Source organism: Luteimonas endophytica (assembly GCF_029887875.1).
In the GTDB taxonomy this organism is placed as follows: Bacteria; Pseudomonadota; Gammaproteobacteria; order Xanthomonadales; family Xanthomonadaceae; genus Luteimonas; species Luteimonas endophytica.
This window is the reverse complement of sequence record NZ_JARXRM010000031.1, coordinates 1-55268: the sequence shown is the minus strand read 5'-3', so window position 1 is coordinate 55268 and position 55268 is coordinate 1. Positions and strand designations below refer to the sequence as shown.

Sequence of the window (55268 nt, the reverse complement as noted above, 5' to 3'; positions counted from 1 at the left end):
ACCGGCTGGTGTTCGACCTCGACCCGGGCCCGGGCCTCGGCTGGCCCGAGATCGTCGCCGCCGCGCGGGCGATGCGCCGCGAGCTGCAGCGGGCCGGGCTGGAGAGCTTCGTGCGCCTGTCCGGCGGCAAGGGCCTGCACGTGGTGGTGCCGATCGCGCCGGGCCCGTCCTGGGACGAGGCCCGCGGCTTCTGCGAGGCGATGGCCCGGAAGATGGCCGAAGCGGACCCCGAGCGCTACGTGGCGACGATGGCCAAGGCCAAGCGCGGCGGCAAGGTGTTCATCGACTGGCTGCGCAACGCGCGCGGGCAGACCAGCGTGGCGTCGTGGTCGCTGCGCGCGCGCAAGGGCGCGCCGGTGGCGGTGCCGATCCGCTGGCGTGAACTCGGTGGCATCGAACGCCCGGATGCGTTCGACCTGGGCCGGGCCAAGCAGCGCGCGGCGCGGCTGCGGACGGAGCCGTGGGAGGGCTTCGCCGCGATGAAACAGACATTGCCTGCCGGCGACTGAGCCGGCCCTTCGGCGGCTTCGGCCAGGTTGGCGGCGATGCCGGGCGTCGGGGCCGGTGCCGGCTGTCGCGTGCATGGCACGCTCCTACGATGTGCGCGGCGCGGCGCCCGTGCCCAGGATCGCTTCGCGGCGCGCCTTGGAGAGCCGGTCCAGCGCGTGGCGCCAGGACCATTCCACCAGCGCGCGCAGCTGGTCGCCGGGGAATGCGGCCACGTCGACGATGGTGATCCAGCGATGCCGGCCGAGCCAGCGCGCGGGGCGGATGCCCGGCATGTCGGTCAGCTCCAGGAACCGCTCCGGCGCGACCTTGAGGCTGAAGCGCCAGCGTTCAGGTGCGCTGGTCTTGAAGTGGGCGAAGCGCCTGCCGCCGACGCTGTAGACCAGGATGTTGGCCGGGGCCGCGTGTTCATGGTCCTCGGCGCCGGGCAGCGCGGCGCAGAACGCCTTGAGCTGCGCCGTGTCCATCGGCTCACTCGGCCGGCGACAGCGGCGGCGGCGGGGTCCAGGTCAACGCATGCAGGATGCGAAGATCCTCGTCGTCCAGGACGTTGCCGTCGAGGCCGCGGAAGCGCATGCGGAACGAATGGAACGTCGCCTCGGGGCGGTCCACCGGATAGCCGATCTGGCGCAGCGCGGCGATCGGGTCGAACCCGGGCGGCGGCGGCGGCGCGGCCGGATCCGGCCAGCGGCCGAAGCCGGCCTCGGCCAGCCGCTTCCAGGGGAACAGCGGGCCCGGGTCGACCTTGCGGCCCGGCGCGAGGTCGGAATGGCCGATCACGTTCTCGCGCGGGATCCGCAGCCGCGTGGTCAGGTCCTCCAGCAGCACCAGCAGCGATTCGATCTGCGCATCCGGGAACGGCTCGCTGCCGTCGTTGTCCAGTTCGATGCCGATCGAGGCCGAGTTGACGTCGCCGATCGCGCCCCAGCTGCCGGCACCGGCGTGCCAGGCGCGGTGCTGGTCGGCGACCAGCTGGTACAGCGCGCCGTCGTCGCCGATCAGGTAGTGCGCGCTGACCCGGCCGCCGCTGTTGCGGGTGCGCAGGGTGTGCAGGCTCTGGCGCACCGACTCCTGCTCGGTGTAGTGCACCACGATCAGCACCGCGCGGCGCTCGTCGTGGTTGTCGGACGGCACCCAGTGGGCCAGCGGGTTGCGCGGCGGCGCGTGGCTGCAGGCGGCCAGCGCCGCGATGCAGATCGTGAGCAGAAGCGTGCGGAAAGGCATGCCGCATTGCACCCGCTCGCCGGGCGGATTGCAAGGCGCCCGAAAACAAGAACGGGCGGCGGATCGCTCCGCCGCCCGCGTCACCTCGTGGGGGAGGTGGGTGCGGTCAGTTTTCGTACGCGGTTTCGCCGTGCTCGGCGATGTCCAGCCCGGCGCGCTCGTCCTCCTCGCCGACGCGCAGGCCGAACGCCAGCCTGGCGACGGAGAAGCCGATCACCGAGACCAGCCCGATCCACCCCACGGTCAACACCACGCCGAGCACCTGGGTGCCGACCTGGGACACCATGGCGAAGTCCTCGCCGCCGGTGCCGCCCAGGCCCGGCGCGTGGAACACGCCGGTCAGGATCGCGCCGACGATGCCGCCGATCGCGTGCACGCCGAACACGTCGGCGGTGTCGTCGGCGCCGAGCATGCGCTTGAGGCCGTTGACGCCCCACACGCACAGCACGCCCGCGATCGCGCCGATGGCGATCGCGCCCAGCGGCCCCACCAGCCCAGCGGCCGGGGTGATCCCGACCAGGCCGGCGACCGCGCCCGAGGCCACGCCCAGCGCCGAGGACTTGCCCTTGGCCAGCTTCTCGGCCGCCGCCCAGGCCAGCACCGCGGCGGCGGTGGCGAGCATGGTGTTGAGGAACGCCAGCGCCGCGCCGGCGGTCGCCTCGAGGTTGGAGCCGGCGTTGAAGCCGAACCAGCCCACCCACAGCAGCGACGCGCCGACGAAGGTCAGGGTGACGTTGTGCGGCTTGAGCGCCTCGCGCCCGAAGCCGACCCGCTTGCCGACGAAGTAGGCGCCCACCAGCCCGGCCACCCCCGCGTTGATGTGCACCACCGTGCCGCCGGCGAAGTCGAGCGCGCCGCGCTCGAACAGGAAGCCGCCGGTGGCCCAGACCATGTGCGCGATCGGCAGGTAGCCGAGGGTGAACCAGATCGCCGCGAACAGCATCACCGCGGCGAACCGCGCGCGCTCGGCGAAGGCGCCGACGATCAGCGCGCCGGTGATGCCGGCGAACGTCGCCTGGAACGCCACGAACACGTATTCGGGCAGCGCCACGCCCTCGGTGAAGGTGGCCGCCAGCGAATCCACGGTCACCCCGGCCAGGAACAGCTTGTCGAGGTTGCCGATCCAGGCGCCCTCGCCCGAGAACGCCAGGCTGTAGCCGTACGCCACCCACAGCAGCACCAGCAGCGAGAACACGCTGATCACCTGGATCAGTACCGAGAGCACGTTCTTGGCGCGCACCATGCCGCCGTAGAACAGCGCCAGCCCCGGTACCACCATCAGCAGCACCAGGAAGGTGGAGGTCAGCATCCAGGCCACGTCGCCCTTGTCGACGGTGGCCTCGACGGCGGCCTCGTCGTCCACCGCGGCGGCGGCCGCGGGCGCCTCCTGCGCGGCGGTGGCGACCGCCGCCGGCGCGGCGGAGTCCTGCGCCAGCACGCCGCCGGCCAGGCACGAGAGCAGCAGGCAGCCGGCCGCGAGCGTCGCCAGCAGCCCGGGCCGGGCATTCCACCCGTGGAAGAGTCGGATCGTCATGGGGGTCTCCTGCGTGGGGTCAGAGCGCATCGGCGCCGAGCTCGCCGGTGCGGATGCGGATCACCTGCTCGAGCGCGGTGACGAATACCTTGCCGTCGCCGACCTTGCCGGTGGCGGCGGCCTTGGTGATCGCCTCCATCGCGGCGTCGAAGGCGTTGTCGGAGACCGCGCACTCGATCTTCAGCTTGGGCAGGAAGTCGACGACGTATTCGGCGCCGCGGTAGAGCTCGGTGTGGCCCTTCTGGCGGCCGAAGCCCTTGACCTCGGTGACGGTGAGCCCGGACACGCCGACCTCGCCGAGCGCCTCGCGCACCTCGTCGAGCTTGAACGGGCGGATGATGGCGGTGATCAGTTTCATGGTGGTCCTCCGGTGGGATGGGGTGCCGTCGCCACCGCCGTCAGAACGACTTGGCGACGGCGAAGGTGAAGGTCTCGTCCGGGCCGATGAGGTCGTTGTCGTTGAGCGCGGCGGCGAGCTCGAAGCCGTTCTCGAAGCCCTTGCTGAGGCCGAGTTTCCAGAACGCGTAGTCGGCGCCCTCGTAGCCGCTCACCCACTGCTTGCCGACCGCCGCGTTGAGGGTCCAACCGGGGGTGAGTTCCCAGTCCGCGGTCACGTCGAGGTTGCCGCTGCCGTCGGAGTCCGGCAGCCCGAACAGGTCGGTGACGGCATAGGAGTACTTGGCCGCGAACATGCCGTAGCCCAGGCCGAAATAGACCTCGGTGGTGTCGGGATCGGTGAAGCCGGGCGGGTAGTCGCCGGGGTACCAGTAGTAGATCGCACCGGCGTCGTAGCCGAGCCCGCTGTCGCCGAATTCGCCGCCGTAGCCGAGATAGAGATCGACCTCGACCTGGCTCGACACGTCGGGGTCGGCGTCGGACAACCAGCTGATGCTGCTGCCCCAGGCGCCGGCGTAGAAGCCGCTCTGGTGCGTGTAGTCGATGCCGCCCTGCAGGGCCGGCTCCTCGTTGGTCTGGCTCAGGCCGCGGAACAGATAGTCGCTCGTCAGCGTGACCGAACCGGAGACTTCCGCATGTGCGCCGCCGGCGGCCAGCAGGCCGAACGCGAGCAGCGATGCCACCCCTCTTGCGTGTAACGTCATGACCAGGCTCCTCGATGATGGAACCCTCCCCGTCATTGCGTCTTGCGTGTCGCCGTTGCCCCGCGGCGGCCCGGATCGCTGGCTGCCGCTCCGGCCGGGTTTTTCTGCGCCCCCGTGCCGGCCCCGCCCGCTTCTCTCCCTGCGTCTGGATGCCCTGTCGGGCCTTGCCCCTGCGCCGGCCTGCCGGCCCGCGCCGAATGAACCCGCGGCCCGGCGCGCTCCGCGCCGGGCCGCCCTTCCCCCGTCAGACCGTGTAGTACAGCTGGTATTCCAATGGGTGCGTCGCGGCGCGGAACTTGGTCACTTCCTGCATCTTCAGCGCGATGTAGCCGTCGATGAAGTCGTCGGTGAAGACCCCGCCGGCGGTCAGGAACTCGCGGTCGGCGTCCAGCGCCTCGAGCGACTGGTCGAGCGAGTGGCACACCTTGGGAATGTTCTTCTCCTCCTCGGGCGGCAGGTCGTAGAGGTCCTTGTCGCTGGGACCGCCCGGGTCGATCTGGTTCTTGATGCCGTCCAGGCCGGCCATCAGCAGCGCGGCGAAGGTGAGATAGCCCGACTGCATCGGATCCGGGAAGCGCACCTCGACGCGGCGCGCCTTGGGGTTGGCCACGAACGGGATCCGGCAGCTCGCCGACCGGTTGCGCGCCGAGTAGGCCAGCATCACCGGCGCCTCGAAGCCCGGGACCAGGCGCTTGTAGCTGTTGGTGGTCGAGTTGGCGAAGGCGTTGATCGCGCGCGCATGCTTGAAGATGCCGCCGATGTACCACAGCGCGGTCTGGCTGAGGCCGCCGTAGCCGTCGCCGGTGAACATGTTGGTGCCGCCCTTGGCCAGCGACTGGTGCACGTGCATGCCGCTGCCGTTGTCGCCGACGAGCGGTTTCGGCATGAAGGTCGCGGTCTTGCCGTTGCGGAAGGCCACGTTCTTGATGACGTACTTCATCGCCAGCAGCTCGTCGGCCTTCTTGACCAGCGAGTTGAACTTGGTGCCGATCTCGCACTGGCCGGCGTTGGCGACCTCGTGATGGTGCACCTCCACCTCGATGCCGATCTGCTCGAGGGTCTTGCACATCTCGGCGCGCAGGTCGTGCAGCGAGTCCACCGGCGGGGTCGGAAAGTAGCCACCCTTGATGGTCGGCCGGTAGCCGGTGTTGCCGCCCTGGTACTCCTTGGCCGAGTTCCAGTGCGCCTCCTCCGAATCGATGTGGAAGAAGGTGTGGCCCATCTCGACGCCGAAGCGCACCGAGTCGAACACGAAGAACTCCGGCTCCGGGCCGAAGAACGCCTGGTCGGCGATGCCGGAGGACTTGAGGAAGGCCTCGGCGCGCTTGGCCACCCCGCGCGGATCGCGCGAATAGGACTGCATGGTCGAAGGATCGAGCACGTCGCAGACCAGCACCAGGGTGGGATCGGCCGGGAACGGATCGACGTAGGCGCTGGCGGGGTCGGGCAGCAGCACCATGTCGGACTCGTTGATGCCCTTCCAGCCGGGGATCGACGAGCCGTCGAACATGGTGCCGTCCTCGAACAGGCCCGGTTCGACGATCGACTTCGGATAGGTGACGTGGTGCTGGACGCCGCGCATGTCGGTGAAGCGCAGGTCGACGAACTCGATCTTGTGGTCCTTGATCAGCTTTTCGACGTTATCGGTGGACATCTGGACGTTTGAACCTCGGTGGCGTGGATACGCTGGTGATCGCAAGCGCCGTGCCAACCTGGGAAGGCGTCCAAATGATTGATTTCAATGGGGCAGCACTGCCTGGCCAGGGCTTGGTGCACCGCAGCAGTGCGCGCCGGGAGCCGCCCGCACCAATCTGGTGCAACGCGGCGGCCCGCCGGGAGCGCCCGCTCGTGCGGGACCGAGAGCGCGCCGGGCGCCCCGCGCCACGCCTGCCGAGGCCCGGCTAAAGCAATAGCTGCCAATAGCCGACGTCGACCCAGCGCTCCTGCTTCCAGCCGACCTGCGCGAAGCGGCCGGCCTGGCGGAAACCCAGGCGCTCGTGCAGCCGCACGCTGGCTTCGTTCGGCAGCGCGATGCCGCCGATCACGGCGTGCATGCCGCAGCCGCGGATCGCCTCGATCAGCGCGGAATAGAGCCGCCGTCCCGCGCCGTTGCCGGTGGCGGCCGGGTCGAGATAGACCGTCGATTCCACCGAATAGCGGTAGGCGCAGCGGCCCTTCCACTTCGAGGCGTAGGCGTAGCCGAGCACGCTGCCGTCGCGCTCGGCGACCAGCCAGGGCAGGCGTGCCGAGGCGGTCTCCGCGATGCGCTGCACCATGTCCGCCTCCGCCACCGCGTCGGTCTCGAACGTGACGCAGGTGGCGGCGACATAGTGGTTGTAGATGCGCGCGACCGCCGCGGCATCGGCAGCGCTGGCGGGGCGGATGAGGAGGTCCATGCTGGGGTCCGAGGTGCGCGAACGCTCGCGTTGATGGGAGCCGGGCACTCGCCGCCGCGACCGCGGCGGCGCCGATGCTCGGCCTCGCCTCGCTGCGCGGAGGTTGCACGGCGGCGAAACTATAGCGGCGGCCGCGGATCCGCGGGCGGACCGGGCAGGGCCGGGTTGATACCTCGATGGTCGAGGCGTATAACGGCACCATGACGCCCGTCGCCAGATCCCTCCGCGGCGCCCCGCGCCCCACGCCCGACTACGCCAGCCGGGGCTATTGGCAGGGCACGATCAAGATGTCGCTGTCGAAGTTCTTCGTGCTGCGGGTGCTGCACCAGCGGCCGATGCACGGCTACGAAGTGGTGCAGGCGGTGGAGAAGACCACCCGCGGCTGCTGCAGCCCCACCGAGGGCACCATCTACCCGATGCTCAACGACTTCGAGGCGAACGGCCTGCTCGCCGCGCGCCTGGAGACGGTGCAGGGCCGCGAGCGCAAGGTCTACGCCCTCACCCGCCGCGGCCGCGACGCCTTCCGCGTGGCGGTGCAGGCATGGCTGGAGGCCACCGACTGCATCCTGGCCAGCCGCGCGGCCAGCCAGGCGCCGCATCCGGATGGACCGGATGGGTGCTGCTGACATGGCCCTTTTTCTCGCCCCTATACCTTGCCCATCAAGGCGTCGCAACCGGAGCCCGGCATGAGACTGCGCCCCCTGCCCGATCCCGACCACCTGCCGGCTCTCCAGCCCCGGCACGCGCACCGTCGGCCGGCCCAGGGCCTGGCGCCGGAACCGCAGGCGCCTCCCCGGATCCTGCTGCTGTACGGCTCGCTGCGCGCGCGCTCCTATTCGCGGCTGGCGATCGAGGAGGCCGCCAGGCTGGTGCGCTACTTCGGCGGCGAGCCGCGCATCTTCGATCCCTCCGACCTGCCGCTGCCGGGGCAGGTGCGGGACGACGACCACCCCGCCGTGCACGAGCTGCGCGAGCTGTCGCTGTGGTCCGAGGGCCAGATCTGGTGCAGCCCGGAGCGCCACGGCCAGATCAGCAGCGTGATGAAGGCGCAGATCGACCACCTGCCGCTGAGCATGGGCGGCATCCGCCCCACCCAGGGGCGCGCGCTGGCGGTGATGCAGGTCTCCGGCGGCTCGCAGTCGTTCAACTCGGTCAATACGCTGCGCCTGCTCGGGCGCTGGATGCGCATGTTCACCATCCCCAACCAGTCCAGCGTGGCGCAGGCGTTCCGCCAGTTCGACGAGGCCGGGCGGATGCTGCCCTCCGGCTACTACGAGCGCATCGTCGACGTGGTCGAGGAACTGGTGCGCTTCACCGTGCTGCTGCGCCCGCACGCGGCGCAGCTGGTGGACCGCTACTCCGAGCGCCGGCAGGCGGCCGACGCCGCGCTGGAGGCCGCCAACGATCTCTCCTCGATCGCGATCGCGCCCGGGCGCGGGACGGCGCGGGCGTAGACGACCCTAGCCCGCCGCGCCGGCCGGCGCGGCGACCGCGTCGATCTCGAACAGCATCCCGTCCAGGGCCAGCCGCGGGACCGGGATCAGGGTGCAGGCGGGCCGGTGCCCGCCGAACGCACGCGCCAGTTCCTCGCCGAAGATGCGCAGCCGGGCCTGGTCGTGGTCGACGACCAGCACCGTCAGCTTGACCACGTCGGCGGGCGCAGCGCCGGCTGCGGACAGCGCGGTCAGGAGATTGGCCAGCGCCTGGCGCACCTGGGCGCGGAACGCCGGCGACAGCCTGCCGTCTAGGGTCTCGCCGCCCTGCCCGGCCACGAACACCCAGCGTCCGGCACCGGCCACGCTGGCGACGTGCGAGTAGCCGTTCGGGGCGGGGTCGTAGAGGCCCGGCGGGTCGAGCAGGGCGAGCTCGCGGCGGCGGGTGGGCGGGGCGGCGGCGGTGCGCGTCATCGACGATTCTCCTGTGCGTTGTGGATACACAGGGCTGGTCGAACGACAGCGCCGCTTTGTGACGCCGGCTGCGGCCCCCTGCGCAGCGCTCGATGGGCCCGCCGCGGCCTCGCGGGAAAAAGGGAACGAGGCCCTCGCGTATCCTTGCGGCTCCCCACGGCCGCGAACCTCCATGTCGGATCTGCTTTCCGCCCTCCTGCTCGGCATCGTCGAAGGCCTGACCGAATTCCTGCCGGTCTCCAGCACCGGGCACCTGCTGATCGTGCAGCACTGGCTCGGCGCGCGTTCCGACTTCTTCAACATCGTGATCCAGGCCGGGGCGATCCTGGCGATCACCCTGGTGTTCCGGCAGCGGCTGTGGACGCTGGCGACCGGCCTGGGCGAACGCGACAACCGCGATTACGCGTTGAAGCTGGCGACCGCGTTCGCGGTGACCGCGCTGGTCGGCCTGCCGGTGCGCCTGGCCGGCTGGGAGCTTCCCGAGACGGTCACGCCGGTGGCGTGGGCGCTGATCATCGGCGGCGTCTGGATGATCGCCGCCGAGCGCCTGGCCGAACGCCGCGGCGACCGCAGCGACGTGACCTGGACCGTCGCGGTCCTGGTCGGCCTGGCGCAGGTGGTGGCCGGGGTGTTCCCCGGGACCTCGCGCTCGGCGGCGGCGATCTTCATGGCGATGCTGGCGGGACTGAGCCGCCGCTCCTCGGCCACCGAGTTCGTGTTCCTGGTCGGCATCCCCACCATGTTCGCCGCCAGCGCCTGGGCCTTCCTCGAGCTGTGGATGGAGCAGGGCCTGGGCGGGGAGGCCTGGGACGAGGTGGCGCTGGCGTTCGCCGCCGCCACCGCCACCGGCTTCGTGGTGGTGCGATGGCTGCTGGGATTCATCAGGTCGCACCGCTACACCGGCTTCGCGGTGTACCGGATCGTGCTTGGCGCGGCGCTGCTGCTGGTGCTGCCGGCGGGAGACTGATCTGCCTGGCCGGACATGCGCCCTCCGCGGCGGGTGTCGAAACGACGCGCCGCGGTTCGTCGCATCATCGAAACCGCCGGAGCGCCACGGCGGCGCCCCGGGGCCACCCCGACCACCCAGGAGAAACGCAATGAGCTACGTCGATGGATTCCTGCTCGCCGTTCCGAAGGACAAGCTGTCCGCCTACCGCGCCCTGGCGCGCAAGGCCGGCAAGATCTGGATGGAATACGGTGCGTTGCAGTACGTCGAGTGCGTCGAGGACGACGTGCAACCCGGCAAGACCACCTCGTTCCCGCAGGCGGTGAAGCTGAAGCCCGGCGAGGTGGTGGTGTTCTCGTACATCGTCTACAAGTCGCGGGCGCAGCGCGACCGGGTGAACAAGCAGGTGATGGCCGATCCGCGCCTGGCCGGGATGGACCCGAAGACCCTGCCGTTCGACGGCAAGCGGATGATCTGGGGCGGGTTCAAGGGCATCGTCGAGATGTGATCGCCGGCGCTGGCCGGCGCGGGCGGCCGCCCGGCGCCGGCCGCACCGGCTCAGCCCTCGGCGGCGCTGCGCGCGGCGCGCTCGAGCAGCAGGGTGCGCTCGCGCTCGTTGCCGGCCAGCTCGGCGGCGCGCTCGAACTCCGCCCGCGCCTCGGCATGGCGGCCCAGCTTCGCCAGCAGGTCGCCACGCACGCCGGGCAGCAGGTGGTATTTCGCCAGCGCAGGCACGTCCACCAGCTGGTCGGCCAGGTCCAGCCCGGCCTGCGGCCCGTAGGCCATCGCCAGCGCGACCGCACGGTTGAGTTCCACCACCGGCGAGGGCGCCTGCGTCGACAGCGCGTCGTACAGCGCCACGATCCGCACCCAGTCGGTCTCCTCGGCGGTCGCCGCGCGCGCGTGGCAGGCGGCGATCGCCGCCTGCAGCGCGTACGGACCGCGCACCTCGCCGAGGCGCTCGGCGCGCTCCAGCGCCTCCAGGCCGCGGCCGATCAGCAGCCGGTTCCAGCGGCCGCGGTCCTGGTCGGGCAACAGGATCGGCGCGCCGTCCGGCGCGGTGCGCGCCTCCAGCCGCGAGGCCTGCAGCTCCATCAACGCCACCAGGCCGTGCACCTCGGCCTCGCGCGGCATCAGCCCGGCCAGCACCCGCCCCAGCCGCAGCGCGTCCTCGCACAGCGCCGGGCGGATCCAGTCCTCGCCGCTGCTGGCCGAATAGCCCTCGTTGAACACCAGGTAGATCACCCCCAGCACCGCGGCCAGGCGTGGACCGAGTTCCTCGCGGCGCGGGATCTCGAACGGCACCTGCGCGGCGCCGAGGCTGCGCTTGGCGCGCACGATGCGCTGCGCGACCGTGGGCTCGGGCAGCAGGAAGGCACGCGCGATCTCCGGGGTGGTCAGGCCGCCGAGCATGCGCAGGGTCAGGGCCACCTGCGCCTCGGTGGACAGTACCGGGTGGCAGGCGATGAAGATCAGCCGCAGCAGGTCGTCGCCGATCTCGTCGTCGAGCTCGGCGGTATGCCGCTCGTCGGCGTCCTCGCGACCGGACTCGAGTTCGTAGGCCAGCTGCTCGTGCTTGCGGTCGAGCAGCTTGGCCCGGCGCAGGCGGTCGATGGCGCGGTGCTTGGCGGTGGCCATCAGCCACGCGCCGGGATTGTCGGGCACCCCGTCCCGCGGCCAGCGCTCGAGCGCCGCGACCAGCGCGTCCTGGGCCAGTTCCTCGGCCAGGTCGAGGTCGCGCACCATGCGCATCAGCCCGGCGATCAGCCGCGGCGACTCGATCCGCCAGACCGCGTCGATGGTCCTGTTGACGTCCGTGCTCATGGCGCCGGATCAGAACACCCCCGGCGCCGCCCCGCAAGGGCCATGGGTGCGTTTTCGCGCTCAGTCGCGGTCCGGCGCCCCGAGCGGGAAAAGCGGGCGGTAGGGACGCGCCTCGTCGACCGCGCGGGCGAACGAGGGCCGCGCCAGCAGGCGCCGGCGGTAGGCGTGGACATTGGCGAATTCCTCGCCGATGCGGTGGCTCCAGTCGGCATAGAACAGGAACGGCGCGGCGGCGCAGTCGGCGAGGCTGAACGCCCCGCCCGCCGCCCAGGTGCGGCCCGCCATCCTCCGTTCGAGCCAGGCGTAGGCGGTCTCGAGCATGGCGCGCGCGTCGGCCACGCCCTGCGCGTCGCGCTGGCCTTCCTGGCGCAGGCTGTCGAACACGATCTTCTGCTGCGGCGTGGAGACGTAGTTGTCGAAGAAGCGGTCGAGCATGCGCACCTCGAGCGCGGCGTGCGGATCCTCCGGGATCAGGCGCACGCTGCCGGGATGGCGCAGCTGCAGGTGCTCGATGATGATGCTGGCCTCGACCACCATCTCGCCCTCGTCCATCAGCATCGGGAAGCGCTGCAGCGGCCACGCCTCCGCCAGTTCCCGCCAGGCCGGGCTGTCGGGCCCGTCGAGCATGCGCAGCTCGAAGTCGATGCGGTTCTCGTAGAGCGCCACCAGCACCTTCTGGCAGTAGGACGAGAACGGATGGGCGTAGAGCTGCAGCGGCATGCGGGCCTCCGGCATGAACGACGGGTGGATGGGAGAAAAAAAGGGCGGTGCGCGCCGCCGGTCAGGGCGATGCCGCGAACGGGTCGCCGCTCCAGGCGACCCGGTGCTTGCGGACCTCGGCGTGCAGCACCTCGGGCAGGTCCTGCGGCGGATCGGCCTGGCGGCGCCAGGCGGCCAGGCTGTGCTCGCAGTCCCAGCGCTCGATCAGGTTGACCCGGCCGGGATCGACCGTGTCGGCCGAGATCGAGAAGTCCAGGCATCCGGGCTGGCGGCGCGCGCGCGCCACCATCGGCGCGCAGGCGGCCAGGTAGGCGTGGCGCTGGCCCGGATGCAGGTACAGCCGGCCCTCCACCACCACTTCATCGCGCCCCGCGCCGTCCTCCCGGTCGCGCCCCGCGGGCGCCGGCGAGGGGCGGCCGCGGGCGAAGTCGCCAGCGGGCAGCGCCCCGGCGCCGGCCTCGCGCACCGGCCGGATCTCGATTTCCCCGCCGCCGTGCGGCTCGGGGCAGCGCTTGACCCATTCGATCGCCTCCTCCAGGGTCCGCGCCTGCAGCAGCCAGAACCCCGCCACCAGCCCAGCGTCGGCCGCGAACGGACCATCGACCACGCTCGGGCGCGCGGCGCGGAAGCGCACCCGGGCGCCGCACGCGCTGGGCTGCAGGGACTCGGCCGCCAGCAGCACCCCGGCCCGGGCCAGTTCGGCGTTGAACCGCTCCAGCTCGACCAGCACGCGGCCGTCGGGCGGGTGTCCCGCCTCGCTGCCGGCATCGGCCCTGACCATCGCCATGAATCGCATGTCCGTCGTCCTCCGGGGCACGGCGCCCTTTGCGGGCGTCCCGTCTGGAAGACGAACCGGCGGCGGCGGATTCGACATGCCCGCGGCCGGCACCCGGCCCTGCGCGGCCGCGGCCCACCCGCCGCGGGCCGGCGCTACGGCGCTACGGCGCTCAGCCGCCGGCGGCGGCGGCCGGGTTCAGGGAATAGGTGCCATGGACGGCGGCCTCGGCGAGCACGTGGCCCTGCATCGCCGCCAGCGCGTCGCCGGCACCGAAGCGCGGCGGCAGCGCCAGGCGGGCCACGTCGAGCGCGAACAGCCGGAAGAAATAGCGGTGCACGCGCAGATCGTTCGGCGGCGGGTAGGGGCCGTCGTAGCCGAGGTAGTCCCCGGCCATGTCCGGATCGCCGGCGAACCAGCCGGTGTAGTCGTTCAGGCCCTGGCGCGCGCCGCCGGGCCCGGCCGGCGCGGCCTTGCCGCCCTTGACCAGGCCGTCGCTGCAGCTGCCGGCGGCGAGCTCGCGGATCTCCACCGGGATGTCCGCCATCGCCCAGTGCACGAAGTCGGCGCGCGGCTGGTGCCGCGGGATCTCCACTCCTTCCTTGCCGGCCATGTCCGGGCGCGTCGGCGCGTCGGGGTCCACGCACAGCAGCACCAGCGAGCCGGTGCCCTCGGGCAGCCCGTCCCAGGCGAGGTGAGGATTGCGGTTGCCGCCGAAGCCGCCGGGCGCGCCGAGCGCGAATTCGGCGGGGATCGGCCCGCCGGGCTGGAAACTGTCGCTGCGGATCTGCATCGCTGTCTGCCTCCTGGGTTGGGCGGCCCGCCGCGCGGGCGCTCAGGTTTCCGGATAGCCCAACCGTATCGCCACCGGGGTGAGTGCGGCAAAGGGCTCCGCCAGCGCCGTGGCGTAGGCGCGCCAGTGCCCGGCCGGGAAGCGGCGCCCGGCGAACAGGCCGGCCGGCGGCACCGGCAGCTCCAGCCCCAGCGCCGCGCCCAGCGGCCCGGCCAGTGCCGGGGGGTCGTTGACCGCATCGTCGATGCGCAGCAACCGGTGCGGATGCAGGTCGCGCTCGTGCAGCTGCGCGATGTGCTCGAGGCCGCGCGCCAGCCATTCGGCGGCCTGGCGCGGCGATCCCATCCGCAGCGGCACCGGTGCGCCGAAGGCCAGCCAGTTGATGAGCATGTCGCGCGGATCGCGCAGCGCCAGCAGCAGCCGCGCCTGCGGCACGTGCGGCGCGAACACGTCGAGCAGGGCGTTGTCCCACCACAGCAGCCAGTCGATCACCGCGCCGCCGGCGATGCCGCGCGCCGGCAGCTGCGCGCTCCAGGCACGGGCGACCTCGCCCGGGTCGGTCTCGCCGCGCGCCAGCGCCGGCACCGTGCGGACGTTCTGCAGCGGGTCGTCCGGCGGGCGCGCACCGAAGCGGTCGGCGCGGAACGCCGGGACGATGCCGTCGAGCAGCTGCCCCAGCCGCTCGACACCGGCGCCCGGCAACCCGGCCATCAGCACCACCGCCGGCGCGGATCCGGTCGGGGCGGCGGCAGGGCTGCGCGGCGCGTCGGGCGCGCTCCACTCGGGCAGCGGGATCATCCGCTCGCCGGCCTCGTCGTGCAGCGCGGCCCACAGCTGCGCCGCCCGTGCGTGCTGGCCGGCGGCATCGTTGGCCACCGCCAGCCAGCCGCGGACCAGCCGCTGCAGGCGTTCGTCGGAGGGCAGCCGCTGCAGTTCCTCGGCGCGGCGCACCGCCGCCTGCGGATCGCGCCGCGCCAGCAGGTCGAGCAGCCGCGCCTCGGCCACCAGGTGGCCCGGCTCGAGTTCGACGATCCGCCGGGCGGTTTCCTCCGCGGCGCCGGCGTCGTCCGGCCCGAGCAGGGCCAGGCGCGCCTCGAGGGCCGGCACCGCGTCGGGCGCGGCCGCCAGCCAGCGCGCGACCACCGCGCGCTCCCGCTCCAGATCGCCGCGCTCGAGCGCGGCGCGCGCCTGCCACAGCTGCGGCAGCCGGGGCGAGGTCGCCAGCGCCGCGTCGAGGGTGTTGCGGGCGTCGTCGATGTCGCCCAGCCGCTGCCAGGCGGCCATGATCAGGCTGAGGGTGCGCGGCGCGGCGGGGTTGGCTGCCAGGGCGCGGCGCAGCCAGGGCAGCGCGCGGCCCGGCCGCGCCATCGCCAGTTCCAGCTGGCCGGCGAAGGCCATGTGCGCGGGCGCCGCGCCTTCGCCGAGCAGCGGCTGCAGTTCCTCCATCGCCTCCTGATGGCGGCCCTGGCGGTGCACGATCTCGGCGAGCATGCGTTGCTGCGCCGCGCCGCCCAGCCCCGCCTCGCGCATGCGCCTGAAGGTCTGCTCGGCGAAGGCCAGATGGCCCTTGGCCAGGTAGGCGAATCCGAGCGCATTGAGCAGCTGTGGATCGTTGCCGCCGCGCGACTGCGCGGCCGAGAGCACCGACAGCGCGCGATCGGGATCGCCGCGGCGCAGCGCCACCATCCCGGCCACCGCGGCCAGCGCCGGGTGGTCGGGCGCGATCCGTGCGGCGATGCGCGCGATGCGCTCGGCCTCGTCGACATCGCCGCGGCCGACCGCCAGTTCGGCCTGCACCAGGTACGCGCCGAAGCTGTTGGGGTCGAGCGCGATGGTGCGCGCCAGGTCCTGCTGCGCGCGGTCGATCTGACGTGCGCCGATCAGGAAGCCGGCGCGCTGGAAGTGCAGCGCCGGATCGTCCGGGGCCAGCGCGATGGCGCGATCGATGCTGGCCAGGGCCGCATCGGCGTCGCCGCCGGCCCTTTGGGCCATCGCCAGCAGGTGGTGGGCGCGGGCATCGTGGCCGTCGGCCTCGACCGCGGCGCACGCCGCGGCCAGCGCCGCGGCATGGTCGCCGCCGCGCAGGGCCTCGAGGATCTGTTCGTGCATCGGAGCGGTCATCCGGAACTGCCGCCCATCGCGGGCGCGGCCGGTCATTGTAGCGGTGCCCGGCGCTCAGGCCGCCGCGGCGAGGCGCTCGGCCACCCAGCGCTCGGCATAGCCCTCCAGGCGCGCGTTCTCCAGGAACCCGCAATGCCCGCCCCAGGGCGCGATCTCCACCGCCGCCGTCGGCGGCAGCCGCAGCGCGCGGAACCCGTCGACCGGGATCACCGGATCGTCGGTGCTGGTGAGGATGTCGGCGGGCACCTGCAGCGACGCCAGCCGTTCGCCGGCGATGGAATAGCCGTCGAAGTACGCCTCGAGCGAACCGAAATCGGTGTGCCGCAGCACCAGCCATTCGGTCAGCTCGCGCATGCCCAGGCGCAGGGTGGCGTCGTCGAAGTCGTGCAGTTGCGGGAACAGCGCACGCTTGCGCTGCAGCGAGCCGCGCCACTTGCGCTCGAAGTAGCGCAGGTACAGCGGCATCCCCTGCTCCATCTGCGCCAGGGTCAGGGCCGGGTCGAGCACCGGGCAGACCGCGGCCACCCGCGCCAGCGGCAACCCCGCGCCCGGCGCGCGCAGCGCCAGGCGCAGCGCGAAGTTGCCGCCGAGCGAGTAGCCGGCGGCGAACAGCGGCCGCGCCGGGAACCGGTCGGCGACATCCAGCGCCGCGTGCACCACCTCGTCCAGGCGGTTGGAATGGAACAGCTCCGGGTTGAGGTGGTGGGTGGGGCCATGGTCGCGGAAATTGAGCCGGAACACCTCGAACCCGCGGCGCAGCAGCTGGGCCGCGGTCAGGCGCATGTAGCTGGATTCGCTGCTGCCTTCCCAGCCGTGCAGCAGCAGCGCCAGCCCGCGGGAGGGACGGCCCGGCATCGCGCTGTGCAGGCCGTGCAGGCGCACGCCGTCGCCGGCATCGAGCAGGTGCTCGAAGGTGTCCGCACCGGTGGCGGCCAGCGCCAGCGCGCCGCGCCGGCGGCGCCACGGGCTGCTGCCCAGCGCCGACTGCAGGTGGGCGTTGCGCAGCCAGGCCGGCGGCCGGTAGCCGCCCGCATCGCGCCCCGGCGGTCCCGGGGGAGCCGCGGCATCGCGCGCGGACGCCTGCAATGCCGGGTCGCGGTTCACGCCGCCGGCGGCCCCGGATCGCCGCCCATCGCCGCGACGATGCGCTGGCGCGCGACCTCGGCGATGCGGCGCCGGCCGTCGGCATCGCCGGGGGCGATCGGCGCGAGGAACGCCACCTCCGCGCTCCGCGCCGGCTCGCCGAGCAGGCGCAGGAAATTGCCGAGGAAACTCTCGCCCGGGTGGAACGCCACCACGGTCTGCGCCGACGCACGGTCGCCGTAGCGCAGCGCCACCGGCTGCACCGCCACGCCGGCCTCGACCGCAGCCAGGAAGATCCGCGCATGGAACGGCCCCACCGAACGACCGTCGCGGGTGCGCCCCTCCGGGAACACGCCGACCGAGTGACCGCCGCGCAGCCGCGCCAGCATCTCGTGCAGCACCCCGCCCAGCGACTCCTGGCTGCCGCGCTGGTGGAAGATGGTCTCCCCGCGGCTCGCCAGCCAGCCGACCAGCGGCCAGCGGCTGATCTCCTTCTTGGCCACGAAGCCCATCATCCGCTGGCTGTGCAACGCGACGATATCGACCCAGCTGACGTGGTTGGCCACGAACAGCGCCGCCGCGGGGACCGGGGTGCCGCTGCGGCGCAGGCGAAAGCCGAACACCCGCATCAGCCCGGCCGACCAGGCGCGGATCAGGCGATGGTCGAGCCGCTCGCCGCCGGCCAGGCGCAGGCCGCCGGTGAGCGGGTTGAGCGCCAGCAGCAACAGCGGCAGGTCCACCAGCAGGTGCCAGAGCAGCATCGGCACGCGGTAGGCATAGCGCACCGCGCGCGCCTGCACGGTGCGGCTGGCAGCGGGAGCGGGAGCGGCGGCGTCCGGCGGGGGCGGAGTTCGGTTCATGCTGAGCGGGCGGCCAGGGCGGCGGCGCGGCGGCGGCGGCCGCGGCGGAACCGCTGATTATGCGGCAGCGGCGGGGCCGGGGCAGCGCGCCGCGGCGTTCGCGCCGGTGCCCCTCAGGCCGGCGGCGCGTCCCGGCGCGGCACGCGCGAGATCACCGCCACGGTCAGGCGCGAGATGCAGACCAGGCGACCGGCCGCGTCCACGATGCGGATCTCCCAGACCTGGGTGCTGCGGCCGACATGGAGCGGGCGCGCGGTGCCGGTGACGTGGCCGTCGCGCACGGCGCGCAGGTGGTTGGCGTTGATCTCGATGCCGACGCAGCCCTGGCCCTCCTCCACCGACAGCATCGCGGCGGTGCTGCCGAGGGTCTCGGCCAGCAGCACCGAGGCGCCGCCGTGGAGCAGGCCGTATGGCTGGTGGGTACGGGCATCGACCGGCATGGTCGCGCTCAGGTGGTCCCGGCCGAGTTCGGTGAAGACGATGCCCAGCGGCTCCATCGCGGTATCGCGCGAGAGCGCGTTGAGCGATTCGAGGCTGGAACTGCGGCGGAACGGCGATGCGCCGGCTGCGGGTGCGGTCTGGTCCATGCCCGGACGATAGCCGAGCCCGGCCCCGGCCGGCTACGCGGGCGTCGCTCGCCCGGGCCATCGCCTGGCGGTGGTGCTTCAGGCGCAGCGAAAGCGCGGCGCGGGGCTGCGGTCCAGATAGTGGCGGTCGCGGGCGTAGCCGCTGCTGCTGCCGTAACCGACGCCGAAATCGCGCGGGCGATGGTCGCGGCGGGCGCCGGCCGGCTGCGGTGCCGGGGTCCGGGAACGCTGCGGAACGAGGGTGGAATCGGAAGGCTGGGGCTGGGCGTTCATGGTCGGACTCGGGGGAGGGCCGGTGGTGGAGCGGGCGGACTCACGCCACCCGGAAGCGCGCCGAAGGCGAGGCTCCGGCGTAGCTGCGCGGTGCCGCGTAGCCGCTGCTGCGGCCGTAGCCGGTGCCGGCGGAGCGCGCCTGGGGCTGGCGGCTGGAGGGGCGGACCGTGGACTGGATGGCGGGGGTGCTCATGGTGTTCTCCGTGGGGTGTCGGGCGGGGGTGGCGGGCAAGCGTGGGGGTCAGGCGAAACGGAAGCGCGGGGACAGCGACGCGCTGGCGTAGCGGCGGGCGTTGGCATAGCCGCTGCTGCGGCCGTAGCCGACGCCGAAATCGCGGACGCGGGGCTCGGGGCGGGCCGGGGCCTGGACGGCGCGGGCGACGTTGCGGTACTCGTTGCGGACGGGGTTGCTGGCGTTCATGGTGGACTCCTCTGGGGTAATAGTGCTGCGGTGTGCTGGTAGACTACAACACCACATACAAACGGCATGTGCCGAAAGTCACCCCACCCCGGGCACGGCAGCAACTCTTTGATCCGGAGGAATTTTTTAGATCAGGCGGCCGACGAACGGTCTACAGGATCGGCGCCAGGCCCGCCCCGAACGCGGTGAAGATCCGCGTCAGCACGCTCTTGAGCCCGAGGCTGACCTCGGGGAAATCGCCCACCGGCTCGTGGCAGGCGCGGAACCCGGGATCGTCCGGCGGCAGCGGCAGCGGGCAGCCCGGACCGGGGCGGAACTCGTAGCTGGTGGCATAGCGGGTCGGCCACAGATCGAACAGCGGCAGGTGTTCGGACATCTTGGCCAGCGAGTACTCCAGGCCCGAGAACACCGGCGGCTTGTCGCGGCGCGCGATCACCCAGGAGTTGGCCGGCGCCATGTCGCGGCGAATGCTGGCGGCGAGCGCGTGCGCGAACCCGGGGTCCTCGATCACCAGCGCGCTCTCGGTGTTGAGGTTGTCGCCGCGCGGGTCGAAGTTGTGGGTGCCGACCACGCCCACGCGCTCGTCGATCACCAGCGATTTGGAATGCAGCCCGATCCGCACCCCGGCGCGCTGCAGCGGCACCGGGCGGTTGACGCCGATGCCGGCGTAGCGCAGCGCCGAATACTCGCGTTCGAGCGGCACGCGCGCCGACGGCCGCGAGATGCGCGCGCCGCGGCCCGGTCCGGAACCGTCCCCCGACCCGCTGGGGTGCATGTGCAGTTCGGTCGGGGCGGAACCGCGGCGTCCATCGCCGCGTGCCCGGATATCGACGGTCCCGTCCGGATTCCACTGCACGCCCACCGCCCCGGTCGCGTCCAGGTCGATCGGGGCGTCTTCCGGGAACGGCTTGTATTCGTAGATGTTGAAGCCGAAGTCGCGCAGGTAGCGGCGCTTGTACTTGTAGGCCAGCGCGTAGGTGATGAAGGAATCGGTGGCCGCCAGGCTGTTGGTCGAGATCACCACCCGCGGGCCGTCGGGACGCTCGTTCAGCGCCTCGAACATCTCCTGGGCGGGCCCGGAGAGCACCAGGTAGGGCGTCTGCAGCAGCACCTCCTCGGTCGCCGATTCGATCAGCGCGCGCAGGTACACGGTCGAGGGCGCGATCCGGTCGTAGCTGCCGCCGTCCTTGTCGGGCGGGTCGGCCACGTACGCCGCATCGCCGACCGGCAGCGCCGCCTCGGCGAGGCGCTCGCGCATCAGCAGCGGATCGTCGGCGTCGCGCGAGATCGCCTCCACCCGCGCGGGAACCTCGAACGGCGCGTGCGGCAGTTCCGGCACGCCCTCGCGCAGCAGCCGCCGTGCGACGTCGGTGAGCCCGGCCACCGGCACGCTGAGGCGGGAATGCCAGAACGCCTCGAAGTTCGCCCCCATCTCGCCGGCGACCGGGCCGGCGACGAGAACGTCGCGGTCGCGGAAGTTGTACTCGTCGTCCCAGTCGTAGTAGCGGTCCTGGTAGTTGCGGCCGCCGGTGATGCCGACCATCCCGTCGACCAGCAGCAGCTTGTTGTGCATGCGGCGGTTGAGCTGGCGCCAGCAGCAGGCCGCAGCCAGCACGTACTGCGGATAGCTGATCCGTGCACGGCCCAGCACCGGGTTGTAGACCCGCAGTTCGAAGTTGGCGTGCGCCGCCGCCAGCGCCGCCAGGGTATCGACGTGGCGCAGCGCCGAGAGCTGGTCGACCAGCACCCGCACGCGCACCCCGCGCCGCGCCGCGGCCAGCAGCTCGTCGAGGGTGAGGTGGCCGGCATCGTCCTCGTCGAAGATATAGGTCTGCAGGTCGATGCTGCGCTGCGCCCCGCGGATCAGGTCGATGCGCGAGAGCAGCGCGTCCTGGCCATAGTCGAGCAGCAGGGCGTAGTGCCGCGACTCGCCCGGCGCGCTTTCGGCGAACGCGCGGGCGCCGAGCTCCCGCAGCGGCGACGGCCGCGCGCAGGCGGTGGCCGGCACTTCGCAGTCGACCGCGGTGTCCCGGGCCTGGGCGACGATGTGGGTGGCCTGGTCGCGCTGCAGCGCAGACAGGCCGGCGCAACCGCTGGCCACCAGCGCCAGCAACCCCGCCAGCAGCGTCCGCAGCGTCCCGGTCATGGCAGCGGCGTTCCGCGCAGCGAGAGGTGGAACTGGACCCGCTCCGAGAGCGCGAAGGCCCAGCGGTCCATGGCGTAGTCGGCGCGGCGCACGCTGCCGGTGACCAGCACCGGGCAGTCGATCATCGGCCGCTCGCAGGTGGCCGGGGCGATCTCGAACAGCTCGCGGCGCTGCACCCCGCGGATGTCGAGCACGCCCGCCAGCTCGCCGCCCTCGCGCACCAGGGCGGGGGCGAACGCCTCGGAGACGAAGGTCACCTCGGGGTGATGCTCGGCGTCGAAGAAGCCCTCGCCCCGGGTCAGCCGCGAGTAGCGCGGATGGTCGACGATCTCCACCGTCCGCGCCGACAGCCGCAGGTGCACCTGCTTGCGGCCGTCGACGAGCAGCCGGACCTCGCCGGAATGGTCCGGAAACCGGCCCTCGAGCGAACGCCCCCAGCGGGTGCGCAGGGTGAAGCCGATCCGCGAAGCGGCGGCGTCCACGACGATGTCGCCCGACCCCGCGGCGACCGCCGGGGGGATGCACAGCAGCAGGGCGATCAGCAGCGCCGCATGGCGCTTCACGGCCACCAGAAGGCGGACAGGGTGGCCGCACCCGGCTCGATCGCCGCCCCTGCGGGGAACTCCAGCACCGCGATGCCGGCCGGCGGCATGCCCCGGTAGTCGCCGGACTGGCCGCTGTGCATCAGCGCGGCCAGGCGCTCCAGCCCGGGGTTGTGGCCGACCACCAGCAGGCGGTCGAGCTCGCGGTGGGCGTCGATCAGCGCCGCCAGGGTGCCGGCCGACGCCTCGTACACCGCCGGCTCCAGGCGCTGGTCGACATAGCCGAGGGTGCCGAGCACGATCTCCAGGGTCTCGCGGGTGCGCCGCGCCGGCGAGCACAGCACGCAGTCCGGGATCAGCCGCTGCTCCTGCAGCCAGCGCGCCGCGGCCTCGGCCTCGGCGTGGCCGTCGGCCGAGAGCGGGCGGTCGAGGTCGGCCTCGCCGGGCACCGCCGGATCGGCGTGGGCATGACGCAACAGGATCAGTTCGTGCATGGAAGTGGGAGGGCTAGCGCCGCAGCCAGCGCAGCAGCGGCTGCCAGTCGGCCTGGTGCTCGCGCACGTGCTGCGACTGGTAGTCGAACAGGCTCTTGCCCAGTCCGACCAGCACCACGTAGGCCTGGCTGTCGCGCAGCTGCGCCACCACCGGATAGGGCCACTGCCCCAGCAGCTCGAGCGCCTGCTGCGAGGCGTTGGTCCATGGCCGCAGCCGGTTGGCGACCAGCCCGACCTTGAGCTCGCCGCGCCGCACCCGCGGATCCTTGGCCAGGGTATTGAGGAACGGCACCGTGGCCTCGATGTCCAGCGCCGACGGCAGCACCGGCACCACGATGGCGTCGGCGTGCTCCAGCCAGGCGTCGAGCTCGTCGCGCATCGCTCCGGCGGGCGCATCCACCACCACCCGCTCGACCCCGGTCGGCAGCGAGCGCCAGACGCTGCGCTGGCGGCGGCTGCCGTCGACCGGAAGCACCGCGCTGTCGATACCGGCGCGGCGCTCGGCCCAGCGTGTCGAGGAACCCTGCGGATCGGCATCCACCAGTGCGGTGCGGTGTCCCGCCAGCGCCGATTGCGCGGCCAGGTGGGTGGCGATCGTGGTCTTGCCGACCCCGCCCTTGGAACTGGCAACCAGGACCGTCTTCATCCGCACCCTCCGCTCAGACAGGTTCCGCCGAGGGTACACCGGGCCGGGCCCCGCCGCGAGCCGGGCTCTGCTATCTTCACGCGCCGCCCACCCACCCCCGCGCCGCATGAGCGAACTGCAGGACCTGGCCGCGCTGATCCGCGCCGACACGCCGCTGATCGTGGTCGAAACCCCTGACGAGCCGCGGGTGGTCGAGCTGTTCCGGCAGACCCTGACCCACGTCTGGCGCGCCATGTACCGCTGGACCATCACCGAGGGCCTGCGCCGGATCGACCTCGACCGCGAGGACCCTGCCGAGGACGCGGCCGACATCGGCACCACCCTGCGCGCGATCCGCGGCGCCGACCAGCGCGGCGTCTACCTGCTGCTAGATTTCCATCCCTACCTCGAGTACGCCGGCAGCCAGCGCCAGTTGCGCGACCTGCTGCAGCGCCGCGACTGCCTGCCGCACGTGATCGTGCTGGTCGGCCACAAGGTGGAGCTGCCGGCCGAGCTGGAAGCGCTGGCGGTGCGCCACGTCCCGCGTCTGCCCGACGTGCGGCTGCTGTCGAAGATGGTGCAGGAGGAGGCCGCGGCCTACACCGCCGAGCACGACGGCCGCAGGGTCGAGAAGGACGACGCCACGGTGCGCCAGATCGTGCGCAACCTGCAGGGCCTGAGCCTGACCGACGCCCGCCGCATCGCCCGCCAGCTGATCTTCGCCGACGGCGTGCTCGGCCCCGGTGACCTGCCGCAGCTGACCCGGCTCAAGTTCGAACTGCTCAACCGCAGCGGCCACCTGCACTACGAATACGACACCGCGCGCTTCGCCGACGTCGCCGGGGCGCGGCGGCTGAAGCGCTGGATCGAGCAGCGCCGGAAGGTCTTCGTCGAGGGCGAGGCGCCGCCCGGGCTCGACCCGCCCAAGGGCGTGCTGCTGCTGGGCGTGCAGGGCTGCGGCAAGTCGCTGCTGGCCAAGGCGGTGGCGGGCGGGTTCGGGGTGCCGCTGGTGCGACTGGACTTCGGCACCCTGTACGCCAAGTACCACGGCGAGACCGAATCCAACCTGCGCGCGGCGCTCGCCTCGACCGAGCAGCTGGCGCCCTGCGTGCTGTGGATCGACGAGATCGAGAAGGGCCTGGCCGCCGGCGGCCCCGACGGCGACGGCGGGGTGTCGCGCCGCGTGCTGGGCTACCTGCTGACCTGGATGGCCGAACGCACTTCCAATGTCTTCCTGGTGGCGACCGCCAACCAGGTGCAGGAGCTGCCGGCCGAACTGCTGCGCAAGGGCCGCTTCGACGAGATCTTCTTCGTCGACCTGCCCGATCCGCAGACCCGCCGCGAGGTGTTCGCGCTGCACCTGGCCAGCCGCGATCTCGACCCGGCCGGGTTCGACCTGGAGGCGCTGGCGCAGGCGGCGGACGGCTTCTCGGGCGCCGAGATCGAGCAGGCGATCGTCGCCGGCCTGTATGCCGCCCACGCCGCCGGCACCCCGCTCAACGACTTCATGCTGCGCGGCGAACTGAAGCAGACCCGCCCGCTGTCGGTGGTGATGCGCGAGCAGGTCCAGGCGCTGCGCGCCTGGGCCGCCGAGCGTACCGTGCCGGCTGACTGAGCCGGCACGGCGCAGCGTGACGTCGGCCGGGCAGCGCCGGCCGCCATCGCGTCGCTCAGCGCGCCTCGGTCAGGCTCAGCGTGTAGCTGCCCGAATCGCTGATATGGCCGACGTAGATCTCGTAGTTGCCGGGCATCAGCACCGCGCTGAGTTCCGGATCGAGCGCGCCGCGGCTGTCGTCGTCGCACCAGGTGCCGCCCTGGCCGACCAGTACCAGGGTGGCGTCGGTGGTGCTTTCGACCGACAGGCGCAGCGCCACCTTCGAGGTGACCTCGAGCCGGTGGTCCGGGCTGGTGTCGATCATGCCGCTGCACTGGGCGCCGTACACGGACGACGCCTCGCGCGGGCCGCCGGTGCTGCCGCTGCCGCGCTGCGGATCGGGGGTGAAGCCGGCGCCGAGGCTGAAGTCGCGGTACAGGCCGCCCAGGCCGGCGCTGTCCGATCCGGCGCCGCCGAGCGCTTCGCTCAGGGTGAGGGTGTAGCTGCCGGCGCTGCCGAGATGGCCGACGTAGACCTCGTAGCGCCCCGGGGTGAGCCGCGCGGTCAGCTGCGCATCGAGCAGGCCGCCGCTGTCGTCGTCGCAGAAGGTGCCGGCCGGGCCGGTCAGGACCAGGGTGGAATCGGTGGTGCTGTCGACCGCCAGCTGCAGGTCGAGGGTGCTGGTCACGTCGATCACGTGGTCCGGGGTGGTGTCGATCATCCCGCTGCACTGGCTGCCGTAGCGGCTGGCCTGCAGGTTGCCGCCGGTCAGTCCGGTGGCGGTCTGCGGGTCCGGGGTGAAGCCGGCGCCGAGGGTGAATCCGGCGTAGTCCCGGGCCTGGCCCGCACCGGCAAGGCATAGCATGGCCGCGGCAGCGATGCCGCAGGAAACGTGGCGCTTCATGGTGGTCCCCCTGTAGGCCCGCGGCCTGGTCGTCGACCGGGCACCGGTGCGTTCGCGGCCGCGCGGCGGCGCGTAGTATCGCCCGCTGCCGGGCCCCCGCGCCAGCACGACGAGCGCCGCACGCCCGGCACAGCCGGCGACGCCTGTCGAGCGGCCCATGGCCGCGAAAGCCGGCGCCGGACGACGCCCGGAGTCACCGCCCACCCAGGCGGAGCCGCCCGCGGCCTTCGCGGCCATGGGCCGCTGCTACCGACGAAGGCGTCGCCCGGCACCTCGTAGCAGCGTGCCATGCACGCGAAGGCCGGCGCCGCGCCAATGCGCGGGGAATCACCGCCCACCAATCAGCGCAACGCGTAGTCCAGGGCGATCCCGGCGAAGATCGCCATCCCCACCCAGTGGTTGTGCAGGAACGCACGGAAACAGGCTTCGCGGTCGCGGTAGCGCGCCAGCAGGAACTCGTACCCCACCAGCAGCGCGGCCACGCCCAGCCCGCCCCAGTAGATGCCGCCCAGCCCGGCCTGCCGCCCCACCAGCCCCAGCGCCACGAACACCAGCGCGTACAGCACCCCCTGCGCCGCCAGGTCCAGCTCGCCGAACAGGATCGCGGTGGATTTCGCCCCGGCGCGCAGGTCGTCGTCGCGGTCGACCATCGCGTACCAGGTGTCGTAGGCGGTGGCCCAGAAGATGTTGGCCACGTACAGCACCCATGCCACCGGCGGCACCTCGCCCTGCACCGCGGCGAAGCCCATCGGGATGCCCCAGCCGAACGCCAGCCCCAGATAGACCTGCGGCAGGTAGGTGTAGCGCTTGAGATAGGGATAGCTGGCCGCCAGCAACACCCCGGCCACGCTCAGGTACACCGTGAGGCGGTTGAGGGTGAGCACCAGCGCGAACGCCACCAGCATCAGCACCGCGAACAGCGCCAGCGCCTCGCGCCCGCGCACCGCGCCGCTGGCCAGCGGCCGGTCGCGGGTGCGCTCGACCTGCGGGTCCAGCCAGCGGTCGGCGTAGTCGTTGATCACGCAGCCGGCCGAGCGCGTCAGCCACACCCCGGCGCTGAACACGAACAGGATCCACAGCGGCGGCACCCCGCCGGCGGCCAGCCACAGCCCCCACCAGGTCGGCCACAGCAGCAGCAGCCAGCCGATCGGCCGGTCGCCGCGGACCAGCTTCCAGTACAGCGCCAGCCGGCCGCGCCAACCCGGCACGGCCGGCGCAGGGGACCCGTAGCGTTCGTAACCCATCGCGAAAGCGTAGCAGCGCCGCGGCCGCCGGCGCGTCATCGGCCCCGGCGCAACGCCAGGCGGGCCGCCGCGCCGGTCCGTTCGCCACAAGGCTCGCGCTCGGGCCCGCGATAGTGGAAAATAGCCGGCCGCGCGCCTGTAGCTCAGCCGGATAGAGTAGTGGCTTCCGAAGCCATTGGTCGGGGGTTCGAATCCCTCCAGGCGCGCCAATCTTCCAATCCCCGCCCGGGGCCCGTGGAAGCGGCGGAAGTCGCGACCGGGCCGGACGCCGGCTGTCGGGGCGGCTTCAGGACTGCGGGGAGCAGGCCGGCCAGCCGCTCGCGAGCCGGCGCGCGGGCCCATCGCGACTTCCGTCGCTTCCGCGGGTGCCGTACTGCGGCGCGCCTGTGGCTCGGCCGGATAGCGTGGTGGCCTGCGAAGCCGTTGGCCGGGTCTTGGAGTTCGGCGACCGCGAGCTCACCGCAACTCGATCAGGAACCACGCCTCCAGGCTCGCCCCCGGCGCCAGCCGCTGCGGCATCAGGTTGAACGCATCCGGCGGGCCGGTCTGTGGTTCGACGCAGGTCGCGTGCGCGGCGGCGTCGTAGATCACCCAGTGCGCGCAGTCTGAGCTCAGCCTCAGGGTCCGGCCCTGCAGCTCCAGGATCGCCGGCTCGCGGTTGAGAAAGCAGTCGTCCCACGGCCCGGGCCCCGGCGCGACCGGGGGCGCGGTGGCGATGCCCTCGGCGTCGCGCGGGTACATCGCGACCGGCGAGAATTCCAGCCGTTCGGGCTTGCGGAACCACGGGTGCCAGCCGAGCGCCGCCGGCATCGCCAGCACGCCCGCGCTCACCGACAACTGCATCCGCAGCCGATCGGGCGCGAGCTCGATCCGCTGCCGCGCCACCCCGCCGAACGGCCAGCGCGCATCCGCGGGCAGCTCCAGCGACAGCTCGGCCAGCGTCGCGGCGTGGCGGTCCACCCGCCACGGCATGACGTGGCCGACCCCGTGCACGGCGTGGCCATCCGCCTCCACCGGCAGCCGGTACTCGCGTTCCCCGAACCCGAACCTGCCGCCGCGGATGCGGCCGGCCCACGGCAGCATCGGGTAGCAGCCCCAGGCGATCGGGTGCGTGTTCGCCCCGCCGTATCCGACCAGCAGCTCGGCGTCGCGATGACGCAGCTGCGCGATCCGCCCGCCGGCCTGCGGGGCCAGCTCCAGGGCCAGGTCGCCGGCGGCGAGTTCGAGCAGCGGCCCGGGCGGCAACCCGACGGCAGCGCTGTCATCCACGGGCGCAGCCGGTTCCGCGCCCGGCAGGGCCGCCTCACCCGCCATACGGGTCGATGGTGACGATCCGGCCGTCGGCGTCGTGCTGCAGCGGCGCCACCTTGACCGAGCGCAGGTGGGTCGCGCCGCCGGAGAGGATCGAGTCGTGGTAGTACAGCCACCAGCGACCGCCGAACTCGACGATCGAGTGATGGGTGGTCCAGCCCACCACCGGGCGCAGGATCGTGCCCTGGAAGGTGAACGGCCCGTACGGGCTGTCGCCGGTCGCGTAGCACAGCAGGTGGGTGTTGCCGGTGGAGTACGACAGGTAGTACCGGCCGCCGTACACGTGCAGCCACGGGGCCTCGAAGTAGCGGCGCGCGTGATCGCCCGCGCGCAGCGGCGCGCCTTCGGCATCGAGGATCGCCACCTCGCGCGGCGCCTCCGCGAAGCGTTTCATGTCCCCGGCCAGGCGCGCCACCTTCGGGCCCAGCGCCGCTGCGTCGTCGTCGGGCTCGCGCCCGTCCGGGTCGTGGACGTTGTCGCGGTACTGCTGCAGCTGCCCGCCCCACAACCCGCCGAAGTACATGTAGAACGCGCCGTCGGCATCGCCGAACACCGCCGGGTCGATCGAGTAGCTGCCCGGGATCGGCTCGGGCTCGGCGCGGAACGGCCCCTCCGGCCGGTCGCCGCTGGCCACGCCGATGCGGAACATCCCGGCCGCGTCGCGCGCCGGGAAGTACAGGTAGTAGCGGCCGTCGCGGCAGGCCGCGTCCGGCGCCCACATCTGCCGCGACGCCCAGGGCACGTCGTCCACGTGCAGGGCCACGCCGCAGTCCACCGCTTCGGCCTCGGGCGAGTCCATCCGCAGCACGCGGTAGTCCTGCATGGCGAAATGGTCGCCGTTGTCGTTGAACGCAATGCCCGCGTCGATGTCGTGCGAGGGATAGACGTAGACCGCGCCCTCGAACACGTGGGCCGAGGGATCGGCGGTGTAGATGTGCTCGACCAGCGGCCGCGAGACCGCGCGCGCGGCCAGCGCTTCGAGCCGTTCGGCTTCCATTGCGTCGCTCATTTCCGGGCCTCCGTCTCGGCTGCGATCAGCGCGCGGCCGCCTGCAGCCGGCGCGCCGCCAGTTCCTGCTCGATGCGCGTCTCCACCGCCTTGTCGATCTCGTAGAAGAACAGCAGCCCCACGCACAGCAGGAACGGGATCGAGGGGTACACGCTGACCGCCAGGCGGATGCCCTGCACCGCGCCGGCCGGCTGCGCCGCGGCGCCGGCCTGGTAGCCGTAGAACGCGAGGATCCCGGCGACCAGCGCGCCGCCCACGCTCAGGCCGATCTTCAGCCCGACCAGCATCGCCGAGAAGATGATCGCGGTGGCGCGGCGGTGGTTCTTCCACTCCGAGTAGTCGGCCACGTCGGCGATCATCGCCCACAGCAGCGGGATGGTGATGCCGTAGAAGAACCCGTGCAGGATCTGCGAGACGAACACCAGGCCGATGGCGTCCGGCGGAAACAGCCAGAACGCCAGCACGAACAGGGTCGACAGGAACAGCGCGGCACCGAACACGTCGCGCTTGCCGAAGCGGTCCGCCAGCGGCCGCGAGAAGCCGATGCCGACGATCATGAAGACGATGCCGCCGCCGTTGAACAGGCTGAAGGCCGAGGCCGGCGGGTCCTCCGGCCACTGGAATGCGGCCAGCCCCATCCCGCCGAGCAGCGCATTGAGGCCGCCGATGAAGCCGTCGAAGCCGATCCGGTCGAGGAACCCTGCCAGGCTGGGCTCGTCCAGGTAGTACTGGAAATAGTAGATGTACATGCCGCCCTTGAGCGCCAGGGTGACGAACACCAGCACCGTCAGCGCCAGCATCACCAGCCAGGGCCGGTTGCGCGCCAGGTCGGTGAGGTCCTCGCGGATGCTCGAGCGCCGCTCGGACACCGGCACCACCCGCTCGCGGGTGGTGAAGAAGGTGATCAGGAAGAACACCGTGCCGACGATGGCGAACAGCGCGATGGTGTTCTGGAAGCCCTGCACCTTGTCGCCGCCGCCCAGGATCAGCACCAGCGGCAGCAGCAGCACCTGGATGATGAATTGCGCCACCATCACCGCGACGAAGCGGTAGGCCGAAACGCTGTTGCGCTGGGCCATGTTGCCGGTGAGCACCCCGCTGAGCGCGGCGTAGGGCAAATTGTTGGCGGCGTAGACCAGCACCAGCAGGGTGTAGGTGACCAGGGCGTAGATCACCTTGCCCTGAGGGCCCAGGTCCGGCGTGCTGAAGGCCAGCAGCGAGAGCACCCCGAACGGCACCGCGGTCCACAGGATCCACGGCCGGAACTTGCCCCAGCGGGTGCTGGTGCGGTCGGCGAGCAGCCCGACCAGCGGGGTGAACACGAACGCGCCCAGCAGGCCGACCACGAAGATGATGGTCGCGGCGGTGCCTGCCGGAATGCGGTAGACGTCGGTGTAGAAGAACGCCAGGAAGGTGAGCAGCGTCTGGAAGATCAGGTTGGCCGCCAGGTCGCCCAGGCTGTAGCCGACCTTCTCGGTGACGGTGAGCTTCTGCAGCGCGCTATCCATGGTCTCGGGCCCCCTGGTGCGGACCCGCGGCGGGACCGGCGTGCGTCATTGTCGCCCGGGGCGCGCCTGGACACCGCGCGGCGCCGGCCCGCCCCGCGCCCGTCCGCCCCGCCCGCGGCGGGCGCGGGCGGGGCGCCGGCATGCCGGTGAGCGTCAGAACGTCCCCCGGATGCCGAGCAGGATGGTGCGGCCCGGGTCGTAGAAGTTGTTCACGGCGTTGGGCCAGTGGAAGTTGGAACGGCGCTCCTCGCCGGTGATGTTGAGCACGTTGAGGGTGAGCTGCGGCGAGGTGGGAAGGTTCGCCAGGGTGTAGCTGGCCGACAGGTCGTACTGGCCGCGGTCCTCGCCGAAGATCTGCGCGTAGGGGATGCCCTGCTGGTTGGGCCCGGTGCCCGCCGCGCCCTCGGTCCAGTTGTAGGAGAGGCGCACCGACGCGAGGTCGTTTTCCCAGTAGACCGTGCTGTTCCACATCTTCGGCGCGATGCCGAACACGTTGCCGGCCAGGCGATCGGCGTCCGAGCCCTCGGTGTCCAGGTTGATCTTGGTGAAGTTGGCCATGAAGCCGAGGCCTTCGAACACGAACGGCAGCGGCTGCACCCAGATCAGCTCCAGACCGCGGATGTCGAGCGAACCGTCGGCGTTGACCTGCTGCTGCACGTTCACGGTGGCGTTGTCCGGGCCGCCGCGCGCCTCGATCGCGGCACGCTGGCCATCGGTCAGGTCCTCCCACGGCACCCCTAGCTGCGCGAACGGCATCGTGGTGATGCCCTGGTAGGTGTAGCCGGTGACCCGCTTGTTGAACAGGGTCGCGCCGACGAAGCCCTCGTCGCCGGTGTACCACTCGCCGCCGATGTCGAAGTTGGTCGACAGGTACGGGGCCAGGTTCGGGTTGCCCTGGTTGGCGTTCAGGGCCGACTGGTCGGTGAACGTGGTGTTGGGCAGCATCGAACTCGGGTTGGGCCGGGTCATGGTGCGCGAGCCCGACATGCGCAGGACCACGTCGTCCGCCACGTCCCAGGCGGCGCTGAACGACGGCAGCCACTCCTTGTAGTCGCCCTCCAGGACCTGCCACTCGCGCACCCCGCCGAACACGACCGGGCCGCTGACCTCCTGGTCCGTGGTGACATAGCGCATGCCGGCGTTGAAGCGCAGCATGCGGTCGAGCACCTCGGTTTCGCCGTTGACTTCGACATAGGCGGCCAGGCTCTTCTCGGCGATGCCGCCGGTCGAACCGCCGGTGTTGGGACCCGCGGACTCCGGCGCCTCGTCGCGGAAGCGCGCGTAGTCCGTGTCGTTCATGAAGCGGTCGAAATCGACGGTGATGAAGCCGTGCGGGCCCGGCAGCAGGTAGGAGGCGAGATCCGCGTCGGAAATCGTATCCAGCACGTGCGCCTGCCAGGCGGGGCTGTTGTCGAAGCCCTGGATGCGGCGGCTGAAGCGGTCGTAGGCCGCGCCGACGCGGACGTTGCGGCCGTCCTCGCCGAACTGCAGGTCGGCGCGCGCGCCGGTGGTCTCGGTCACCCGCTTCTCGTTCTGCACGTTGACCCGCCCGCCTGCCCAGGTCCAGCCCAGCGCGGGATCGTTGAGGTCGAGCTCGGTGTCCCACTCGGGCAGGCCGCCGTCGTTGCGGTAGTCGATGGTGGTGAAGGGGGTGTTGACCAGAATCGTCGGCGACTCGCGGAACATCCAGCTGCGGCTGCGGTTGGCCTGCACGTCGAGCTTGATGTCGCCATCCGCGCCGAACCAGAAGGTGCCGCCCGGGTTGACGCTCCAGTACTGCACGTCCTCCTGGTAGGGCCGGGCCTCGAGAAAGAACTGCGCGTTGGTGAACGTGGCCTCGGTGACCACGTCGTTCTCGTCCATCTGCATGTCGATCGGCAGCAGGCCGCTTGCGCCGAACACGCGGCCGACCAGGTTCACGTCGAGGCGGTCGTTGGTCCGGTGCGCCTTGGTGTACAGGGTGTCCATGTACAGGTGCACGTTGTCGCTCGGGCGCAGCTCGAACGAGGCCATGAACGCGTCGCGGTCGCGGTCGCCGGACATGTGCACGGGGCGCCCGAGGCGCGGCATCAGCGCCTCGCTGATCTGCTCGATGGTCAGGTCCGGGTTGAGTTCCAGCAGCAGCTCGCGGTCGACCACCTGGCCCGGCGTCAGCCCCGCGGCGATCGCCGCGGCGTGGTCCGGCACCCGGTCCGGCATCAGCCAGCCGCCGCCGCCGCCGCTGTTGCACTCGGCCGGGCGGCCGGTGAACGGGTCGGTGCCCGGCGGCGCCTCGATCCCGCACTGGACGTAGTTCAGCCCCGGATTGGTCCAGCCGATGGTCTCGAAGCCTTCCACGCCGATGGTGCCGCGCACCGAGGAGACCCCGACCGTCGCGCCGAAGGTGCCCTGGTCGTTGGTCCAGCTGCCGGTGAAGGTGCCGCGCGGGCTGATCTCGTCCGAGATGTCGTTGTATTCGCCCTGCAGCTGGTAGCTGAAGTTCGTGCCCGGGTTGTCGAACGGCCGCAGGCTGCGCATGTCGACCACGCCGGCGGCGCCGCCCTCGGGCAGGCTCGCCCGCGGGGTCTTGTGCACCGTCACCGCGGTGAAGAACTCGGTCGGGAACAGGTTCAGGTCGACCTCGCGGTTCTGGTTGGTCGCGTCCAGGCCGATCGAGGCGGTGGCCACCGACACCCCGTTGATCACCGTCTTGGTGAAGCTGCTGGGCAGGCCGCGGATGGCGACGTTCAACCCTTCGTTGTTGACGTCGCGCGCCAGCTGGATGCCGGGGATGCGGTTCAGCGATTCGGCGATGTTGAGATCCGGGAACTTGCCGATGTCCTCGGCGAAGATCGAATCGGTGAAGCCGGTGGAATCGCGCTTGGCATCGGTGGAGAACTGCAGGCTGCGGCGGAAGCCGGTGACGACGACCGAGTCCAGCTCGGTGACGTCCGCCGGCTCCTGTGTCTGCTGCGGTTCGGGCGCCTGTTGGGACTCTTGCGTCCGTTGCTGTTGCGCCTGGGCCTCGGCCGCGGCGGCGGCATCGGACTGGGCAAGGGCCGGCGCGCCTGCCATGGCCAGGATGGCCAGGCCCAGCGCGCGCGACAGCGCGGTTCTCGGGTGATTGCTCTGCACCATACTCCCCTCCCGTTTCTGGTGTCGGTGCGGGGCGGCGATATCTTTCGCCTGCTCCGCTGATCGGTTGCTCTGTGTCTTGAGCGCCTTTTTTTTAGTGGATCGCGCTGCGTCGGCCGGTGGGCCGCTGCCGCGGTCGGCGGATGGTAGCGCTCCCAATCCGGGGTCGCAAGTGCTTGCATCGGAGTTGCCGGCCGCACCGGAGGAAAGCGTTTTTTCCCTTTAAATCGCGGTTTTTTCGTGGCCTGGCCACCAGCATTCGATGCTGCACTGCCGCATTGGCTTGGCCGCGGGTGCTGTGCTAATGATAGCGATATCACCAGACGACCCGCCGCAGTTGCCGGGCCCGGGAGGGGGCGCGCGATGAGGCCAGACCAACGCCGCGCGCGCACTGCGCGCGATCCGCGCCTTCGCGCCCCGGGCGGCGGAGGCCGTGCATGAGCGGCGCACCCTCGTCCGTCCCCGGCGTCGGTGCGCGCATCAGCCGCTACCGCTGGGTCATCTGCGCGCTGCTGTTCTTCGCCACCACCATCAACTACGTCGACCGCGCGGTGCTCGGCGTGCTCGCGCCCACCCTGCGCACCGAGTTCGGCTGGACCGACCAGGACTACGGCGTCATCAGCGCCTCGTTCACCCTGGCCTACGCGATCGGTTTCCTGGTCGCCGGCTGGTTCATCGACCGGGTGGGCACGCGGATCGGCTACAGCGTCTATCTCACCCTGTGGTCGCTGGCCGCGGCGGCGCACGCGCTGGCCAAGTCGGTGTTCGGGTTCAGCGTGGTGCGTTTCGCGCTCGGACTGGGCGAGTCGGGCAATTTCCCGGCCGCCATCAAGACCGTCGCCGAGTGGTTCCCGAAGAAGGAGCGGGCGCTCGCCACCGGCATCTTCAACGCCGGTTCCAACGTCGGCGCGATCGTCGCGCCGCTGGTGGTGCCGTGGCTGGCCCTGACCTGGGGCTGGCGCACAGCCTTCATCGCCACCGGCCTGGCCGGGCTGGTGTGGATCGTCTTCTGGTGGCCGGTCTACCGGCGCCCGGCGCAGCACCCGAAGGTGTCGGCCGCCGAGCTCGCCCACATCCAGAGCGATCCGCCGGATCCGCCGGGCCGGGTGCCCTGGGCGCGACTGCTGCGCTTCCGCCAGACCTGGGCGTTCGCGGTCGGAAAGTTCCTCACCGACTCGATCTGGTGGTTCTACCTGTTCTGGTTCCCGCTGTTCATGGCCGACCGTTTCGGCGTGGACCTGCGCACCATCGGACTGCCGATGGTCACCGTGTTCCTGCTGGCGGACGTCGGCTCGGTGGGCGGCGGCTGGCTGAGTTCGGCGCTGATGAAGCGCGGCTGGAGCGCGAACGCGGCGCGCAAGACGGCGATGTTCGCCTGCGCCCTGTGCATCCTGCCGGTCGTGTTCGCACCGCACGTCGAGGGCCAGTGGGTCGCCGTGTGGCTGATCGGCCTGGCCGCCGCCGCGCACCAGGGCTTCTCGGCCAACCTGTTCACCCTGACCTCCGACATGTTCCCGCGCACCGCGGTCGGCTCGGTGGTGGGCATCGGCGGCTTCGCCGGCGCCATGGGCGGGTTCTGCATCAACCTCGGCGCCGGCTGGCTGAAGCAGCACACCGGCAGCTACGCGGCGATGTTCATCATGGCCGGCTGCGCCTACCTGCTCGCCCTGCTCGTCATCCACCTGCTCGCCCCGCGCCTGGCGCCGGCGCGCCTGGAGGGCGCCACGCCACGGCCATCGGCGCCTGGGGGTCCATGACGATGATCCAGCCACTCGCCCGCAGGCTCGCAGCGGCCCTGATGCTCCCGCTGGCGCTGGCGCTGGCGGCCTGCGGCCCGCGAGACGCGCCAGCGGCGCAGGCCGAACCCGAATCCGCGCAGCCCGCCCCCGCCAGCACCGCGCTCGCCGCCGGGCAGCCGAAGTTCCTCGGCAGCGCGCACAGCGCGCCGCAGGCCGGGGGCTTCGCCGCCTACTGGAACAAGGTGACGCCGGAGAACGGCGGCAAGTGGGGCGAGGTCGAGGCCGAGCGCGACGTCATGGACTGGACCGCGCTGGACGCCGCCTGGCGCGTCGCCCAGGACCACGGCCTGCCGTTCCAGATGCACGTGCTGGTCTGGGGCAACCAGCAGCCGGAGTGGATCGAGACGCTGCCGCCCGGGGAACAGCGCGCCGAGATCGAGGAATGGTTCGCCGCGGTGGCTTCGCGCTACCCGGGCATCGACTTGGTTGAGGTGGTCAACGAGCCGCTGAACGATCCGCCGGCGAAGGACGACGAGGGCGGCGGCAACTACATCGAGGCGCTCGGCGGCGAGGGCGAGAGCAGCTGGGACTGGATCCTGGAATCGTTCCGCCTGGCGCGCGAACATTTCCCGTACTCGCGGCTGATGATCAACGAGTACAGCGTCACCAACGATCCCGACGCCACCGCCCGCTACCTCGAGATCATCGGCCTGCTGCAGGGCGAGGGGCTGGTCGACGCGATCGGCGTGCAGGGCCACGCCTTCTCCACGACCACCGACACCCCGTTGTCGGTGCACCGCGACAACCTCGACGCGCTCGGCGCCACCGGCCTGCCGGTCTACGTGACCGAACTGGACATCGACGGGCCCGACGACGCCACCCAGCTGCGCGACTACCAGCGCATCTTCCCGATGTTCTGGGAGCACCCGTCGGTACACGGGGTGACCCTGTGGGGCTTCCGGCCCGGCCTGTGGCGCCATGCGCAGGGCGCCCACCTGCTGCGCGAGGACGGCAGCGAGCGGCCGGCGCTGGCGTGGCTGCGGCGCTACGTGCGCGGCGAGGTCGAGGCTCAGCAGGTCGACGCCGAACCGGCCTCGCAGGAATCCGAAGCCGGCGTCGCGACCGGCGCCGATCCGCAGGCAGGTGCCGAATGAGCGCGGTGGCGACCCCCGATCCGTGCCCGGGCAAGCGCGACGGTGGCGCGCGGCGCCGGCGGCGTGCGGCGACGATCGCACTCGCCTTGCTGCTGGCCGTTGGCGCAGCGCCGGCCACGGCCGCGGAGTGCGCCCGGCCCGCCGCGGTGTGCGAACGCGCCGTGGCCGGCGCGCTGCCGCTGGTCGACGATGGCGCCCCGGCGACGGTGCTGGCCGACGAGGCCGACTTTCCCGGCGTGCTGCGCGCGGCCCGCGACCTGCAGGCGGACCTGTCCGCCGTGGCCGGCGCGGAGGCGGCATTCTCGACCACGGCCGCGGCCGCCGGCCGCAGCGCGATCATCGTCGGCACCCTCGGCCGCAGCCCGCGGGTGGACCGCATCGTCCGCGCGCAGGGCATCGACACCGGCGACGTCGCCGGCCGCTGGGAGGCCTACCTGGTCCAGGTGGTCGAGGATCCGGAGCCGGGGATCGAACGCGCCCTGCTGATCGCCGGCGCGGACCGGCGCGGCACCATCTTCGGCATCTACGAGCTGTCGCGGCGCATCGGCGTGTCGCCGTGGAGCTGGTGGGCCGACGTGCCGCCGCGCCGCGCCGCGAGCCTCCATGCCGCCCCCGGACGGTTCGTCGACGCGCCCGGGGTGAAATACCGCGGCATCTTCATCAACGACGAGGATCCGGCGCTGGGGGGCTGGATCCGCGAAACCTACGGCAGCGCCAATCACCGCTTCTACGAGCGGGTGTTCCAGCTGATCCTGCGCCACAAGGCCAACTACCTGTGGCCGGCGATGTGGGTGCCGCGGGCGTTCTACGACGACGACCCGCGCAACGCCGAACTGGCCGACGAGATGGGCGTGGTGGTCGCCACCACCCACCACGAGCCGATGATGCGCGCCCACGCCGAGTGGGAGACGTACGGCGAGGGCCCGTGGGACTACACCCGCAACCCCGCGCGCCTGCAGGAGTTCTGGCGCGGCGGCATCGAGCGGCTGCAGGGCCGCGAGGCGCTGGTGACGCTGGGCATGCGCGGCGACGGCGACGAGGCCATGACCGAGGGCACCGCGATCGAGCTGCTCGAGCGCATCGTCGCCGACCAGCGCGCGATCATCGCCGACGTCACCGGCCGGCCGGCCGCGGAAACGCCGCAGGTGTGGGCCCTGTACAAGGAAGTGCAGGACTATTTCGACCAGGGCATGCGCGTGCCCGAGGACGTCACCCTGCTGTTCGCCGACGACAACTGGGGCAACGTCCGCCGGCTGCCCGAACCGGGTGCGGCTCGCCCGGGCAGCTACGGCGTGTACTACCACTTCGACTACGTCGGCGGGCCGCGCAACTACAAATGGCTCAACACCACCCAGCTCGAGCGCGCCTGGGAGCAGATGCGGCTGGCCTGGGCGCACGGCGTGGAACGGATGTGGATCGTCAACGTCGGCGACATCAAGCCGATGGAGCTGCCGATCAGCGCGTTCCTGGACCAGGCCTGGAATCCGGATGCAGCGGACCTGGCGTGGATCTCGAACTACCCGGAGCACTGGGCCGCCGAGCAGTTCGGCCGGGCGCATGCCCGCGAAATCGGCGAGATCCTGACCCGCTACACGCAGTACAACGCCCGGCGCAAACCGGAGCTGTTGTCGCCGGACACCTGGAGCCTGCTGCACGACGGCGAGGCGGAACGGGTGATCGACGACTGGGACGCGCTCGAGGCCCGGACGCTCGCGCTGGGGGAGCGCCTGCCCGCCCGCCACCGCGACGCCTGGTACCAGCTGGTCGAGTACCCGGTGCTGGCCAGCGCCAATCTCAACCGCCTGTACGTGGCCGCGGCCCGCAACCGGCTGTACGCGGCGCAGGGCCGCGCCTCGGCGAACCGCTGGGCCGACCAGACGCGGCGCCTGTTCGCGCGCGATGCCGAACTGCAGCGCGTCTACGAACGGGAGGTCGCCGGCGGCAAGTGGATCCACATGATGTCGCAGCCGCGGATCGGCTATACCCACTGGCAGCAGCCCGAACGCAACGTGCTGCCGGCGCTGGCGGAGGTGGACGTGCCGACCCGCGGCGTGACCGGAGTGGCGGTGGAAGGCGACGCGCGGCCCTGGCCGCAGCGCGCCGCGTCGCCGCGGCTGGCGCCGCTCGATCCGGTGGGCGCGCCGACGCGCGAGGTGGTGGTGTACAACCGTGGCGCGAGCCCGCTCGGCTTCAACGCGCGGTCCTCGCAGCCCTGGTTGCGGGTCTCGCCGGCGCGCGCCGAGGTCGAGGATGCGCAGCCGCTCGAACTCGCCGTCGACTGGGCGGAACTTCCCGAAGGCGAACACGAGGCGGTGGTCGCGATCCTCGGCAGCGACCGTACCGAGGTCTACGTGCAGGTGCCGGTGCGCAAGCCACCTGCGCACCGCGGCGCCCGCGGCTTCGTGGAGGGCGACGGCGTGGTCGCGATCGAGGCGGCCCACCACGCGCGGGCGGTACCGCCGCCCGGCGGCGAATGGCAGGTGATCCCCAATCTCGGCCGCACCCTGTCCGGTGTCACCGTCTGGCCTGCCACCGGCGCGGCGCTGGCGCCTGGCGGCGACGGCGCACGCCTCGAATACCCGCTGGTGATGGACGCGGCTGGCGAGGTCGAGGTGCGGGTGGTGCTGTCGCCGACGCTGGACTTCCGCAACCGCGGCGGGCTGCGCTACGCGGTCTCGGTCGACGACGAGCCGCCGCAGCTGGTGAACGTGCGCCTGGACCCGACCCCAGGCGACCGCGATTTCCGGGCATGGGAGCACGCCGTGATCGACAGCGTGCACGTGGCCATCTCGCGCCACCACGTCGCACCCGGCGCCAATACCCTGAAGCTTTGGGCGGTCGACCCGGGGCTTGTGTTCCAGCGCATCGAGGTCGTCGCCGACCCGCGCCCGCGCGGTACGCTCGGCCCGGTGGAGAGCCGGCGCCGCTGATGCGGCCGGGCCCCGACCCCGGTTCGTCCCGCGTCCGGCCGTTCCAACCGGCGCGCAGCGGGACGGCAGGCACCCCCCATCTCGATCCCGACCGAACGCCATGACCTCCAGCCCGAAGCCGCTGACGCTGAACCCGGACCGCCTGTTCCCGTCGGACCCCGCGCAGCGCGCGATCGCGCGGCGCCTGTACGCCGAGGTGACGCCGCTGCCGATCGTCAGCCCGCATGGTCATACCGACCCGTCCTGGTGGGCCACCGACGCGCCGTTCGCCGATGCCACCGAACTGCTGCTGGTGCCGGACCACTACCTGTTCCGGATGCTCTACAGCCAGGGCGTCCCCCTGGATGCGCTGGGCATCCCGCGCGCTGATGGTTCGCGCGCGGCCGTCGACCCGCGCGCGGCCTGGCGCCTGTTCGCCGAACGCTTCCACCTGTTCCGCGGCACCCCGTCCTCGATGTGGCTCGACCACGTGTTCGCCAAGGTGTTCGGGCTGCGCGTGCGGCTCGGTGCCGACACCGCCGATCACTACTACGACGCGATCACCGAGGCGCTGCAGACCGCGGCGTTCCGGCCACGCGCGCTGTTCGAGCGCTTCGGCATCGAGGTCATCGCCACCACCGAGTCGCCGCTCGACCCGCTCGCCCACCACCAGGCGATCCGCGACAGCGGCTGGAGCGGCCGGGTCGTGACCGCCTACCGCCCCGACCCGGTGATCGACCCGGAACACGAGGGGTTCGCGGCGGCGCTGGAGCGCTTCGGCGAGATCACCGGCGAGAACGTCTACGACTGGGACGGCTACCTGCGCGCGCACCGCCAGCGCCGCGGCTTCTTCGCCGGCATGGGCGCCACCTCGACCGACCATGGGCATCCGACCTGCGCCACCGCCGACCTCCCGGCACCGCAGGCGCGGGCCCTGTTCACCCGCATCGCCACCGGCGAGTTCACGCCCGCCGATGCGGAGCTGTTCCGGGCCCAGATGCTCACCGAGATGGCGGCGATGAGCCTGGACGACGGCCTGGTGATGCAGATCCACCCCGGCTGCTTCCGCAACCACAACCGCGCCCTGTTCGAGCGTCACGGCCGCGACAAGGGCGCCGACATCCCGCTGCGCACCGACTACGTGCACGCGCTCAAGCCGCTGCTGGACCGCTTCGGCAACGAGCCGGGGTTCCGGCTGATCCTGTTCACCCTCGACGAGAGCACCTACGCCCGCGAACTGGCGCCGCTGGCCGGGCACTGGCCGTGCCTGTTCCTGGGCCCGGCCTGGTGGTTCCACGATGCCCCCGAAGGCATGTGGCGGTTCCGCGAACAGACCCTCGCCAGCGCCGGCTTCTACAACACCGTCGGCTTCAACGACGATACCCGCGCGTTCCTGTCGATCCCCGCCCGCCACGACGTCGCCCGCCGCGTCGACTGCGCGGTGCTGGCGAAACTGGTGGCGGAACACCGCCTGGAGGAGGACGACGCCGCCGAGGTCGCCGCCGATCTCGCCTACCACCTGCCCAAGCGGGCCTACCAGCTGTGAGCGGCGCCTCCGGCGGCTCGGCCGCGATTCCCGGTGCCGCGAGCCGCGTCGGGCTGGTCCCGCCGGAGCCGACGCTGACCCGGGCGCGCCGTCACGCCGACTTCGCCCTACCGATCGCCCCTGTGCCGCACGTCATAGATCGCCACGGAGCCGCCCCATGATCCACCCCCACGCGCTGCCCGCCATGCTCGCCGTTGCCCTCGCCCTCGCCAGCGCCGGCGGTGGCGTCCGCGCCGCCGAGCCCCCGCAAACCCTCAAGGGCGCCTATGCCGACGCCTTCCTGGTCGGCACCGCGGTCAACGCGGACATCGTCTCCGGCCGCGACGCCCGCGGGCAGGCGCTGGTCCCCGTGCATTTCAACGCGATCACCGCCGAGAACGTGATGAAGGCGGAAGTGCTGCACCCCGAACCCGACCGCTGGGACTTCACCGCCGCCGACGCCTTCGTCGAATTCGGCGAACGGCACGGCATGTTCCTGGTCGGCCACACCCTGGTCTGGCACAACCAGACGCCGGCGTGGTTCTTTCAGGACGCCGGCGGAGCGCCCGCCGGCATCGAGACGATGCGCGAACGCATGCGCGGCTACATCCGCACCGTCGCCGGGCGCTACGTCGGCAGGATCGACGCCTGGGACGTGGTCAACGAGGTGATCGGCGAGGACGGCGCCTACCGCGACACCCTGTGGGTGCGCGCCTACGGCGGCGACGGCGATGCGCTGGTCCGCGACGCCTTCCGTTTCGCAAGCCAGGCCGCCCCGGATGCCGAGCTCTACTACAACGATTTCAACGCCTGGCGCCCGGACAAGCGCGACGGCATCGTGCGCATGGTCGGGATGCTGCAGGCCGCCGGCATCCGCATCGACGGCATCGGCATCCAGGGCCACTGGGGCCTGAACTTCCCTTCCACCGCGCACATCGAATCCGCGATCGACGCCTACGCCGCGCTCGGGCTGAAGGTGATGGTCACCGAGCTCGACGTCGACGTGCTGCCGCTGACCCGGGAAGGCCAGATCATCGGCCAGGGCATGATGCACCCGCAGTTCCAGCTGCCCGAGTTCGAGCGCTTCCTCGACCCGTACCGCGACGGCCTGCCGGCGGACGTGGAGCGGCGGCTCGCGGACCGCTACGCCGAGCTGTTCCGCATCTTCCACGGCCGGCGCGACAAGCTGCACCGCGTCGCGGTCTGGGGCGTGGACGACGGCATGTCCTGGAAGAACGGCTATCCGATCCCGGACCGTACCAACTACCCGCTGCTGTTCGACCGGCAGCACCGGCCGAAGCCGGCGCTGGACGCGGTGCTGGCCGTGCCCGGCTCGGCCGGCAGCGGCGAGGCGGCGCGGTAGCGGACGGCCGGCGCCCTACAGCGCGATGGTCCGGCTGCCGTCGTTCGCGTCCGCCACTGCCGCCAGCATCGCATCGAGCCGCCCGCGATCGAGCACGCGGCCGCCAACGACCACCGCCTCGATGGCCCGCGTATTGGCGATGTCCAGCAGCGGGTCGGCGCGCAACAGCACCATGTCGGCGCGGTACCCGGGGGCCACCCGGCCGGCCTTGCCGGCCCCGCGCCCCATCCGCGCCGCGGGCGCTGCGGTGGCCGAGCGCAGGCTCTGCGCCGGGCTGAGGCCGGCGCTCACCAGGGACTGCAGCTCGTCGTGCAGCGAGAAACCCGGCACCACGCCCGCCGTATTGGCATCGGTGCCGGCCATCAGCGCCACGCCCCTGTCGCGCATCGCCCGCAGCAGGATGCGGTGGGCTTCGGCGAAGGTGGCCCAGTAGGCCGCCGCCGCCTCACGCCCGGCGGCGCCCGCCTCCGGGCCGACCTCGTAGGCGTTGTGGCCGGGGAGCCAGCCCTTCGAGAGCGGCGTGCCCTCGACCAGCCCAGGGTTGGCGTAGCGCAGCTCGATCTCCGCCACCAGATCCGCCGGCGCCGCCTTCTGCAGCGCGATGCTCTCCACCAGCCACAGCGAGGTGACCACCGCGATGTTCCGTTCCGCCAGCGCGGCAGCCACCTCGTCGCTGCGCCGCGCCACGAAGCGGAGGTACTCGTCCGCGTCGGCGTTGCCGAACCAGCCGAACTCGGCATCGAGCGCCTTGGCGATCTCCTCGATGTGCGCAAGCTCGCCCTGTCCGGAGGCCCACAGTGCCTCGAGCGGAAGCGCCACCGGGTAGTGCCCGATCAGCGGCAACCCGGCGCCGGCCGCGGCCCGGTCCAATGCGCGGTAGGTCTCGTGGTCCAGGAGGCTGCCGAGCTTGACCGCGTCGTAGCCGTCCGCGGCCAGCGACCGCACCACCGCGTCGGCATGCTCCGGCGCCCGCACGTTGATCCGGTTGCGGGTCCAGCGCTGGAAATGCCCGGTGAACCAGCCGTGGCGCTCCAGCTTCTCCGATGCCACGAACAACCTCGGGCCCAGGCGCCCCGCCTCGATCGCGTCGCGCCAGGCCAGATGATCCGCGTTGCCGCTCATCTCGCGGACGCCGGTCACGCCGTTGGCCAGGTAGACCAGCAGGTCGTTCGGGCTCTGCTTCAGGTGCACGTGCGCGTCGACCAGTCCGGGGATCAGGTAGCGCCCGCTGCCGTCCACCCGGTCGACGCCCTCGGGCAGTGCCAGCCCCGTGCCGACCGCCACGATGCGGCCCTGGTCGATCAGCACGTCCCGGTCGGCGAGCATCGCCTCGCCATCCGCGGACAGGACGGCCACGCCGGTGATGGCGGTGGGGCGGGCCGGCCCCTCGAAGCCGGCGCGATCGACCACCGCCGTGCCGGCACCGGCGAAGCGCCCGAGCTGATGATCGACCCACAACAGCGAGGCCGCGCAGAGCGCCAACGCCACGGCAAGCAGGATCAGCAGCCACTTCCCGATCGCTGCGCGAGTCGTTCGGTTCATGCCGGTCCCCATGCGGCGGCCCGGATTGGGCGTGGGCAGGTTCCGGCAGCGGCGCAGGCGCGGCAACGCGCTTGCGACGAAACCGGGCATGCACCGACGGGAACCGCGGACCCGGCGATGGATGGCCTGCGACCGCGGGACGGCGTCGCGGACCAGCGTGGCGGTTACCGCTATCATCGAGCCGCCGGTCCGCCGCCCCGAGGAGATGCCGATGCCCGCTCGTTCCCTTCCGCTGCTCGCCGCTGCGCTCGCGGCTTCGCTGGCGGTCGCCTGCACCCCCGCGGGCGACGACACCGGCGCTGGCGACACCGATGCCGAGAGCGACGTGCCCACCGCCCAAGCGCCCGCCGCGCCGGCCTTCGACACCGTCGGCCGCCTCACCGCGTACGACGACGCCTTCGCCGGGGCCGTGCCGCCGGACGCACGCATCGAGAAGCTGACCGACGAGCGCTTCACCTGGTCCGAGGGACCCGCCTGGATCGAGCAGGGCGGCTACCTGCTGTTCAACGACGTGCCCGAGAACCGCATGTACCGGTGGTCGGAAGCGGACGGGCTGTCGGTGTTCCTGGAGCCCTCCGGGTACGCCGGCCCCGACGACGGCACCCTGCGCGAGGCCGGCGCCAACGGCCTGTTCCCCGAGCCCGGCGGCACCGTGCTGCTGGCCGACTCCGGCAGCCGGCTGGTCGCGCGCCTGGACCCGGCGAGCAAGGAAAAGACCACCCTCGCCTCCAGCTACGAGGGCAAGCGCTTCAACAGCCCCAACGACGTGGTGCGGCGCGCCGACGGCACGGTGTTCTTCACCGATCCGCCGTACGGGCTGAAGGGCATGGACGACTCGCCGGCCAAGGAACTGGCGTTCAACGGCGTGTACCGCATCGACGCCGACGGCGGCGTGCACCTGGTCGACGACGGACTGAGTTTCCCGAACGGCGTGGCGCTCGCGCCGGACGGCAACACGCTGTACGTGGCCAACTCCGATCCGGAGCGGCCGATCTGGATGGCCTACGCCCTGGACGAAGCGGGCAACGCCGGCGACGGCCGCGTGTTCGCCGACGCTTCCGACCTGGTCGGCGACGATGCCCCCGGCCTGCCCGACGGCATGGCCGTGGCCGCCGACGGCACCCTGTTCGCCACCGGCCCCGGCGGCGTGCTGGTGTTCGCGCCCGACGGCACCCGGCTGGGCCGGATCGAGACCGGCACCGCCGTGGCCAACTGCGCGCTGGCCGAGGATGGCCGGGTGCTGTACATGACCTCGCACAGGTTCCTGGCGCGGGTGCGGCTGCGCTGAGGCCGCTCGCGCGGCAGCCGCCGATGGTAGATCGGTCGGCCCGGCAATTCGCCTCCGGGGCCGTTCGCTGCAGCGGCCCAGGCGCCGGCGCGCGTCAGCCGGCCGGCCCGGTCTCGACCACGAAGGCCTGCAGCGCGGCCAGCTTGCCGTCCCGGAAGCGCCAGACATCGCAGTAGGCGTGGCTGGCCGTCTTGCCTGCATCGTCGGTCAACGTGATCTCGCCGATGGCCGCGAGGCAGTCGCCCTCGGCGAGCATGCGATCGACCCTGAACCTGGGCGGCACCTCGTAGGCTTCGGCCATCCACCGGCGAACCGCTTCCTTGCCCCTGAGCGTCCGGTCGCCCACGAACGTCCATTCGGTGTCCTCGGTGCAGAACGCCAGGAAGCCTTCTTGGTCGCCGCGGGCGATGGCCGCGTTGGCCTGTTCCAGGACCTGCTTGTGGTGCTCCGACATTCGAGACTCCTCCTTGCCCGGTTGGCTGCGCAGCGCGGCGAGCGCGGCGGCCGTTCAGTGCCGGGTGACGACGATCGGTTCGCCCCGGGTGATGATCATGGTGTGCTCGTACTGGGCCGACAGGTTCCCGCGCGCGCCGACCAGGGTCCATCCATCGGCCGCCTCGGCGACCCGCCGGCTTCTCGTGGAGAGGAAAGGCTCGATGGTGATCACCATGCCTTCGCTCAGGACGCGCCTGTCCGCCGGATCGAAATACCCTGCGATGTGCGCGGGGTCCTCGTGCAGCGCGCGGCCGATCCCGTGGCTGCCGAGGTTCTCGATGATCCTGAAACCGTAGGTGCGCGCGGTGCGCTGGATGGCCGCGCCGATGCCGTTGATCGGGCGGCCGGCGCGGGCCTGCCGCATGGCCCGCTCGAGGGCCGTGCGGGCGGCGTGGCACAGGCGCGTCTTCAGCGGGCTTGCGGGGGGCACCACCCGCGTCCCTCCGGTGTCGGCGAAGTAGCCGTCCAGCTCGGCGGACACGTCGACGTTCAGCACGTCGCCGGCGCGGATCACCCGATCGCCCGGCACCCCGTGTGCCGCTTCCTCGTTGATGCTGATGCAGGTCGCGCCGGGAAAGTCGTAGGCGAGCCGCGGCGCCGAGCGGGCGCCATGCGTTTCGAGCAGGCGCCCGCCCAGCGCATCGAGCTCGCGCGTCGTCATGCCCGGCTCGGCGGCATCGAGCATCTGCCGGAGCACGGACGCCACGATCCTGCCGATGCGCTCGAGCGCGCGCACGTCGTCTTCGGTTTCGATGGTCATGCGACTTCCTCGTGGCGACCCCGGGTTGGCCCGAACCGTGCTCGATATCGATGCGCGCGGCCACCCAGCGCCGGGCGGGATCGAGCAGGCTCGTCTGCTCGCCCCATACGTTACCCCAAGCCCGGAGCGCAGGGCCGCCGTCGATAGTCAGGAGACCCGCCACCTCGCGGCGCGGGCCCCGATCAGTCGCCCTCGGCGCCGTCGGCCTCCACCGCCAGCGGGCGCACGTATTCCAGCAGGCTGACCAGCGTCTTGCCCGGCTCTTCCCACGGCATCATGTGCGCGGAGTGCTCGAACCACACGCCGCGCTTGTAGGGCGCGTCGACCTGTTCCAGCCAGTCCGCGGTGAGCTGGGACGGCGTGGTGTAATCGTGGCGCCCCATGAACATGACCACCGGGATCGGGAATTCGCGCACGCCGCTCAGGTCGATCTGGATGTACTCGTCGAGCAGGTGGCCGAGGGTGAACACGCTGCCTTCGAAGAACGCTGCGCGATCGGCACAGTCGTACGCGGGCGACAGCAGCGAGGCGCCGTAGTAGTACGGCTGCTCCTCGTCGCGATAGGCGTTGAGCCCGCCATAGTGCTGCGGCCACTTGCGGGCCAGCACGATCCGCTCACGGGTGATGGGCTGGTCGCCGGGGTAGGGCGCGATGGATTCCATCTCGGCGATGGCTTCCTGGTTGTCGTGCTCGCGCGCCTTCGCCAGGCCGTACGCGAAACTCAGCTCCTCGTTGAGGCGGGTGTTGATGACCTGGCCGATGCCCACGTAGGCGTGGAACAGGTCCGGGCGCGCGAGCGCGGCCTTCATGCCGGGCACCGTGCCCCAGCTGTGGCCGACCAGGATCAGCTTGTCCTTGCCGTAGCGCGCGCGCAGGTACTCGGCGGCCTCGATCGCGTCGTCGACATAGCGGTCGATGTGGATGGTGTCGGCGATCGACTCCGGGTCCACTTCCCGATAGGTCTTGCCGGCGCCGCGCTGGTCGTAGTGGACCACGGTGAAGTATTCCTCGATCGGGCGCTGGAACTGCCACAGGCTCGGCATCGCCGGCGATGCTGGGCCCCCGTGGACGAACAGGATCATCGGGTTGTCCGCGTGCTCGCCGCGCACGTTGAACCACTGTTCGATGCCGCCGATGGTGGCGGTGTAGGTTTCCTGGACGCCATCCGGCGTGACGATGCGCTGCAGGTCGCGCACCACCTCCCGGGCCTGGCCGTAGGACTTCTCGGCCGGGCATTGCTGGGCGGCGGCGTGCTGGGACAGCGCGGCGAGCAGCACGAGGGCGAGGGCGCGCGTCTTCATGGCGATTCTCCTTGAGGTCGATGTCCGGTCGGGGCTGTCCGCGCGCGTGCGGCGAGAACCCGCCGGACGCCAGCGGACTGGCGCCCCTACCAGCGGGTGGATCAGGGCTTCGCGTGCGGACGGCTCCATGGACCCGACCATGCCACGGCCCGCCGCGCCCGTGCATGTGACTTCGGACAGATGGACAGCGGCCTCTCCGGTACGCCCTAGCGAACCGATGGGCGGATCGCGCCGCGCTTGGCGATCAGCGGGCGCCTGCTCCGCACGCGGCCGCGTGATGTGGCACTCCTCACCGGCCACAGGGTTGTGGCGCACCCCCTTGGGGCCGTTTGGTTCGCGACGCCAACTGCGTATCAAGACTCCGGGTCGTACATGATCTGGCGAACCTCCTGCGCGCAGCGACACCCAGCGGCGATCCGCGCCGCCCAAACGAGCGCCTCCTCACGTGAAGGAACTTCAATGATCGAAAACCCGCCGACAACCGCCTTTGTCTCCGGTACCGGTCCGACTGTGATGGCCCCGTCCGTCCCGACAATGGTCGATTGCTGGCGCTGGACACCGCCGCCGAAGATCCAGACCCCCGCGGCCTTAGCCTCCCGAACCACCTCGTGCGATGCCTCTCCTACCGACGGCCAATCTTCATCAGGGATATGGTCCATCGCGCCGTCATCAAATGAAATCAGGTACCGAGGCATCGTTTCGTTCCTTTTTGCATCCTAACGCCGAGCCCCGAAGCGGGTTCGGCTTGAATGAACTGCATCGGGCATGAAGAAGACGCGGCCTAGCCAGACGAATCTGCGCATATGCCGGTTCTAAGGCATTTGATTTCTGATTCGACGTTTCGCGTGGTTCTACTTGCCTCTGCCATTGGAGCATCGGCTGCGTCGGAAATCGCCGTAGCGTATGCGCTGGCGGCCTCGGCTGCGCTGCAGGACGTAACACCACCGGCGCGCAACTTTGCCGCCCAACATCCAACGAAGCGGCTTCTGCTTGAATGATTGTTAGCGCCCGCCAACGGAAACACCGAGCGCTCGCATGATAGGACCAGTAAGGAGCGCCCCAATGATCGAACACGGGGTGCCCCAAAGCACCACTGCGACGTAGATCATCGATGCTCCACCGCCAGTGTAGGGGGCCACGCAATCAGTGTAGTAGGCCAGAAAGAGCCACGGTACGAACAGAAGGCAGGCACCAACCGCCCTCAATGGGTTGGTTGTCAGCAAGGAGATGATTGCCGGAAGCAAGGGAATGAGCAGAAAGATGCCGAGGGCAGCCAAGAACGAGGAAAAGTCGTTGCCATAACAAGCAAAGCTATTGAACGCTTGAACAGCGACGACCCCGCCAATGGCTGCGACGCCAGCGAGAATGGCCCGGCTACGTCTGATCACCATAGGGCGCTAACGCTTGGCAGACCCCGGATCGGAGTGATAGCTCCGAGTATTCGGCCGGCATCGCGGCCCGTCAATTCGCGATTCCAGCGACGAATCATGGCCCTGCGGGGGCCACGCCTGGTCCCGATTCGACCTGCCTATGGGCCGGAACGGGGTGCTGGGTCTTACCCAGGCATTTCGCCACGATCGGTCGGCGGCTTGGGCGCCGAGCTGCCCGCCGCGGGATGGGCCGGCGTGCTCGGTGCGCCCTGGCTCCGCGGCCCTGTGCGCAGCCAACGCCGGCCGGGCCGAGGCGGTCGCGGCCCGGCCGTCCTCCGGCACCGGCACCCATCGCGCCCACCCGATGCGAGACTGCACGGATGACGAAAGCACCCGACCGACCGCCCCGGGGCGGCCCGGCGCCCGGCGTGAGCGCGCCGGCGCGCGCCGCCCAGGACCCCAGGCTGCTGCGCCGGCTGCTGCGCGCGAAGGACCGGATGGACGCCGCTTCGCACGAGGACTGGCCGGTGCGGCGGCTGGCGCGCATCAGCGGGGTGTCCGAGGCGCATTTCGCGCGCGCTTACAAGGAGGCCTTCGGGGTGCCGCCACACCGCTACCTGCTCACCCGGCGGATCGAGCGGGCGGTGGCGCTGCTGCGCGACACCGAGCTGCCGATCACCGAGATCGCGTTCCGGACCGGCTGGAACAGCCTGGGCACCTTCGGGCGCACCTTCCGCGACATCACCGGGGAAACGCCGGGCGAGCGCCGCACCCGCGAGCAGGCCGCCACGCACGGCGTCGGCCGGGTGCCGGCCTGCTACCTGGCCGCCGGCCACCGCCCCGACCTGGTCACAGCAGTTTCGGAGAAGCGGCGCCGCGAGACCGCCGATAGCATCCCCGCGTCCACAGCAACGGAGGTTCCATGAGCGAGGGCATCGGGGTGGTCGGGCTGTACGTCCGCGACCAGGAAGAAGCGCTGCGGTTCTACGTCGACAAGCTGGGCTTCCGGGTCCACACCGACGTGGGCGGCGGCGGGTACCGCTGGCTGACGGTGCAGCATCCGGACCAGCCGTCGTTCCAGCTGGGCCTGTTCCTGCCCGGGCCGCCGGTGCACGACGAGGCCACCGCGCAGGCCCTGCACGAGTTCGTCGCCAAGGGCGCGATGCCGCCGCTGGTGCTGGACGTGGACGATTGCCGCGGCGCCTGGGAGCGGCTGCGCGCGCTCGGCGTGGAGTTCACCCAGGAACCGGTGGAACGCTTCGGCAACGTCGACGCCGGCTTCCGCGACCCGTCCGGCAACGGCTGGAAGATGATCCAGTCGCGGCGCGGGCAGCGCTGAGCCGGCAGGCGAGGGAGACACCGATGAACCGCAACGCCTGGATCCGCCAGTTGCACCGCTGGCTGTCGATCGTCTTTACGCTGACCGTGGTCGCCAACTTCGCCGCCATGGCCCTGGGGGAGCCCCCCGCCTGGGTGGTCTACTCGCCGCTCCCGCCGCTGTTCCTGCTGATGGCCAGCGGCCTGTACATGTTCGTGCTGCCGCACGCGGCCAGGTGGCGCGGCGGCCGGCGCGCCGGCAGCGAAACCTGACGGCGTGGCCCCCGCGCTAGCCGCGGCCGCCGCCCAGCAGCACCACGCCGGTGACCGCCAGCACCGCGGTCCAGGCGTGGCGGGCGGTGGCGGCGTCCAGCAGCCGCGGCCACCGCGCCAGCCCGCGGCAGGCGCCGGCCGCCATCGCGCCGGTGGCGGCCAGCGCCGCCAGCATGTGCAGGCCCACCGCCAGCGCCGCCATGGCCAGCCCGCCGCTGGCGGCCGCCGCGGCGGCGCCGCTGCCCATGCACAGCGGCAGCAGCGCCGGCACCAGCATCAGCCCGGTGCCGTGCGCGGTGGCCATCAGGAACGACCACGCCGCCAGCCCGGCCTGGCCGGCGCGCGGACCGGGAAACCCGGCGGCGTCGGCCCGCCGCAGGCAGCGGTGAGCGGCCAGCCCCAGCAGCGCCGCGCCGGCCAGGGTTTGCGCCGCGCCGTGGCCCAGCACCAGGCCCTGGGCGAACGCGCCGGCCACCACCGCGATCGAGGCGGCGTGCCCGGCGGCGATCGGTGCGAGCGCGCGCCAGGCATGGCCGCCGCCGCCCGCGCGCACGCCCCAGGCCGCCGCGAACATCCAGCCGTTCGCCGGCATCAGCCCGTGCAGCAGGCCGAGCCCGGCGACCGCCGCCCAGGGCCACAGTTCGCTCATCGGCCGGCCGCCGCCGCGGGCCTCGGGTCCGGGCTCACCCGGCGCAACACGCCGCGGCCGCCGGCGCCGGCGCCGCCGCCGCGGGCGCGTACCGGTCGTGGTGCCGCACCCACTCCATCGGGTAGCTGAGGTCGTCCTCGTTGCGGCCCAGCGGGGTGAGATCGATCAGCGGGTAGGCGCCCATCATCGCCTCCACGCCGCGGCCGTAGCGCGAGTAGGTATGGAACACGGTGCCGTCTTCGTCCCGGTAGAACACGCTGATGCCCGGCGCTTCCTCGCGCGGGAAGGCCTGCACGGTGTAGTTGTAAGGGACCTTCCCGGCGGCCACCTCCTCGGCGGAGAAGGTCACGCCGAAGTCGCGGTTGAAGCTGGTGCCGTGCGAGGACACCCACAGGAAACGCCAGCCCATGCGCCGGCGGAAGCGCTCCAGCTCGGCCAGCGGCGCGCGCGAGACCGCGACCAGGGTGATGTCGCGCTGCGCCAGGTGGAGGTTGGCGCCGTCGTGGTGGTCGGCCATGTAGGAGCAGCTCTTGCAGCCCTCCTCCCAGCCGGGGGCGAACATGAAGTGCTGCACCAGCAGCTGGCGGCGGCCTGCGAACAGGTCGGCCAGGCCGCGCGGCCCCTGCGGCGTGTCGAAGACGTAGTCCTTCTCCACCCGCACCCAGGGCAGCGCGCGGCGCGCGCGCGCGACCTGGTCGTGCAGGCGGGTCAGCTCCTTCTCGTGCGCCAGCAGCGCCAGCCGCTCGGCGAGCCATTGCGCCCTGGGAACGACGGAACGGCGCGTCGCGCCGGGTTCGATGGTGGAAACGTGCATCGGTGAACTCCTCGGCCGCTGGGCCGTCTGGGGTGGTCGGGGCGCGCGGGAACGCCGGCGTGGCGGCGACCGCGCGCGTGTCGCCGGGGGTCAATAGGGGCGACGGGGTGTTTCGGCCCGCCCGTCGGGCCGGCAGGCGGCGCTGCCGCGGTCAGGCCGCGGCGCGCTTCGGGCGGCGCACCGCGCGCACGGTTGCGCTGTTGCCGCCGCCGCAATAGAACAGGTCCGAACCGTCGGATTCCAGGCCGCTGACGCCGCTGCCGCGCGGCAGTTCCAGGCGCTCGAGGGTGGCACCGCTGGCCGGGTCGATGCGGCGGATGTCGCTGTCGTCGCCTTCCCAGGTGCCGTGCCACAGCTCGCCGTCGACCCAGGTCACGCCGGTGACGAAGCGGTCGGACTCGATGGTGCGCAGCACCGCGCCGGTGTCAGGGTCGACCTGGTGGATCTTGCGGTCGCGGTACTGCCCCACCCACAGGCTGCCCTCGGCCCAGGCCAGGCCCGAGTCGTGGCCCTGGCCCGGGGTGGGGATCGACTTCAGCACCGCGCCGGTGGCCGGATCGATCTTGTCGATGCGCGCCTCGGCGATCTGGTACAGGTGGGTGCCGTCGAAGGCGGTGCCGGCGTCGCTGGGGCGCGCGAAGCTGCGCACCGTCTCGCCGCTGTCCGGGTCGAAGGCGACCAGCGCGGCGCCGGTGGCGGCCCACACGCGCTGGCCGTCGTGGGTGACGCCGCCGACCTGTTCGGCCCCGGCGAACGGGCCGTATTCGCGGACGATCTCGGCGGCGCGCACCGGGACCTGCCGTGCGGTTGCTCTCTTGCTGTCCATCGTCGGTTCCTCCGGATGCGCCTAGGCTGGCGCGACACGGCCAATCTAGCCGTGCCCGAGCGCGGCCGGGAGTAACAAGATCGTCGTGAATCCGGCCAGCGGCGGCGCCAGCCAGCGCTGCGCCCGCGCGCGGCCGATCGAGCGCACCCGCCCGGCCGCCTCCAGTTCGGCCAGCGCACGCTGCACGGTGCGCTGGCTGGCGCCGAGCGCCAGCGCCAGCGCGGAGGTGGACCACGGCGCGCCATCGGAGAGCAGCGCCAGCAGCGCCGCCTGCTCGCCGTCGATCGGCGGCGCCAGCACCACCACCTCGCGCCCAGCGCGCGGCCGCAGCGCGAAGCCGCCGGCGGTGGCCTCGATGCGCGCGAACGGCTGGATGAGCGCGCGCAGGCGGCCGATCTCCACCCGCAGCCGGGCGCGGTGGGTCTCGTCGGGGTCGCGCAGGCGGAACGCGCGCGCGATCAGCAGGTCGCGCCCGGCAGCGTCCGGCCAGGCCTCGGCCAGGGTGCGCGCCAGCGAGAACAGCACCGGGCGCCGCGTCAGCGGCCGCCACGCCGCGCCGGTGCCCAGGCCGCGGCGGCAGGCGTCGACCACCAGCGCATCCGACGCCAGCAGCGCCTCCACCTGCGCCAGGCGCAGCGGCTGTTCGCCGGCTGCCGCCAGGCGCCGCGCCGCGGGCCGCTCCAGCGTGGCCCGCGCCTCGGCCACCTCGGCCAGCAGCTCCGGCACCCCGGCCACCGCCGCCGCCTGCTGCGCGCGCGCCAGGGCCGCGCGCGCCGGGCCGGTGCGCAGCGAGCGCAACGCCAGCTCGGCCGCGGCCAGTTCCGCCACCGCCACCAGCGCCGGCGGCATGCCGCCCGGGTCCAGCGGCGCCAGCGCCGCCGCGGCCTCGGCCAGGCGGCCGAGCAGCAGCAGCCGGCGCGCCGCGATCAGCCGGGCCTGCAGCGCATTGGCACGATCGCCGCGCGCCTCCAGCACCGCCGCGGCGGTCGCCAGCGGGCGCGTGGCGCCGCCCAGATCGCGCATCGCCAGCGCCACTTCCGCCTCGGCCACCACGCAGCGCGCCCGCGCCAGCCGTTCGTTGCCGCCGAAGCCGCGCGCGGCCCGCCGCAGCAGTTCGCGCGCGCGCGGGTACTCGCCCAGCCGCGCCATGGCGATGCCGCGCAGCGCCAGCGCCGGGGGATCCTCGCGCAGCGCCACGCGCCCGAGCGCGCCGAGCACGTCGCCGGTGGCCAGCGCGCGGGCGGCGGCGGCGATCAGGGAGTCCATCGCGGAAGGCTACCGTGCCGCGCCCGTCGGGCGTGCGCGCTCCCCCAATCCGCTGGCCCCGCTTGTGCGCGCAGTGGATGGGCGCGCACGACGCCGGTTCGGGACGGCCTAGTTGTGATCTCTCAGTAGGTTGTTCATCCGGGGTGATCCCGGAACACTGGAGGTGCGACCCATTCAGCACCCCAGGAGCCCCGGATGAACCTGCATAAACATGCCCGTCTTACGCCTCGCGGTCGAGCCCTGCTTGTGGAACGGGTGATCGAGCACGGTCTTCGGGTCGAAGAAGCCGCCCACGCTGCGGGTGTGAGCACTCGAACGGCCTACAAGTGGTTGCGCCGCTTCCGCGAGGAAGGCCCGGGAGGGCTCCAGGACCGTTCGTCGCGCCCGCTTCGCTGCCCCAGTGCCACGCCGGCGCCGGTCGTCGAGCAGGTAGTCGCCCTGCGTCGCCAGCGGCGGACCTATCGCCAGATCTCGCTGGCACTGCCCGTCGGCCGGAGCACGATCGCGCGGCTGATGCGTCGTGCCGGTCTGCATCGACTGGCCGAGCTGGCGCCAGCGCGCCCGGACCACCGCTACGAGTACCCACAGGTGGGTGATCTGTTGCATCTGGACATCAAGAAGCTGGGCCGGTTCTGGCGCCCCGGACATCGCGTCACCGGCGCTCGCCAGGGCACTTCGGATGGCGCCGGTTGGGAGTTCGTCCACCTTGCCATCGACGACCACTCCCGGATCGCCTTCGGTACCGTCGAGAACGACGAACGTGGCACCAGTGCGTGCCGGGCGCTGCTGCAAGCGCTACGGTACTACCGCGGCCTTGGCATCACCTTCGCCCGGGTCATGACCGACAACGGCGCCTGTTACAAGTCCCGGCTGTTCCGCCGGCTCCTGCGCCGACTGGGCCTGCGCCACCTGCGCACGCGCCCCTACACGCCCCGTACCAACGGCAAGGCCGAACGACTGGTCCAGACCACATTGCGCGAGTGGGCTTACGCTCGCTCCTATGACAGCTCAGACCAGCGGCGCCAGGCCCTGCCTCACTGGCTCCATCAGTACAACTGGCATCGACCACATGCCAGCCTCGGCTACCGGCCGCCTATCAGTCGCCTCCAGCGTCCA

Annotated in this window: 53 protein-coding genes, 1 tRNA gene and 1 pseudogene (1 of these 55 running past the window's edge); 17 read left to right on the top strand and 38 right to left on the bottom strand. The window is 72.1% G+C overall.

Features of this window, described 5'->3' with window-relative positions:
- A protein-coding gene (gene ligD / locus QFW77_RS09910) for a non-homologous end-joining DNA ligase (RefSeq protein ID WP_425603310.1) crosses the window boundary here: on the top strand, positions 1–509 show its 3' portion. The gene continues 346 nt to the left of window position 1, outside the view; 509 of the gene's 855 nt are visible here — the last part of the coding sequence; the start codon falls outside the window, past its left edge; it ends in the stop codon at positions 507–509.
- Positions 510–593: 84 nt separating this feature from the next.
- Here ligD and QFW77_RS09905 read toward each other — a convergent pair whose 3' ends face one another.
- The 7 genes from QFW77_RS09905 to QFW77_RS09875 form a co-directional block, all read right to left on the bottom strand.
- Entirely contained in the window at positions 594–974 is a 381-nt protein-coding gene (locus QFW77_RS09905; RefSeq protein WP_280574450.1) for an MmcQ/YjbR family DNA-binding protein, read from the bottom strand.
- Positions 975–978: 4 nt separating this feature from the next.
- Positions 979–1731 (bottom strand): N-acetylmuramoyl-L-alanine amidase, encoded by a 753-nt coding sequence (locus QFW77_RS09900; RefSeq protein ID WP_280574449.1) that lies wholly within the window; start codon positions 1729–1731, stop codon positions 979–981.
- Between the two features lie 106 nt (positions 1732–1837).
- Entirely contained in the window at positions 1838–3169 is a 1332-nt protein-coding gene (locus tag QFW77_RS09895) for an ammonium transporter (RefSeq protein WP_331487925.1), read from the bottom strand.
- Positions 3170–3284: 115 nt separating this feature from the next.
- Complete coding sequence (locus QFW77_RS09890) at positions 3285–3623, bottom strand: P-II family nitrogen regulator (RefSeq protein WP_280574447.1); 339 nt, start codon at positions 3621–3623, stop codon at positions 3285–3287.
- Positions 3624–3663: 40 nt separating this feature from the next.
- The gene (locus tag QFW77_RS09885) at positions 3664–4365 is read right to left on the bottom strand and encodes a TorF family putative porin (protein ID WP_280574446.1); all 702 of its coding nucleotides are present in this window, start codon (positions 4363–4365) and stop codon (positions 3664–3666) included.
- Positions 4366–4609: 244 nt separating this feature from the next.
- The gene (gene glnA / locus QFW77_RS09880; protein WP_280574444.1) at positions 4610–6019 is read right to left on the bottom strand and encodes a type I glutamate--ammonia ligase; all 1410 of its coding nucleotides are present in this window, start codon (positions 6017–6019) and stop codon (positions 4610–4612) included.
- A gap of 247 nt (positions 6020–6266) precedes the next feature.
- On the bottom strand, positions 6267–6761 hold the full coding sequence (locus QFW77_RS09875) for an arsinothricin resistance N-acetyltransferase ArsN1 family B (protein ID WP_280574443.1): 495 nt from the start codon (positions 6759–6761) through the stop codon (positions 6267–6269).
- Between the two features lie 176 nt (positions 6762–6937).
- Between QFW77_RS09875 and QFW77_RS09870 the strand changes: the two genes are divergently transcribed.
- Both QFW77_RS09870 and arsH read left to right on the top strand, forming a co-directional pair.
- The gene (locus QFW77_RS09870; protein WP_280574442.1) at positions 6938–7387 is read left to right on the top strand and encodes a PadR family transcriptional regulator; all 450 of its coding nucleotides are present in this window, start codon (positions 6938–6940) and stop codon (positions 7385–7387) included.
- A gap of 60 nt (positions 7388–7447) precedes the next feature.
- Positions 7448–8215, top strand: a complete 768-nt coding sequence (arsH, locus tag QFW77_RS09865; RefSeq protein ID WP_280574440.1) for an arsenical resistance protein ArsH — start codon at positions 7448–7450, stop codon at positions 8213–8215.
- Between the two features lie 6 nt (positions 8216–8221).
- On the opposite strand, the gene QFW77_RS09860 is transcribed toward arsH, so the two are convergent.
- The gene (locus QFW77_RS09860; RefSeq protein ID WP_280574438.1) at positions 8222–8668 is read right to left on the bottom strand and encodes a RidA family protein; all 447 of its coding nucleotides are present in this window, start codon (positions 8666–8668) and stop codon (positions 8222–8224) included.
- A gap of 172 nt (positions 8669–8840) precedes the next feature.
- Between QFW77_RS09860 and QFW77_RS09855 the strand changes: the two genes are divergently transcribed.
- Both QFW77_RS09855 and QFW77_RS09850 read left to right on the top strand, forming a co-directional pair.
- The gene (locus QFW77_RS09855) at positions 8841–9635 is read left to right on the top strand and encodes an undecaprenyl-diphosphate phosphatase (RefSeq protein WP_280574437.1); all 795 of its coding nucleotides are present in this window, start codon (positions 8841–8843) and stop codon (positions 9633–9635) included.
- 130 nt (positions 9636–9765) lie between these two features.
- On the top strand, positions 9766–10122 hold the full coding sequence (locus tag QFW77_RS09850; protein WP_280574436.1) for a DUF1428 domain-containing protein: 357 nt from the start codon (positions 9766–9768) through the stop codon (positions 10120–10122).
- A 50-nt stretch (positions 10123–10172) separates the two neighbouring features.
- Here QFW77_RS09850 and QFW77_RS09845 read toward each other — a convergent pair whose 3' ends face one another.
- From QFW77_RS09845 to QFW77_RS09775, 15 genes are all read right to left on the bottom strand, one after another.
- On the bottom strand, positions 10173–11438 hold the full coding sequence (locus QFW77_RS09845) for an RNA polymerase sigma factor (protein ID WP_280574435.1): 1266 nt from the start codon (positions 11436–11438) through the stop codon (positions 10173–10175).
- 60 nt (positions 11439–11498) lie between these two features.
- Entirely contained in the window at positions 11499–12158 is a 660-nt protein-coding gene (locus tag QFW77_RS09840) for a glutathione S-transferase family protein (RefSeq protein ID WP_280574434.1), read from the bottom strand.
- Positions 12159–12219: 61 nt separating this feature from the next.
- Entirely contained in the window at positions 12220–12954 is a 735-nt protein-coding gene (locus QFW77_RS09835) for a YciI family protein (RefSeq protein ID WP_280574433.1), read from the bottom strand.
- 151 nt (positions 12955–13105) lie between these two features.
- Positions 13106–13726, bottom strand: coding sequence for a YbhB/YbcL family Raf kinase inhibitor-like protein (locus tag QFW77_RS09830; protein ID WP_280574431.1), 621 nt, complete (start codon positions 13724–13726; stop codon positions 13106–13108).
- Positions 13727–13768: 42 nt separating this feature from the next.
- Entirely contained in the window at positions 13769–15835 is a 2067-nt protein-coding gene (locus QFW77_RS09825; protein WP_280574430.1) for a tetratricopeptide repeat protein, read from the bottom strand.
- Between the two features lie 66 nt (positions 15836–15901).
- Complete coding sequence (locus tag QFW77_RS09820; RefSeq protein WP_425603311.1) at positions 15902–16933, bottom strand: YheT family hydrolase; 1032 nt, start codon at positions 16931–16933, stop codon at positions 15902–15904.
- Positions 16934–16947: 14 nt separating this feature from the next.
- Positions 16948–17790, bottom strand: a complete 843-nt coding sequence (locus tag QFW77_RS09815; RefSeq protein ID WP_280574429.1) for a lysophospholipid acyltransferase family protein — start codon at positions 17788–17790, stop codon at positions 16948–16950.
- 113 nt (positions 17791–17903) lie between these two features.
- Positions 17904–18377 carry a hotdog fold thioesterase gene (locus QFW77_RS09810; protein WP_280574428.1) on the bottom strand — a complete coding sequence of 158 codons (474 nt, stop codon included), beginning with the start codon at positions 18375–18377 and terminating at the stop codon, positions 17904–17906.
- A 78-nt stretch (positions 18378–18455) separates the two neighbouring features.
- On the bottom strand, positions 18456–18650 hold the full coding sequence (locus tag QFW77_RS09805; RefSeq protein ID WP_280574427.1) for a hypothetical protein: 195 nt from the start codon (positions 18648–18650) through the stop codon (positions 18456–18458).
- Between the two features lie 40 nt (positions 18651–18690).
- Positions 18691–18843: a hypothetical protein gene (locus QFW77_RS09800; protein ID WP_280574426.1), complete on the bottom strand. Its 153-nt coding sequence runs from the start codon at positions 18841–18843 to the stop codon at positions 18691–18693.
- A gap of 48 nt (positions 18844–18891) precedes the next feature.
- Positions 18892–19071, bottom strand: coding sequence for a hypothetical protein (locus tag QFW77_RS09795; RefSeq protein WP_280574425.1), 180 nt, complete (start codon positions 19069–19071; stop codon positions 18892–18894).
- A 151-nt stretch (positions 19072–19222) separates the two neighbouring features.
- Positions 19223–21217, bottom strand: a complete 1995-nt coding sequence (locus QFW77_RS09790; RefSeq protein WP_280574424.1) for a phospholipase D family protein — start codon at positions 21215–21217, stop codon at positions 19223–19225.
- Entirely contained in the window at positions 21214–21780 is a 567-nt protein-coding gene (locus tag QFW77_RS09785) for a YceI family protein (RefSeq protein WP_280574423.1), read from the bottom strand. The genes QFW77_RS09790 and QFW77_RS09785 overlap by 4 nt, the downstream gene beginning before the upstream one ends.
- The gene (locus tag QFW77_RS09780; protein ID WP_280574422.1) at positions 21777–22253 is read right to left on the bottom strand and encodes a SixA phosphatase family protein; all 477 of its coding nucleotides are present in this window, start codon (positions 22251–22253) and stop codon (positions 21777–21779) included. Before QFW77_RS09780 ends, QFW77_RS09785 begins: the two co-directional genes overlap by 4 nt.
- 13 nt (positions 22254–22266) lie before the next feature.
- Positions 22267–22899, bottom strand: coding sequence for a nucleotide-binding protein (locus tag QFW77_RS09775; protein WP_280574420.1), 633 nt, complete (start codon positions 22897–22899; stop codon positions 22267–22269).
- Between the two features lie 106 nt (positions 22900–23005).
- Between QFW77_RS09775 and QFW77_RS09770 the strand changes: the two genes are divergently transcribed.
- On the top strand, positions 23006–24493 hold the full coding sequence (locus tag QFW77_RS09770) for an AAA family ATPase (RefSeq protein ID WP_280574419.1): 1488 nt from the start codon (positions 23006–23008) through the stop codon (positions 24491–24493).
- Between the two features lie 55 nt (positions 24494–24548).
- Here QFW77_RS09770 and QFW77_RS09765 read toward each other — a convergent pair whose 3' ends face one another.
- Complete coding sequence (locus tag QFW77_RS09765; RefSeq protein ID WP_280574418.1) at positions 24549–25376, bottom strand: hypothetical protein; 828 nt, start codon at positions 25374–25376, stop codon at positions 24549–24551.
- A 341-nt stretch (positions 25377–25717) separates the two neighbouring features.
- Entirely contained in the window at positions 25718–26620 is a 903-nt protein-coding gene (gene ubiA / locus QFW77_RS09760; protein ID WP_280574417.1) for a 4-hydroxybenzoate octaprenyltransferase, read from the bottom strand.
- 132 nt (positions 26621–26752) lie between these two features.
- Here ubiA and QFW77_RS09755 point away from each other — a divergent pair.
- Positions 26753–26829: transfer RNA gene (locus QFW77_RS09755), tRNA-Arg, on the top strand.
- A 247-nt stretch (positions 26830–27076) separates the two neighbouring features.
- Here QFW77_RS09755 and QFW77_RS09750 read toward each other — a convergent pair.
- From QFW77_RS09750 to QFW77_RS09735, 4 genes are all read right to left on the bottom strand, one after another.
- Positions 27077–27934: an aldose epimerase family protein gene (locus tag QFW77_RS09750; RefSeq protein WP_280574415.1), complete on the bottom strand. Its 858-nt coding sequence runs from the start codon at positions 27932–27934 to the stop codon at positions 27077–27079.
- Entirely contained in the window at positions 27924–28940 is a 1017-nt protein-coding gene (locus tag QFW77_RS09745) for a glycoside hydrolase family 43 protein (RefSeq protein ID WP_280574414.1), read from the bottom strand. Before QFW77_RS09745 ends, QFW77_RS09750 begins: the two co-directional genes overlap by 11 nt.
- Positions 28941–28965: 25 nt before the next feature.
- Positions 28966–30447 (bottom strand): MFS transporter, encoded by a 1482-nt coding sequence (locus QFW77_RS09740; protein ID WP_280574413.1) that lies wholly within the window; start codon positions 30445–30447, stop codon positions 28966–28968.
- Positions 30448–30600: 153 nt separating this feature from the next.
- Positions 30601–33561 carry a TonB-dependent receptor gene (locus tag QFW77_RS09735; protein ID WP_280574499.1) on the bottom strand — a complete coding sequence of 987 codons (2961 nt, stop codon included), beginning with the start codon at positions 33559–33561 and terminating at the stop codon, positions 30601–30603.
- Positions 33562–33998: 437 nt separating this feature from the next.
- On the opposite strand from QFW77_RS09735, the gene QFW77_RS09730 reads away from it, so the two are divergent.
- The 5 genes and pseudogenes from QFW77_RS09730 to QFW77_RS09710 all read left to right on the top strand — a co-directional run bounded on the left by QFW77_RS09730 (position 33999) and on the right by QFW77_RS09710 (position 42251).
- On the top strand, positions 33999–35318 hold the full coding sequence (locus QFW77_RS09730) for an MFS transporter (protein WP_280574412.1): 1320 nt from the start codon (positions 33999–34001) through the stop codon (positions 35316–35318).
- Between the two features lie 41 nt (positions 35319–35359).
- Positions 35360–36352, top strand: a pseudogene (locus QFW77_RS09725) (endo-1,4-beta-xylanase); the annotation flags it as partial.
- 98 nt (positions 36353–36450) lie between these two features.
- On the top strand, positions 36451–39384 hold the full coding sequence (locus QFW77_RS09720) for a glycosyl hydrolase 115 family protein (RefSeq protein WP_280574411.1): 2934 nt from the start codon (positions 36451–36453) through the stop codon (positions 39382–39384).
- Between the two features lie 100 nt (positions 39385–39484).
- On the top strand, positions 39485–40909 hold the full coding sequence (gene uxaC, locus QFW77_RS09715) for a glucuronate isomerase (RefSeq protein WP_280574410.1): 1425 nt from the start codon (positions 39485–39487) through the stop codon (positions 40907–40909).
- A 157-nt stretch (positions 40910–41066) separates the two neighbouring features.
- Positions 41067–42251, top strand: a complete 1185-nt coding sequence (locus QFW77_RS09710) for an endo-1,4-beta-xylanase (protein ID WP_280574409.1) — start codon at positions 41067–41069, stop codon at positions 42249–42251.
- A 15-nt stretch (positions 42252–42266) separates the two neighbouring features.
- Here QFW77_RS09710 and QFW77_RS09705 read toward each other — a convergent pair whose 3' ends face one another.
- Positions 42267–43793: an amidohydrolase family protein gene (locus tag QFW77_RS09705; RefSeq protein WP_280574408.1), complete on the bottom strand. Its 1527-nt coding sequence runs from the start codon at positions 43791–43793 to the stop codon at positions 42267–42269.
- A 211-nt stretch (positions 43794–44004) separates the two neighbouring features.
- Here QFW77_RS09705 and QFW77_RS09700 point away from each other — a divergent pair, with 211 nt between their 5' ends.
- Positions 44005–45081 carry an SMP-30/gluconolactonase/LRE family protein gene (locus QFW77_RS09700; protein ID WP_280574407.1) on the top strand — a complete coding sequence of 359 codons (1077 nt, stop codon included), beginning with the start codon at positions 44005–44007 and terminating at the stop codon, positions 45079–45081.
- A gap of 94 nt (positions 45082–45175) precedes the next feature.
- Here QFW77_RS09700 and QFW77_RS09695 read toward each other — a convergent pair whose 3' ends face one another.
- From QFW77_RS09695 to QFW77_RS09680, 4 genes are all read right to left on the bottom strand, one after another.
- Positions 45176–45535 (bottom strand): nuclear transport factor 2 family protein, encoded by a 360-nt coding sequence (locus QFW77_RS09695; RefSeq protein ID WP_280574406.1) that lies wholly within the window; start codon positions 45533–45535, stop codon positions 45176–45178.
- Positions 45536–45589: 54 nt separating this feature from the next.
- Positions 45590–46336 carry a type I methionyl aminopeptidase gene (gene map, locus QFW77_RS09690; RefSeq protein WP_280574405.1) on the bottom strand — a complete coding sequence of 249 codons (747 nt, stop codon included), beginning with the start codon at positions 46334–46336 and terminating at the stop codon, positions 45590–45592.
- A gap of 182 nt (positions 46337–46518) precedes the next feature.
- Positions 46519–47637, bottom strand: a complete 1119-nt coding sequence (locus tag QFW77_RS09685; protein ID WP_280574404.1) for an alpha/beta hydrolase — start codon at positions 47635–47637, stop codon at positions 46519–46521.
- Between the two features lie 353 nt (positions 47638–47990).
- The gene (locus QFW77_RS09680) at positions 47991–48332 is read right to left on the bottom strand and encodes a YciI family protein (protein ID WP_280574403.1); all 342 of its coding nucleotides are present in this window, start codon (positions 48330–48332) and stop codon (positions 47991–47993) included.
- Positions 48333–49504: 1172 nt separating this feature from the next.
- On the opposite strand from QFW77_RS09680, the gene QFW77_RS09675 reads away from it, so the two are divergent.
- The 3 genes from QFW77_RS09675 to QFW77_RS09665 are packed head-to-tail and all read left to right on the top strand — an operon-like array spanning position 49505 to position 50597.
- The gene (locus QFW77_RS09675) at positions 49505–49933 is read left to right on the top strand and encodes a helix-turn-helix transcriptional regulator (protein WP_280574496.1); all 429 of its coding nucleotides are present in this window, start codon (positions 49505–49507) and stop codon (positions 49931–49933) included.
- Positions 49930–50346, top strand: a complete 417-nt coding sequence (locus tag QFW77_RS09670) for a VOC family protein (RefSeq protein WP_280574402.1) — start codon at positions 49930–49932, stop codon at positions 50344–50346. Before QFW77_RS09675 ends, QFW77_RS09670 begins: the two co-directional genes overlap by 4 nt.
- A gap of 23 nt (positions 50347–50369) precedes the next feature.
- Positions 50370–50597 carry a hypothetical protein gene (locus QFW77_RS09665; RefSeq protein WP_280574401.1) on the top strand — a complete coding sequence of 76 codons (228 nt, stop codon included), beginning with the start codon at positions 50370–50372 and terminating at the stop codon, positions 50595–50597.
- Between the two features lie 16 nt (positions 50598–50613).
- On the opposite strand, the gene QFW77_RS09660 is transcribed toward QFW77_RS09665, so the two are convergent.
- From QFW77_RS09660 to QFW77_RS09645, 4 genes are all read right to left on the bottom strand, one after another.
- Positions 50614–51246, bottom strand: coding sequence for a hypothetical protein (locus QFW77_RS09660; RefSeq protein WP_280574400.1), 633 nt, complete (start codon positions 51244–51246; stop codon positions 50614–50616).
- A gap of 34 nt (positions 51247–51280) precedes the next feature.
- Positions 51281–52060: a DUF899 domain-containing protein gene (locus QFW77_RS09655; RefSeq protein WP_280574399.1), complete on the bottom strand. Its 780-nt coding sequence runs from the start codon at positions 52058–52060 to the stop codon at positions 51281–51283.
- A gap of 151 nt (positions 52061–52211) precedes the next feature.
- Positions 52212–52886, bottom strand: coding sequence for an NHL repeat-containing protein (locus tag QFW77_RS09650; RefSeq protein WP_280574398.1), 675 nt, complete (start codon positions 52884–52886; stop codon positions 52212–52214).
- Positions 52887–52931: 45 nt separating this feature from the next.
- Entirely contained in the window at positions 52932–54152 is a 1221-nt protein-coding gene (locus tag QFW77_RS09645) for an HTH domain-containing protein (RefSeq protein WP_280574397.1), read from the bottom strand.
- A 195-nt stretch (positions 54153–54347) separates the two neighbouring features.
- Between QFW77_RS09645 and QFW77_RS09640 the strand changes: the two genes are divergently transcribed.
- Positions 54348–55268: IS481 family transposase (locus tag QFW77_RS09640; protein WP_280572385.1), on the top strand; the 921-nt coding region annotated here is incomplete at its 3' end.

Excerpts from the sequence above, each read along its gene's own strand:
- QFW77_RS09840 (WP_280574434.1), bottom strand. The coding sequence starts at position 12,158 with ATGCCGCTGCAGCTCTACGCCCATCCGTTCTCGTCCTACTGCCAGAAG.
- QFW77_RS09815 (WP_280574429.1), bottom strand. The coding sequence starts at position 17,790 with ATGAACCGAACTCCGCCCCCGCCGGACGCCGCCGCTCCCGCTCCCGCT.
- QFW77_RS09685 (WP_280574404.1), bottom strand. The coding sequence starts at position 47,637 with ATGAAGACGCGCGCCCTCGCCCTCGTGCTGCTCGCCGCGCTGTCCCAG.
- QFW77_RS09890 (WP_280574447.1), bottom strand. The coding sequence starts at position 3,623 with ATGAAACTGATCACCGCCATCATCCGCCCGTTCAAGCTCGACGAGGTG.
- map (WP_280574405.1), bottom strand. The coding sequence starts at position 46,336 with ATGACCATCGAAACCGAAGACGACGTGCGCGCGCTCGAGCGCATCGGC.
- QFW77_RS09710 (WP_280574409.1), top strand. The coding sequence starts at position 41,067 with ATGATCCACCCCCACGCGCTGCCCGCCATGCTCGCCGTTGCCCTCGCC.
- QFW77_RS09825 (WP_280574430.1), bottom strand. The coding sequence starts at position 15,835 with ATGCACGAACAGATCCTCGAGGCCCTGCGCGGCGGCGACCATGCCGCG.
- QFW77_RS09705 (WP_280574408.1), bottom strand. The coding sequence starts at position 43,793 with ATGAACCGAACGACTCGCGCAGCGATCGGGAAGTGGCTGCTGATCCTG.
- QFW77_RS09845 (WP_280574435.1), bottom strand. The coding sequence starts at position 11,438 with ATGAGCACGGACGTCAACAGGACCATCGACGCGGTCTGGCGGATCGAG.
- QFW77_RS09885 (WP_280574446.1), bottom strand. The coding sequence starts at position 4,365 with ATGACGTTACACGCAAGAGGGGTGGCATCGCTGCTCGCGTTCGGCCTG.
- QFW77_RS09860 (WP_280574438.1), bottom strand. The coding sequence starts at position 8,668 with ATGACGCGCACCGCCGCCGCCCCGCCCACCCGCCGCCGCGAGCTCGCC.
- QFW77_RS09870 (WP_280574442.1), top strand. The coding sequence starts at position 6,938 with ATGGTCGAGGCGTATAACGGCACCATGACGCCCGTCGCCAGATCCCTC.
- QFW77_RS09740 (WP_280574413.1), bottom strand. The coding sequence starts at position 30,447 with ATGGATAGCGCGCTGCAGAAGCTCACCGTCACCGAGAAGGTCGGCTAC.
- QFW77_RS09665 (WP_280574401.1), top strand. The coding sequence starts at position 50,370 with ATGAACCGCAACGCCTGGATCCGCCAGTTGCACCGCTGGCTGTCGATC.
- QFW77_RS09730 (WP_280574412.1), top strand. The coding sequence starts at position 33,999 with ATGAGCGGCGCACCCTCGTCCGTCCCCGGCGTCGGTGCGCGCATCAGC.
- QFW77_RS09745 (WP_280574414.1), bottom strand. The coding sequence starts at position 28,940 with ATGAGCGACGCAATGGAAGCCGAACGGCTCGAAGCGCTGGCCGCGCGC.
- QFW77_RS09810 (WP_280574428.1), bottom strand. The coding sequence starts at position 18,377 with ATGGACCAGACCGCACCCGCAGCCGGCGCATCGCCGTTCCGCCGCAGT.
- QFW77_RS09720 (WP_280574411.1), top strand. The coding sequence starts at position 36,451 with ATGAGCGCGGTGGCGACCCCCGATCCGTGCCCGGGCAAGCGCGACGGT.
- QFW77_RS09850 (WP_280574436.1), top strand. The coding sequence starts at position 9,766 with ATGAGCTACGTCGATGGATTCCTGCTCGCCGTTCCGAAGGACAAGCTG.
- ubiA (WP_280574417.1), bottom strand. The coding sequence starts at position 26,620 with ATGGGTTACGAACGCTACGGGTCCCCTGCGCCGGCCGTGCCGGGTTGG.
- QFW77_RS09875 (WP_280574443.1), bottom strand. The coding sequence starts at position 6,761 with ATGGACCTCCTCATCCGCCCCGCCAGCGCTGCCGATGCCGCGGCGGTC.
- glnA (WP_280574444.1), bottom strand. The coding sequence starts at position 6,019 with ATGTCCACCGATAACGTCGAAAAGCTGATCAAGGACCACAAGATCGAG.
- QFW77_RS09765 (WP_280574418.1), bottom strand. The coding sequence starts at position 25,376 with ATGAAGCGCCACGTTTCCTGCGGCATCGCTGCCGCGGCCATGCTATGC.
- QFW77_RS09670 (WP_280574402.1), top strand. The coding sequence starts at position 49,930 with ATGAGCGAGGGCATCGGGGTGGTCGGGCTGTACGTCCGCGACCAGGAA.
- QFW77_RS09695 (WP_280574406.1), bottom strand. The coding sequence starts at position 45,535 with ATGTCGGAGCACCACAAGCAGGTCCTGGAACAGGCCAACGCGGCCATC.
- QFW77_RS09790 (WP_280574424.1), bottom strand. The coding sequence starts at position 21,217 with ATGACCGGGACGCTGCGGACGCTGCTGGCGGGGTTGCTGGCGCTGGTG.
- QFW77_RS09900 (WP_280574449.1), bottom strand. The coding sequence starts at position 1,731 with ATGCCTTTCCGCACGCTTCTGCTCACGATCTGCATCGCGGCGCTGGCC.
- QFW77_RS09855 (WP_280574437.1), top strand. The coding sequence starts at position 8,841 with ATGTCGGATCTGCTTTCCGCCCTCCTGCTCGGCATCGTCGAAGGCCTG.
- QFW77_RS09655 (WP_280574399.1), bottom strand. The coding sequence starts at position 52,060 with ATGCACGTTTCCACCATCGAACCCGGCGCGACGCGCCGTTCCGTCGTT.
- QFW77_RS09645 (WP_280574397.1), bottom strand. The coding sequence starts at position 54,152 with ATGGACTCCCTGATCGCCGCCGCCGCCCGCGCGCTGGCCACCGGCGAC.
- QFW77_RS09830 (WP_280574431.1), bottom strand. The coding sequence starts at position 13,726 with ATGCAGATCCGCAGCGACAGTTTCCAGCCCGGCGGGCCGATCCCCGCC.
- arsH (WP_280574440.1), top strand. The coding sequence starts at position 7,448 with ATGAGACTGCGCCCCCTGCCCGATCCCGACCACCTGCCGGCTCTCCAG.
- QFW77_RS09805 (WP_280574427.1), bottom strand. The coding sequence starts at position 18,650 with ATGAACGCCCAGCCCCAGCCTTCCGATTCCACCCTCGTTCCGCAGCGT.
- QFW77_RS09680 (WP_280574403.1), bottom strand. The coding sequence starts at position 48,332 with ATGCCTCGGTACCTGATTTCATTTGATGACGGCGCGATGGACCATATC.
- QFW77_RS09675 (WP_280574496.1), top strand. The coding sequence starts at position 49,505 with ATGGACGCCGCTTCGCACGAGGACTGGCCGGTGCGGCGGCTGGCGCGC.
- QFW77_RS09660 (WP_280574400.1), bottom strand. The coding sequence starts at position 51,246 with ATGAGCGAACTGTGGCCCTGGGCGGCGGTCGCCGGGCTCGGCCTGCTG.
- QFW77_RS09795 (WP_280574425.1), bottom strand. The coding sequence starts at position 19,071 with ATGAACGCCAGCAACCCCGTCCGCAACGAGTACCGCAACGTCGCCCGC.
- QFW77_RS09775 (WP_280574420.1), bottom strand. The coding sequence starts at position 22,899 with ATGAAGACGGTCCTGGTTGCCAGTTCCAAGGGCGGGGTCGGCAAGACC.
- QFW77_RS09800 (WP_280574426.1), bottom strand. The coding sequence starts at position 18,843 with ATGAGCACCCCCGCCATCCAGTCCACGGTCCGCCCCTCCAGCCGCCAG.
- uxaC (WP_280574410.1), top strand. The coding sequence starts at position 39,485 with ATGACCTCCAGCCCGAAGCCGCTGACGCTGAACCCGGACCGCCTGTTC.
- QFW77_RS09780 (WP_280574422.1), bottom strand. The coding sequence starts at position 22,253 with ATGCACGAACTGATCCTGTTGCGTCATGCCCACGCCGATCCGGCGGTG.
- QFW77_RS09770 (WP_280574419.1), top strand. The coding sequence starts at position 23,006 with ATGAGCGAACTGCAGGACCTGGCCGCGCTGATCCGCGCCGACACGCCG.
- QFW77_RS09700 (WP_280574407.1), top strand. The coding sequence starts at position 44,005 with ATGCCCGCTCGTTCCCTTCCGCTGCTCGCCGCTGCGCTCGCGGCTTCG.
- QFW77_RS09835 (WP_280574433.1), bottom strand. The coding sequence starts at position 12,954 with ATGCGATTCATGGCGATGGTCAGGGCCGATGCCGGCAGCGAGGCGGGA.
- QFW77_RS09905 (WP_280574450.1), bottom strand. The coding sequence starts at position 974 with ATGGACACGGCGCAGCTCAAGGCGTTCTGCGCCGCGCTGCCCGGCGCC.
- QFW77_RS09750 (WP_280574415.1), bottom strand. The coding sequence starts at position 27,934 with ATGGCGGGTGAGGCGGCCCTGCCGGGCGCGGAACCGGCTGCGCCCGTG.
- QFW77_RS09650 (WP_280574398.1), bottom strand. The coding sequence starts at position 52,886 with ATGGACAGCAAGAGAGCAACCGCACGGCAGGTCCCGGTGCGCGCCGCC.